Annotated in this window: 56 protein-coding genes, 3 tRNA genes and 1 pseudogene; 21 read left to right on the top strand and 39 right to left on the bottom strand. The window is 49.6% G+C overall.

The annotated features are described in order from the left end of the window. Nucleotides 1-311: 311 nt before the first annotated feature. Together ABEB26_RS22180 and ABEB26_RS22175 are read left to right on the top strand one after the other, a co-directional pair. Nucleotides 312-1,370, top strand: a complete 1,059-nt coding sequence (locus tag ABEB26_RS22180; protein WP_041303858.1) for a sigma-70 family RNA polymerase sigma factor — start codon at nt 312-314, stop codon at nt 1,368-1,370. Nucleotides 1,371-1,552: 182 nt separating this feature from the next. Then, complete coding sequence (locus ABEB26_RS22175; protein ID WP_345724271.1) at nt 1,553-2,338, top strand: hypothetical protein; 786 nt, start codon at nt 1,553-1,555, stop codon at nt 2,336-2,338. Nucleotides 2,339-2,383: 45 nt separating this feature from the next. Here ABEB26_RS22175 and ABEB26_RS22170 read toward each other — a convergent pair whose 3' ends face one another. Continuing rightward, on the bottom strand, nt 2,384-3,835 hold the full coding sequence (locus ABEB26_RS22170; RefSeq protein WP_345724270.1) for an outer membrane protein assembly factor BamB family protein: 1,452 nt from the start codon (nt 3,833-3,835) through the stop codon (nt 2,384-2,386). Between the two features lie 68 nt (nt 3,836-3,903). Next, the gene (locus ABEB26_RS22165; RefSeq protein WP_345724269.1) at nt 3,904-5,415 is read right to left on the bottom strand and encodes a helix-turn-helix domain-containing protein; all 1,512 of its coding nucleotides are present in this window, start codon (nt 5,413-5,415) and stop codon (nt 3,904-3,906) included. Nucleotides 5,416-5,729: 314 nt separating this feature from the next. Between ABEB26_RS22165 and ABEB26_RS22160 the strand changes: the two genes are divergently transcribed. From ABEB26_RS22160 to pnuC, 4 genes are all read left to right on the top strand, one after another. Next, a complete protein-coding gene (locus ABEB26_RS22160; protein ID WP_345724268.1) occupies nt 5,730-7,163 on the top strand; it encodes a DUF1986 domain-containing protein in 1,434 nt (477 codons plus the stop codon). Nucleotides 7,164-7,455: 292 nt separating this feature from the next. Continuing rightward, nucleotides 7,456-8,226: a slipin family protein gene (locus ABEB26_RS22155; protein WP_345724267.1), complete on the top strand. Its 771-nt coding sequence runs from the start codon at nt 7,456-7,458 to the stop codon at nt 8,224-8,226. An 8-nt stretch (nt 8,227-8,234) separates the two neighbouring features. Continuing rightward, the gene (locus ABEB26_RS22150) at nt 8,235-9,239 is read left to right on the top strand and encodes an AAA family ATPase (RefSeq protein WP_345724265.1); all 1,005 of its coding nucleotides are present in this window, start codon (nt 8,235-8,237) and stop codon (nt 9,237-9,239) included. 8 nt (nt 9,240-9,247) lie between these two features. After that, nucleotides 9,248-9,880, top strand: a complete 633-nt coding sequence (gene pnuC / locus ABEB26_RS22145; protein WP_345724264.1) for a nicotinamide riboside transporter PnuC — start codon at nt 9,248-9,250, stop codon at nt 9,878-9,880. 38 nt (nt 9,881-9,918) lie between these two features. On the opposite strand, the gene ABEB26_RS22140 is transcribed toward pnuC, so the two are convergent. From ABEB26_RS22140 to ABEB26_RS22125, 4 genes are all read right to left on the bottom strand, one after another. Further along, a tRNA-Arg gene (locus ABEB26_RS22140) sits at nt 9,919-9,994 on the bottom strand. Nucleotides 9,995-10,054: 60 nt separating this feature from the next. Further along, nucleotides 10,055-10,146 (bottom strand) — tRNA-Ser (locus ABEB26_RS22135). Nucleotides 10,147-10,171: 25 nt separating this feature from the next. Further along, nucleotides 10,172-10,247, bottom strand: a tRNA-Arg gene (locus ABEB26_RS22130). Between the two features lie 143 nt (nt 10,248-10,390). After that, nucleotides 10,391-12,400, bottom strand: a complete 2,010-nt coding sequence (locus ABEB26_RS22125) for a 3-keto-alpha-glucoside-1,2-lyase-like domain-containing protein (protein ID WP_345724262.1) — start codon at nt 12,398-12,400, stop codon at nt 10,391-10,393. A gap of 184 nt (nt 12,401-12,584) precedes the next feature. Between ABEB26_RS22125 and ABEB26_RS22120 the strand changes: the two genes are divergently transcribed. The 6 genes and pseudogenes from ABEB26_RS22120 to ABEB26_RS22095 all read left to right on the top strand — a co-directional run bounded on the left by ABEB26_RS22120 (nt 12,585) and on the right by ABEB26_RS22095 (nt 16,056). Beyond that, on the top strand, nt 12,585-13,058 hold the full coding sequence (locus ABEB26_RS22120) for a hypothetical protein (protein WP_345724261.1): 474 nt from the start codon (nt 12,585-12,587) through the stop codon (nt 13,056-13,058). A 155-nt stretch (nt 13,059-13,213) separates the two neighbouring features. After that, nucleotides 13,214-13,609, top strand: a complete 396-nt coding sequence (locus tag ABEB26_RS22115; RefSeq protein WP_345724260.1) for a hypothetical protein — start codon at nt 13,214-13,216, stop codon at nt 13,607-13,609. Nucleotides 13,610-13,692: 83 nt separating this feature from the next. Further along, a complete protein-coding gene (locus tag ABEB26_RS22110) occupies nt 13,693-14,187 on the top strand; it encodes a hypothetical protein (RefSeq protein ID WP_345724259.1) in 495 nt (164 codons plus the stop codon). Nucleotides 14,188-14,195: 8 nt separating this feature from the next. Next, the gene (locus tag ABEB26_RS22105) at nt 14,196-14,675 is read left to right on the top strand and encodes a hypothetical protein (protein WP_345724258.1); all 480 of its coding nucleotides are present in this window, start codon (nt 14,196-14,198) and stop codon (nt 14,673-14,675) included. Between the two features lie 110 nt (nt 14,676-14,785). Further along, a pseudogene (locus ABEB26_RS22100) lies at nt 14,786-15,691 on the top strand (IS982 family transposase). 29 nt (nt 15,692-15,720) lie between these two features. Further along, entirely contained in the window at nt 15,721-16,056 is a 336-nt protein-coding gene (locus ABEB26_RS22095) for a hypothetical protein (protein WP_345724256.1), read from the top strand. 49 nt (nt 16,057-16,105) lie between these two features. Here ABEB26_RS22095 and ABEB26_RS22090 read toward each other — a convergent pair whose 3' ends face one another. From ABEB26_RS22090 to ABEB26_RS22065, 6 genes are all read right to left on the bottom strand, one after another. Beyond that, entirely contained in the window at nt 16,106-17,986 is a 1,881-nt protein-coding gene (locus tag ABEB26_RS22090; RefSeq protein ID WP_345724255.1) for a coiled-coil domain-containing protein, read from the bottom strand. Beyond that, complete coding sequence (locus ABEB26_RS22085; protein ID WP_345724254.1) at nt 17,980-19,026, bottom strand: TPM domain-containing protein; 1,047 nt, start codon at nt 19,024-19,026, stop codon at nt 17,980-17,982. Before ABEB26_RS22085 ends, ABEB26_RS22090 begins: the two co-directional genes overlap by 7 nt. A 96-nt stretch (nt 19,027-19,122) precedes the next feature. Beyond that, nucleotides 19,123-20,256: a cystathionine gamma-synthase gene (locus tag ABEB26_RS22080; RefSeq protein ID WP_012188065.1), complete on the bottom strand. Its 1,134-nt coding sequence runs from the start codon at nt 20,254-20,256 to the stop codon at nt 19,123-19,125. 43 nt (nt 20,257-20,299) lie between these two features. Further along, entirely contained in the window at nt 20,300-21,229 is a 930-nt protein-coding gene (locus tag ABEB26_RS22075) for a DNA cytosine methyltransferase (protein ID WP_345724253.1), read from the bottom strand. Further along, the gene (locus ABEB26_RS22070; RefSeq protein ID WP_345724252.1) at nt 21,226-22,305 is read right to left on the bottom strand and encodes a HindVP family restriction endonuclease; all 1,080 of its coding nucleotides are present in this window, start codon (nt 22,303-22,305) and stop codon (nt 21,226-21,228) included. The genes ABEB26_RS22075 and ABEB26_RS22070 overlap by 4 nt, the downstream gene beginning before the upstream one ends. Nucleotides 22,306-22,495: 190 nt before the next feature. Beyond that, complete coding sequence (locus ABEB26_RS22065) at nt 22,496-23,476, bottom strand: phosphotransferase enzyme family protein (protein WP_345724251.1); 981 nt, start codon at nt 23,474-23,476, stop codon at nt 22,496-22,498. Nucleotides 23,477-23,501: 25 nt separating this feature from the next. Here ABEB26_RS22065 and ABEB26_RS22060 point away from each other — a divergent pair, with 25 nt between their 5' ends. Then, nucleotides 23,502-24,305: a YceI family protein gene (locus tag ABEB26_RS22060; RefSeq protein ID WP_345724250.1), complete on the top strand. Its 804-nt coding sequence runs from the start codon at nt 23,502-23,504 to the stop codon at nt 24,303-24,305. 63 nt (nt 24,306-24,368) lie between these two features. Here the strand turns inward: ABEB26_RS22060 and ABEB26_RS22055 are convergent, their stop codons facing one another. Both ABEB26_RS22055 and rpsA read right to left on the bottom strand, forming a co-directional pair. Then, nucleotides 24,369-26,882 (bottom strand): ATP-dependent Clp protease ATP-binding subunit, encoded by a 2,514-nt coding sequence (locus tag ABEB26_RS22055; RefSeq protein WP_345724249.1) that lies wholly within the window; start codon nt 26,880-26,882, stop codon nt 24,369-24,371. 321 nt (nt 26,883-27,203) lie between these two features. Further along, on the bottom strand, nt 27,204-28,454 hold the full coding sequence (gene rpsA / locus ABEB26_RS22050; RefSeq protein ID WP_345724248.1) for a 30S ribosomal protein S1: 1,251 nt from the start codon (nt 28,452-28,454) through the stop codon (nt 27,204-27,206). Nucleotides 28,455-28,825: 371 nt separating this feature from the next. Here rpsA and ABEB26_RS22045 point away from each other — a divergent pair, with 371 nt between their 5' ends. Then, nucleotides 28,826-29,194 carry an Imm10 family immunity protein gene (locus ABEB26_RS22045; protein WP_345724247.1) on the top strand — a complete coding sequence of 123 codons (369 nt, stop codon included), beginning with the start codon at nt 28,826-28,828 and terminating at the stop codon, nt 29,192-29,194. A gap of 243 nt (nt 29,195-29,437) precedes the next feature. After that, nucleotides 29,438-30,805, top strand: coding sequence for an adenylosuccinate lyase (gene purB, locus ABEB26_RS22040; RefSeq protein ID WP_345724296.1), 1,368 nt, complete (start codon nt 29,438-29,440; stop codon nt 30,803-30,805). Between the two features lie 24 nt (nt 30,806-30,829). Here the strand turns inward: purB and ppgK are convergent, their stop codons facing one another. Further along, on the bottom strand, nt 30,830-31,573 hold the full coding sequence (ppgK, locus tag ABEB26_RS22035; protein ID WP_345724246.1) for a polyphosphate--glucose phosphotransferase: 744 nt from the start codon (nt 31,571-31,573) through the stop codon (nt 30,830-30,832). 115 nt (nt 31,574-31,688) lie between these two features. Here ppgK and ABEB26_RS22030 point away from each other — a divergent pair, with 115 nt between their 5' ends. Continuing rightward, the gene (locus ABEB26_RS22030) at nt 31,689-32,258 is read left to right on the top strand and encodes a hypothetical protein (protein WP_345724245.1); all 570 of its coding nucleotides are present in this window, start codon (nt 31,689-31,691) and stop codon (nt 32,256-32,258) included. Between the two features lie 21 nt (nt 32,259-32,279). Here ABEB26_RS22030 and ABEB26_RS22025 read toward each other — a convergent pair whose 3' ends face one another. The 8 genes from ABEB26_RS22025 to ABEB26_RS21990 form a co-directional block, all read right to left on the bottom strand. Beyond that, nucleotides 32,280-32,672, bottom strand: a complete 393-nt coding sequence (locus ABEB26_RS22025; RefSeq protein ID WP_012190783.1) for a hypothetical protein — start codon at nt 32,670-32,672, stop codon at nt 32,280-32,282. Nucleotides 32,673-32,675: 3 nt separating this feature from the next. Then, a complete protein-coding gene (locus tag ABEB26_RS22020; RefSeq protein WP_345724244.1) occupies nt 32,676-33,488 on the bottom strand; it encodes a hypothetical protein in 813 nt (270 codons plus the stop codon). Between the two features lie 89 nt (nt 33,489-33,577). Further along, a complete protein-coding gene (locus ABEB26_RS22015) occupies nt 33,578-34,966 on the bottom strand; it encodes a WXG100 family type VII secretion target (protein ID WP_345724243.1) in 1,389 nt (462 codons plus the stop codon). Nucleotides 34,967-35,399: 433 nt separating this feature from the next. After that, nucleotides 35,400-36,500: a WD40 repeat domain-containing protein gene (locus ABEB26_RS22010; RefSeq protein ID WP_345724242.1), complete on the bottom strand. Its 1,101-nt coding sequence runs from the start codon at nt 36,498-36,500 to the stop codon at nt 35,400-35,402. A gap of 4 nt (nt 36,501-36,504) precedes the next feature. Then, complete coding sequence (locus tag ABEB26_RS22005) at nt 36,505-37,017, bottom strand: DUF4919 domain-containing protein (protein WP_345724241.1); 513 nt, start codon at nt 37,015-37,017, stop codon at nt 36,505-36,507. Between the two features lie 27 nt (nt 37,018-37,044). Next, entirely contained in the window at nt 37,045-38,061 is a 1,017-nt protein-coding gene (locus ABEB26_RS22000; protein ID WP_345724240.1) for a WXG100 family type VII secretion target, read from the bottom strand. A gap of 367 nt (nt 38,062-38,428) precedes the next feature. Next, on the bottom strand, nt 38,429-38,845 hold the full coding sequence (locus ABEB26_RS21995) for a hypothetical protein (RefSeq protein WP_345724239.1): 417 nt from the start codon (nt 38,843-38,845) through the stop codon (nt 38,429-38,431). An 89-nt stretch (nt 38,846-38,934) separates the two neighbouring features. Further along, complete coding sequence (locus ABEB26_RS21990; RefSeq protein ID WP_345724238.1) at nt 38,935-40,197, bottom strand: WXG100 family type VII secretion target; 1,263 nt, start codon at nt 40,195-40,197, stop codon at nt 38,935-38,937. Nucleotides 40,198-40,502: 305 nt separating this feature from the next. On the opposite strand from ABEB26_RS21990, the gene ABEB26_RS21985 reads away from it, so the two are divergent. Then, nucleotides 40,503-40,715 (top strand): hypothetical protein, encoded by a 213-nt coding sequence (locus tag ABEB26_RS21985; protein WP_345724237.1) that lies wholly within the window; start codon nt 40,503-40,505, stop codon nt 40,713-40,715. A 128-nt stretch (nt 40,716-40,843) separates the two neighbouring features. On the opposite strand, the gene ABEB26_RS21980 is transcribed toward ABEB26_RS21985, so the two are convergent. Then, nucleotides 40,844-41,632, bottom strand: coding sequence for an enoyl-ACP reductase FabI (locus ABEB26_RS21980; protein ID WP_345724236.1), 789 nt, complete (start codon nt 41,630-41,632; stop codon nt 40,844-40,846). 101 nt (nt 41,633-41,733) lie between these two features. Beyond that, nucleotides 41,734-42,486 (bottom strand): alpha/beta hydrolase, encoded by a 753-nt coding sequence (locus tag ABEB26_RS21975; RefSeq protein WP_345724235.1) that lies wholly within the window; start codon nt 42,484-42,486, stop codon nt 41,734-41,736. A 119-nt stretch (nt 42,487-42,605) separates the two neighbouring features. Here ABEB26_RS21975 and ABEB26_RS21970 point away from each other — a divergent pair, with 119 nt between their 5' ends. After that, entirely contained in the window at nt 42,606-43,298 is a 693-nt protein-coding gene (locus tag ABEB26_RS21970; RefSeq protein ID WP_345724234.1) for a PRC-barrel domain-containing protein, read from the top strand. Further along, nucleotides 43,294-44,340: a nicotinate-nucleotide--dimethylbenzimidazole phosphoribosyltransferase gene (cobT, locus tag ABEB26_RS21965; protein WP_486348324.1), complete on the top strand. Its 1,047-nt coding sequence runs from the start codon at nt 43,294-43,296 to the stop codon at nt 44,338-44,340. The genes ABEB26_RS21970 and cobT overlap by 5 nt, the downstream gene beginning before the upstream one ends. A 96-nt stretch (nt 44,341-44,436) precedes the next feature. Here cobT and aroB read toward each other — a convergent pair whose 3' ends face one another. Together aroB and ABEB26_RS21955 are read right to left on the bottom strand one after the other, a co-directional pair. Then, on the bottom strand, nt 44,437-46,056 hold the full coding sequence (aroB, locus tag ABEB26_RS21960; RefSeq protein ID WP_345724232.1) for a 3-dehydroquinate synthase: 1,620 nt from the start codon (nt 46,054-46,056) through the stop codon (nt 44,437-44,439). Between the two features lie 76 nt (nt 46,057-46,132). Next, nucleotides 46,133-46,270 carry a hypothetical protein gene (locus tag ABEB26_RS21955; RefSeq protein WP_345724231.1) on the bottom strand — a complete coding sequence of 46 codons (138 nt, stop codon included), beginning with the start codon at nt 46,268-46,270 and terminating at the stop codon, nt 46,133-46,135. 159 nt (nt 46,271-46,429) lie between these two features. Here ABEB26_RS21955 and prmC point away from each other — a divergent pair, with 159 nt between their 5' ends. Continuing rightward, entirely contained in the window at nt 46,430-47,281 is an 852-nt protein-coding gene (gene prmC / locus ABEB26_RS21950) for a peptide chain release factor N(5)-glutamine methyltransferase (RefSeq protein WP_345724230.1), read from the top strand. Here the strand turns inward: prmC and ABEB26_RS21945 are convergent. Continuing rightward, nucleotides 47,278-48,321: a CAP domain-containing protein gene (locus tag ABEB26_RS21945; RefSeq protein WP_345724229.1), complete on the bottom strand. Its 1,044-nt coding sequence runs from the start codon at nt 48,319-48,321 to the stop codon at nt 47,278-47,280. The genes prmC and ABEB26_RS21945 overlap by 4 nt on opposite strands. Before the next feature lie 459 nt (nt 48,322-48,780). On the opposite strand from ABEB26_RS21945, the gene ABEB26_RS21940 reads away from it, so the two are divergent. Continuing rightward, nucleotides 48,781-50,970: an ATP-binding protein gene (locus tag ABEB26_RS21940; protein ID WP_345724228.1), complete on the top strand. Its 2,190-nt coding sequence runs from the start codon at nt 48,781-48,783 to the stop codon at nt 50,968-50,970. On the opposite strand, the gene ABEB26_RS21935 is transcribed toward ABEB26_RS21940, so the two are convergent. The 11 genes from ABEB26_RS21935 to ABEB26_RS21895 form a co-directional block, all read right to left on the bottom strand. Continuing rightward, complete coding sequence (locus ABEB26_RS21935) at nt 50,961-51,458, bottom strand: MarR family winged helix-turn-helix transcriptional regulator (RefSeq protein ID WP_345724227.1); 498 nt, start codon at nt 51,456-51,458, stop codon at nt 50,961-50,963. The genes ABEB26_RS21940 and ABEB26_RS21935 overlap by 10 nt on opposite strands. 255 nt (nt 51,459-51,713) lie before the next feature. Further along, nucleotides 51,714-51,932, bottom strand: coding sequence for a hypothetical protein (locus tag ABEB26_RS21930; protein ID WP_345724226.1), 219 nt, complete (start codon nt 51,930-51,932; stop codon nt 51,714-51,716). Nucleotides 51,933-52,257: 325 nt separating this feature from the next. After that, nucleotides 52,258-52,686, bottom strand: a complete 429-nt coding sequence (locus tag ABEB26_RS21925) for a low affinity iron permease family protein (RefSeq protein ID WP_345724225.1) — start codon at nt 52,684-52,686, stop codon at nt 52,258-52,260. Between the two features lie 211 nt (nt 52,687-52,897). After that, the gene (locus ABEB26_RS21920) at nt 52,898-53,593 is read right to left on the bottom strand and encodes a VIT1/CCC1 transporter family protein (RefSeq protein ID WP_345724224.1); all 696 of its coding nucleotides are present in this window, start codon (nt 53,591-53,593) and stop codon (nt 52,898-52,900) included. A gap of 242 nt (nt 53,594-53,835) precedes the next feature. Then, nucleotides 53,836-53,970 carry a hypothetical protein gene (locus ABEB26_RS21915; protein ID WP_345724223.1) on the bottom strand — a complete coding sequence of 45 codons (135 nt, stop codon included), beginning with the start codon at nt 53,968-53,970 and terminating at the stop codon, nt 53,836-53,838. A 77-nt stretch (nt 53,971-54,047) separates the two neighbouring features. Continuing rightward, entirely contained in the window at nt 54,048-54,485 is a 438-nt protein-coding gene (locus ABEB26_RS21910) for an AraC family ligand binding domain-containing protein (protein ID WP_345724222.1), read from the bottom strand. A 508-nt stretch (nt 54,486-54,993) separates the two neighbouring features. Beyond that, nucleotides 54,994-55,347, bottom strand: a complete 354-nt coding sequence (locus tag ABEB26_RS26985; RefSeq protein ID WP_486348322.1) for an element excision factor XisI family protein — start codon at nt 55,345-55,347, stop codon at nt 54,994-54,996. Continuing rightward, nucleotides 55,302-55,736 carry an element excision factor XisH family protein gene (locus tag ABEB26_RS21905; protein WP_345724221.1) on the bottom strand — a complete coding sequence of 145 codons (435 nt, stop codon included), beginning with the start codon at nt 55,734-55,736 and terminating at the stop codon, nt 55,302-55,304. Before ABEB26_RS21905 ends, ABEB26_RS26985 begins: the two co-directional genes overlap by 46 nt. Before the next feature lie 79 nt (nt 55,737-55,815). Beyond that, complete coding sequence (locus ABEB26_RS21900; protein ID WP_345724220.1) at nt 55,816-56,229, bottom strand: response regulator; 414 nt, start codon at nt 56,227-56,229, stop codon at nt 55,816-55,818. Between the two features lie 124 nt (nt 56,230-56,353). Further along, nucleotides 56,354-56,563 carry a hypothetical protein gene (locus tag ABEB26_RS26980; protein ID WP_486348321.1) on the bottom strand — a complete coding sequence of 70 codons (210 nt, stop codon included), beginning with the start codon at nt 56,561-56,563 and terminating at the stop codon, nt 56,354-56,356. Continuing rightward, nucleotides 56,560-56,949, bottom strand: a complete 390-nt coding sequence (locus tag ABEB26_RS21895) for a lipopolysaccharide assembly protein LapA domain-containing protein (RefSeq protein ID WP_345724219.1) — start codon at nt 56,947-56,949, stop codon at nt 56,560-56,562. The genes ABEB26_RS26980 and ABEB26_RS21895 overlap by 4 nt, the downstream gene beginning before the upstream one ends. Nucleotides 56,950-57,435: the final 486 nt, after the last annotated feature.

Here is a 57,435-nt window from a genome sequence, read left to right as displayed (position 1 = left end):
CTAGCACTTTACTCCTAACCTATGAAGAAACTTTGAACATCTTTAAACTACCCCTTTTGGCTTATTGATCTTGACGAATCTCTTGCTATACTATACTTGTTATACTGTAACTGTAAGAATTACAGTTCGTGGCGTGGTTTTTGCTTAGCACAATCCAAATGGTAAGCAGCCCACCACAATCCATCTGCACATCCAAGCTTACCAGACGTAACGTAGTAGATTGCATAGAGAATCCTGCGGGTTCAATAGATAGCTTTCGTGCGCCGCCAGCAGCGAAAGCCATAGTGGGCGTAGCCCAGCGAGCGTGGACGATGACAAAGTATGAAACGATGAATGTAGCAAAAAACCAACCGGAACTCGAAGATGCCCCCGAGGGCTGGGAGCTTGAGCCGGGTTTTAATGATGAAGACGTAGAATTAGCAATTGTAAACCTACGCCGCAAGAAAACGCTCTATTCCGAGGCTGTCGAAGATTCAGTCCAGATGTATTTGCGTGAAATCGGCGAGGTTGAGTTGCTCACCGCCGAGGAAGAAATTACGCTGGCCAAGCAAATTGAAACCGGGCGCAAGGCGGAACATCAGTTGCAAACCGAGCAGTATGCAACCTGGGATGAACGTACCGCCCTCGAACGCCGCGTTGATTTTGGTAATGAAGGCCGCCGCAAGCTGACCCAAGCCAATTTGCGCTTGGTTGTAAGCGTTGCCAAAAAATATATTGGCAATCATATGTCGTTCATGGATTTGATCCAAGAAGGCAATATCGGCCTGATGCGGGCGGTCGAGAAATTCGATTATCGCAAGGGTAATCGTTTTTCAACCTATGCCACATGGTGGATTCGCCAAGCAGTTACGCGTGCGATCGCCGAGCAAAGCCGCACCATCCGCTTGCCAGTCCACTTGAGCGAATCAATTGCCCAAATGCGCCGTGTCGCTTACCAGCTTGAGCAAGCCTTGCAACGTGAAGCAACGCCTGATGAATTGGCCGATGCCCTGGGCGTAAGTTTGCGCAAGGTCAAGCGTATGTTGAATGCTTCGGTTCAGCCAGTGTCGTTGGAGCAACCAATTGGCAAAGAAGGCCAAGGCCGTGTTGGCGAATTTTTGGCCGACGATACCGATGAAGCCCCACTTGAGCAGGCCACCCGCATGATGTTGCAAGATGAATTGGCCGATGCGCTCTCGCAATTGCCCGACCGCGAACGCCAAATCTTGTTGCTGCGCTATGGCTTGGCCGATGGTAAACGCCGCACACTCGAAGAAGTTGGCGCTGAATTCGGGATTACCCGCGAACGAACCCGCCAAATCGAAGCCGAAGCGATGCGCCACCTGCGCCAACCCAATGTTGGTCAACACCTGCGAGCCTATCTTGATTAATCGCTAATTGACGTTGGTTCAATCGCCCTCGCTGCCATTTTGGTGGCGAGGGTCTTTTTTTAAGGTCAAGGGCTGGGGGTCATTAATTGACTGTCGGTGATCGGCTTGCAGGATTTGGCTGAGCAATGCTTAATCGGGCTGCTGGTATAATCGCATTCTCAAATTAATCCATGGAGTATCCAATGAGTGAATTACGCGGCTTTTCGTTAAGCCAAGAGGAATTATTTGTTTGTTTGATTGTGGCCGATTTGCCCTTGCCGCTGGGCTTTGACGATTTGGCCAATCAAGTCTTTGGCGATTTGCCTGAGCAATATCAACAATACCTGCTAGGGGCCGCCGAACGCAGTTTGATCGCCCACGGCCTGCTCGAATTAACCGATGATCAACCTGTTTTGGAGCCGATGGTGGCCGAGTGGTTGAGCATTGTTAGCCAGCCAAGCCAAACTTGGGTGATTTTGCATCAGCCTGCTGGCCAAAAACAGCAAGCAAACTATATTCATCATGCCAAACAACAATACCTTTTCCATCGCGGCCAAGGTGGCATTCACCAATTGATTGCCCTACCCCACACACGTGAGATTGTGCAGGCAGCGCTCGATATTATTGAGCCAGCCGAGGTTGAAGTAGCCGAAACGCTAACCGGAAGCTTGAGCGAAGCAGTTTTTCGGAGCATCGCCAGCATGCGCACGATCAAACGTGAACAGGTGGTTGAGCAGTTGCAGGCTGGTGGTTTAACTGCCAATGTGGCTGAAGCATTTGGCCAGAGTTTCGAGCAATTGCGCTCAATTAGCGCCTTAGCGCTCTTGCAAAATAAACCAGAAACTAGCGTGCAACAAGCCTTTACCTTGGTCTGTGGCGAGCAACAACAATGGTTGCTTGTGCCCGAAGCTGAAGGTTCGTTGTATGTACGTAATCTTGACCTCAACTCGCTGGTTCAGGTATTGCACAATTTTGCTCACCCGCAATAAGTCAAGCAAAAGCCCCTTGAACAAACTCAAGGGGCTTTTTGGTTTTTAGCGCGTTAGCGTCCACAAACTTTCGCCAGTCCGTAAATTGGTCATTGCCAAACCGTCGCTGGTCTGAATCAGCAAAGCATTGCCGGTTCGAGTTAATACAGGTACTTGACCAATAAACATCTGTTGTTGGAACGACCAGCCAACCGTGCCATCTTGGCGTTTGAGTAATTGCACCCGTACCAAATCATCAATTTCGGGGTCGAGCCAGCCAAAGATCATACCCTCACCAGGGACAACAACCCCTTGAATTTTACCGCTGCCACTCCACTCATGCGATTCACCAAGGTCGTCAAGCCGCCAAATGAGTTCAGCAGTTTGGGCATTGATCGCTAAAATGCTGACCGTATTGGTGCCGCGCTGCTTGACTGCCGAAACATATAAAACATCATTATCAAAACCCAACGGGGTCAGCGCATAATCGGTCAAACTATACATAACAACCTTGCGTTCAGCGGTAATAATCGCGATATGTTGCTCAGCCCCAATCGCCAAACTATCACTACTATTGGCAAAGCGTTGCTCACTACCGCGAAAACTATAGTAAAACGCCTCATCCAGCTCAACACTCCAGCGCTGCTGCTGATCAAGCCCAATCGCTGAGAGCGTAATTGGCTCAGGATCACTTTGTAAGCGCAAAATTCCATCGTTGTTTAGCGGATCAGCAATCCATTCCACTTGTTCGGTCCAATCGTTATTCAATTGGATGGCTTGGCGCTGTTCGCCAGTTTTCAAGGCGTAGCAAACTACAAACTCTAACGATTCAGCATCACGTTCAGTTCCACATAATTCATCACCAAGCCGCACCAAATCACTGGCATAGCTCGCTTCCAAGGTTTTTTGCCATCGTTGGCTGCCTGTTTTCAATTCATAGGCCGTCAAAATATTATCGTAAGTCTGAATTACCAAGAGGTCATCAGCAATAAATACCATTGGTGGATTACTTTGGAGCCGATCAGTTAAGCGGGTTTGCCAGCCAAATGTGCCATCTTGACTATTAAATAAGCGAAAATCGCGTTCTTTAATCACTGCTACATACTTATCAAGGGCAACCAACTCATAGGATTCGCTGCCAAGCTCAGTTTGCCAAATTGGTTTGCCATCAGCGCCATCGAGCAAGGCCATTGAATATTTGTTATTGCTGGTGATTTGAACCAAAAGTTCATTCCGCTCGTCACCATTGCGATCATAGGCTAATTGGGTTGAACTATAGAGCACCGAGCCTGCAATCGCTGGTTCATTTGCCCCACTCCCACCAACCACTGCCGTTTCCATTTGCGATGAGACTTGGGTAATGCTCGATTCAAAGGCCTCGTTCATCACATTATTGACGAAAAAATAAATCCCACCACCAATCCCGAGCGTTAGCACGAAAATAATCAGCAATACTGGAATACATGAGGAACGATCCTGCCGATAGGGCGACATATTCGGATTCCATTGATTCGCCATGGTTGGCTCCTTAGTCCAAGTAATCCTTCAACTAGCCCAAGACCGTTGTGCGCCGAAGTCAATCGCGATTACAGCTTGACAGGCTGCATCACTTGGCTCTGCAACCAATCGATCACACAATCTTTGTTGCGCTCGCGGCTACTCAAACGCTCCCAGTAGTTGAAAAAATGTTCACGGAATGATTGGGCAATTGTCCGATCATGAATAATAATATTGACGTTTTCGCGACCATCTTCAGTATCAGCTGCTTGCCACGATTCCAAAATCAAGGTTTGACGACCTTCGACCTTCCACGCTACTGGAAAGTAGGCTGGATCAATCGCATCAACGATCGCCAGTTGATAATTTGGATAGACTTGCAAGAGCCAAATCACATGACGCAACCATGCCAAAGCCTCGGCTACTGTCAACTGACTTTGCGGCTGATCACGTAGCCAATCGTCGGCAGGCAGTTCGCCATGGCTCAATAAACGCAAAATTGCGGTTTTGGTAACAACATGACGCGCCTCGTGCTGACGATCTTGCAAAAATTGCTCAAATAAATGGACACGTTGGCGATGGTGATCTAACAGTTGCTGACACCACACTTCCAAATGGGTCTGTTCTTGCAGTGAACGCACTAAGGGCGCTTGCAAAATCCGTTGAATACAAGCGTTGCGAATTGCAATTGGCATCGATTGAAAACTAAGACCTTCTTTTAACAATAATTGAGCGCCATCCTCGACCTCAAATTGCAAGGCCAAGGCTTTGAAATCTAACGAACGTTCGGGATACACTTCGAGCAGCGGTTGGGTCTGCGAACGCATGGTGGTAGCAAATTGACTAATTAATGGATAATGCGGGCTATCAGGGGGAAAGAAAAAGCCACTATCAACATGTTTGGATTGGCGACTGCCAAACAGCCATAACGCCCCTTGACCAGGCACAATAATCACATCGGCAGGCGCACCAGGCAATACATGGTTGGGAAAAAGATAGGGCTGATATTTGCCGCGATAGCCCAGCATCGAAAGCATCCGGGCAATTAATTCAAACCGATGTTGATTTTCAATCCGCAAGCGCCAGAGATGCACCACATTCCAGCCAGCGTGCAAGGCTTGGCGTAAAGCTGCTCGCCATGGCACCGCCAATTCAGGAAATACCGTCAATGGGTCATGCTCACTTTGAAAGGTCACGACAATTTCAGCCCCAGGCCATGGGCTTTGCTTGGCGGCGGCGGTCACCATGGCAATCGCCTGCAACAGGATCGATTGGACACCTTCTAAAACTGCACCTTTATTGGCAACCGGCAAGAGGGCTGGGTCAAGTTTAGGTGGCTCAGGCATCAAGCCTGCTTGGGCGGTGGTCAGCACTTGACTAATTGCTTGCTCAGCGCTTGCGGCCAAACTGCCCTCGCCCAACCCCAAGGCTCGCTCGTAGGCATGTAAAAAGGCGCTGGTTGGCTTGGAAACCCCAGTTTCGACAGCTGAAATATAACCTTTGGTATAGCCGACCAGCCTGACCATCTCGGTTAGTGAAATCCCACGTTCTTCGCGGAGTAGACGAAGGTACGACGTACCTTGCTTGGATTTGCGTCCCACAGGCAGTACCTCGGTGAACCCAGATGGCTGAGCCGGCCACAAGGGTTCAACAATTGATAGGTTGATGATTGGCAACGACGATGTTGAGGTGTGCGCCTTCGCGCTTCTCCGGCAGTGTTATTGCTTGAGCCACGTCATGAAAAGGCCGTAATCATCAAACAATCTAACAAACAATCTAGTTGATTCAAACAATTTCGTCAATTATAGTAGGTTGTGTGTTAAAAAGTTTTTACTTGTTGAGCAAGCATGCTTTGCTGGGACACGGCTTTGGCTCAATAACACAACATCGTTTGGTCTGTGCATAAGGAGCTATCATGGAACGATCTGGACGCTGGACAATTCGTCGGGTACGGTCTGCGGTCATTGCAACGGTGTTGAGCACATCAGTATTGTTGGGCGGCTACGCTGCCTCAGCCAAAGACAACAAAAAAGTCGAAGTTTATCCGCTCCCTGTTGTTGACGAAAAGCAACCTGGTTCCGAACAATTGCCCCCACCAGATAAAATTGTCGGTGGCTCGGCGGCTACTGCTGGTGAATTCCCCTGGCAAGCTCGGATAGCTCGTAACGGTAGCCTGCATTGTGGTGGCTCGCTGATTGCTCCCCAATGGGTTTTGACCGCTGCCCACTGTGTTCAAGGCTTCTCGGTATCATCACTCAGCGTGGTGATGGGCGACCACAACTGGACGAGCAACGAAGGCACTGAACAAAGCCGCACAATTGCCCAAGCAGTTGTTCACCCAAGCTATAGCTCATCAACCTACGACAACGACATTGCGTTGTTGAAACTGAGCAGCGCTGTTACCCTCAACAGCCGTGTTGCCGTGATTCCCTTCGCTACTAGCGCTGATAGCGCTTTGTATAACGCAGGGGTGATGTCAACCGTCACTGGTTGGGGTGCATTGACCGAAGGTGGCTCATCACCAAGCGTCTTGTACAAAGTGCAAGTGCCTGTAGTTTCAACCGCTACCTGTAATGCCTCAAACGCCTACAACGGCCAAATCACTGGTAACATGGTGTGTGCTGGCTATGCTGCTGGTGGCAAAGACTCCTGCCAAGGCGATAGCGGTGGTCCATTCGTCGCTCAAAGCAGCGGCTCATGGAAACTCAGTGGTGTTGTCAGCTGGGGCGACGGTTGTGCCCGCGCCAACAAATATGGCGTGTACACCAAAGTTTCCAACTACACCAGCTGGATCAACAGCTATGTCGGTACGGTAAGCCCAACCAGCACGCCAGTGCCAGGAACTCCAGTACCAACCAGCACGCCAGTGCCAGGAACTCCAGTGCCAACCAGCACCCCAGTACCAGGTGGCAGCTTGCAAAATGGTGGCTTCGAGAGCAGCGCTAACTGGGTTCAAAGCTCAACTGGTGGTTATGCAGTTATCTCAACCACCCGCCCACGCAGCGGCTCATACAGCGCCTTCTTAGGTGGCTACAACAGCGGCACCGATAACATCTATCAAAGCGTGACGGTTCCATCAAATGGTGTATTGCGCTACTACTGGTACATGAGCACCCAAGAAAGTGGCAGCACCGTCTACGACCGCTTGTATGTTCGCCTCTACAACAGCAGCGGCTCGTTGATCACCACGTTGCGCACGTGGAGCAATGCTAGCACCAAGAACACTTGGACACTGGACACGATTAGCTTGTCGGCCTACGCTGGCCAAACCGTGCGCGTCCAATTCGTTGGCACCACCGACAGCAGCTTGACCACCTCGTTCTTTGTGGACGATGTGACCCTGCAATAGGCCAACGCTTGATCAAGAATCCATCGCAAGCCCTAGTCTACCTCGGTAGATTGGGGCTTTTTTTATGGCCAACTGTTTGCTATGCTTAAGCTGATGAGCTTAGGCTTGTTGGTCGCGTAGCAGCCAAGCAATTGCCACTCAGGCTTATCACTTTGGAACATCAGGTTCGATTCCTGACCCGTTACACGCTTATCCACTATTGTACCTGCAAAAGGCTCTGCAAAGCTACGGGCTTTCCGCCAATTGCGGCATGTGGGGCGGCGTGTAACATCATTTTTGAGAGGTAGATCGTATGGGTGATGATGTTTTGGGTTTAATTGTTCTGTTGTTGATTCTTATCACGATCACTGCAATCCGTTTCTTTCCAGCTAGCACAATTTATGAGCATGAACGTGGCTTGCTCTATAAACATGGTAAGTTTCAACGGGTGCTTGAGCCTGGCAAATACCGCTTTATGCGTAATGCTTATGAGATCTCACAGCTCGATGTGCGCCCAAGTTCGCTCAGTTTGAGTGGCCAAGAAATGTTTAGCGCCGATTTGATCAGTGTTAAGCTCAATTTAGTGGCTAATCTCCAAATCGAGCAGCCTGATCGTTGGACGCATAGCCATGCCAGTGCTCAAACGGTTGTCTATAATGAGTTGCAGGTGGCCTTGCGCGGGGTGATCGCTGGCTATACTCTCGATCAACTCTTGGCTGATCGCAGCATGATCGCACCCCAAATTTTAGCACTGGTGCAACCCAAGGCCAACGCGCTTGGTGCAAGCATTCAAACGATTCAAATCAAAGATTTTAGTTTGCCAGCCGAGTTGAAACGGGCGGCATTACAACAAGCTAAAGTCCAACGTGAAACCGCCGCCGCACTTGAGCAAGCTCGTGGCGAGCAAGCTGTGCTACGTAGTTTAGCCAACGCTGCCCGCATGCTTGAGCGCAATCCAGCCTTGATGAATTTGCGGGTATTGCAAGCGCTCGATAGCAACAAGAGCAATACGATTGTGCTGCATGTGCATCAATCAAACAATGATCAAACAATTGATAGTGAATTTACCCAGCCTGAAGTTTAGGAAAATCTATGCGTGGTTTGACCCTCGGCAAATTTGCCCCCTTGCACAAAGGCCATCAACTGATGATTGAAACGGCGCTCAGCGAAGTGGCTGAGCTGCAAATTATCATTTACGATAGCCCCGAACAAACCAGCGTGCCATTGCCAGTTCGTAGCGCTTGGCTGCGTGAGCTTTACCCCCAAGCCCAAGTGATTGAGGCGTGGGATGGGCCAAGCGTGATCGGCAATACCCGCGAGATTCAGCAACTCCACGAAGATTATGTGATTCAGCAACTTGGCATTAGCAATATCAGCCATTTTTATTCGAGCGAATTTTATGGCGAACATATGAGCCAAGCCCTGGACGCAATCAATCGCCAAGTTGACCCGCCGCGCAACCAAGTGCCGATCTCAGCCACCCAAATTCGCAGCGATCCCTATCGCTATCGTGAGTTTTTGCATCCCCGTGTTTACCGCGATTTGATTATGAAAATCGTGCTGCTTGGTGCGCCCTCAACTGGCAAAACGACGCTCACCGCCGCACTGGCCGAAGCATTTAACACCCAGTGGATGCCCGAATATGGCCGCGAATATTGGGAGCAACATCAGCATAATCGGCGGCTCACACCCCCGCAATTGGTCGAAATTGCCGAGGGCCATCTTGAGCGCGAAGAACAGCGCTTGCTGGAAAGCAACCGTTATCTCTTTGTTGATACCAATGCCTTAACCACCTACCACTTTGCGCTAAGCTACCATGGCATGGCCGAGCCACGTTTGGCCCAACTGGCCGACCAAGCCCAACAGCGCTACGATTTGGTGTTGGTTTGCGATAGCGATATTCCCTATGATGATACTTGGGATCGCTCGGGCGAAGTTCAACGCATCATCTTCCAAAAACAACTATTAGCCCAATTACAGCTACGTCGCCAACCCTATTATTTAATTAGCGGCCCGCTTGAGCAGCGCATCGCCCAAGTGCAAAGGATATTACAACGCCATCAGCTTTATCACAATTTGCTTACCAACCCAGCCTGAGGTGTTTTATGGATTTATTCAGTTTCTTCGATATTAATACGATTGCCTTCACGCTCTTTGGCTACTCCATGAGCTATCTCGAATTAGTCGGCACGATCTTCAATTTATGGTCGGTTTGGTTGGTTGGGAGAGGGCGCATCAGCAACTGGCCAATTGGCTTAATTGGGGTGGTGCTCTTCTTCGTGCTGTTTTACCAAATTCAACTGTATGCCGATACTTTTGAGCAAGTTTATTACTTTTTCACTGGTATTTACGGCTGGTGGCATTGGTCGAAGCCCAAAGAGCAAGCCGCCAAACCGCGTTACAGCTCACGCAACTACAATCTACTAGCGCTCGGCATTACCGTGGTTGGCACGCTGATTTTAGCGTTGATTATTGGCAATCTTGATCAATGGCTGCCTGCCTATTTTCCTGAACCCGCGACCTATGTTTTAGTTGATTCGCTAACTACCGTGATGAGCTTTACGGCGACGATTTTGATGGCTCAACGGCGGATCGAATGTTGGTATTATTGGATTACGGTCGATGTGATTGCAATTTGGCTGTATAGCGTTAAGGGCACGTTGTTGGTTGCGCTGCTATATGCAATCTTTTTTGTGTTGGCCAGCAATGGTTGGCGTTTATGGCGCAAAGCCAGTTAAACAAAAAAACACCCGAAGGTGCTTTGATTATAAAGAAGTGGCGACTCCGGGGCGAGTCGAACGCCCGACCTTTTCCTCCGCAGGGAAACGCTCTATCCACTGAGCTACGGAGTCGCATTTTGCAATATAGCCTGCATTAAATAAAAAAAGCACGTTGGAGTGCTACCATGTTGGTGGCGGGAAGGGTGGGATTCGAACCCACGAAGGTTTTTACACCTTGCCGCATTTCGAGGGCGGTACATTCAACCGGACTCTGCCACCTTCCCTAGTGGGGTTTTGATTGTAAAGAAGTGGCGACTCCGGGGCGAGTCGAACGCCCGACCTTTTCCTCCGCAGGGAAACGCTCTATCCACTGAGCTACGGAGTCGCGTTGAGTTTGCGTTGCGTTTCAGCAACGTTTGAAAGTATAGCACAGCTCTTTTAATTTTGCAAATTTAGCGCTTGCCTGCAAGCAAACCCTAGATTGCCTAGCTTTCAGGGTTTGCTTGCAGATGCTTGATCAATCCGGTTCTAGTTTAAAGGTGTGAGCACAAACGTATTATTAAACAGGGCATTGCCTTCGCGCATAGCCAACCCAAAATAACCACCATGATACTGTTTTGCTAGCGGATGGCTTAAACAAGCTTGGCCATCCAGCGAAATCGTAATTCGATCATATTCATCATAAATGACTTTAAGCTTGTACACGACATCTTTGTGAATTGGGAGCTGACAACGCGCCAAGGGGACATCAGCATAGCGCACTAAGCCTCCCTTTGGATCAGGGTACTCAAATAAGCCTAGCTCGCCACCATTGTTGCTACTCATATAGACAATCAGCGCTTCCTTAGTCGCAGTATCAGTAGATTCGCTAGTATCACGAGATTCGCTAAACATGACCAAACCAGCTGTCGCTTGTTCCTGGGCTGGGTCGGCAACTAATAGGATCTCACTTTCAAACATAAACTGATCGGGTGTTGGAGTATTGGATAGATAAAACCCATTATCAATGGCTGAGACCAACAAACCACGCTTGATTTTCTGAGCGGCTAGGGCATTCACTGGCCACACAAGATCGCTAACCTGCCACGGTTCAGCCAAATTGGTGGCGAAGTTTTCAATCAATGGGGGCTGGGTGAGTTGGATATTTTTAAAGCTTGCCGTCGAATTATAAACACTCAATCCAACAAAACCTTCGATATAACTGCTATCCATCGTATAGTCAATCACGGTCTGCCCATTCAGCAGCACTTTGAGGTATGGGCCAATAAATTCTACCTGTAGCTTATAGGATTGATTAGGCACAATGAGGGTTTTGACGATTTGGATCGGCTGATAGGGGAATTTGAATAATTTAAGTTCGCCGCCATCAATCGTCGAAATGCCAACCCCATAACTACCATTGGTTGGTGCAAGTTTATCTTGTATGCGAAACAGCAAGGCAGCGGTTGCAGGCTGCTGCTCTGGATCAAACTGAATATCAGCACTCAATTGACCATTGGCGGTGTTGCTATCAGCAATATAAAAACTATCGCCAGCCCCAGTGCCCCGCACAGTATCAGCAATTTCAAGCCATGGGTCAGTCAAAGGCAATTTGACCCAAGGTGCTGTGAGGTTGGTTTGCACCGCGCTAGCCGCTAGCGGAGAACCTTGATTATACAAATAGATATGATCAAAGTCGGCGACTTCGTTATTGACCATGAAGCCAGCATAGCCAATGGTATTGGGATCAGGATCAGCTACGTCGATCATCAAATTACCGTCAACCCAAACCTTGATCCGTGGGTCGGGGGCTGGCGATACGGCAACTTTGAGTTGATACAGTTGGCCTGTTTGCACCTCCAATGGCACAAGCTTGATGATTGTGGCAGCCGAGTCAAATGTGAATAGCTTGACTGCTGGCTGGTCAGTTGGGCCTTTGGTAGTCAATACTACGCCATAGCCAGTTGCCTGTTCAGGATTAGCCAAAGCAGGGACGCGAAATACCAAACCAGCAGCATGTTCATTTCTATCAGGTTCAAGTGCATCGATCATAGCGAGTTCGGTTTCGAGCGTAAACAGATGCTCATGCGGGTTCTCAGCCAGAGCAAAACCAGTATATGGATGGGTAAACGCATCAGAAAAGAGCTTATAGCCCATTGCACTAAAACCATTAAACCACTGACCTTTAACCAAGTGCCATTGATCAACATTTGTATGGAGCATATTTAGCGGCTCAGCACATTCTTTTTGATAGTGATAGCCTTGATAGCTAAACCAGAGCCTGTAGACAACTGTTTCCGAGATTGGGAAGCTAATCTGATCTTTTGGTTTGGGTTCAATTTCCACATCTGGATGGATAATTCTTTGGTTGCTATAGCTAGCACCATAGAGGATATCCTCACAACGCTGTTGGCTAAAATCGAGTGGCGATCCGCTAGGAACAGCATTATTCGCTTGATCACTTGGACCTAATTGATTTCTGCGCCCAAGATATAAAAAACTAGCAATTGCCACTAAACCTAATCCAATGATGATTATCGAACGAACGTACTTAACCATAGATCTCTCCCATGCTGAAATCGGTCTCTCATTGAATATATGCTTGGATCAGTTCTACTATAACCCAATACGTTGATGGATCAGAAAAGTTTTTCATGCACCTTGGGCTTGTAACGCTGGTGTAACAGGGCTTTGCAATACTCCTTGCGAGCGAAGATTTTCAGGTTATCAAGGAGTCTGAGCTATGTATCATGTTCCTAACAACCCCAACATTCAATCATCATTCGAAAGCATTTTTGATGCATGTATTCAACGTGGGCCTGGGCTTGGTGTTTCGATTGGCGCAATCTATGGCTATTATTTCACCGCAGTCTATGGTCTGCTTGTGGCTGGTATTGTTGGTGGCATCGTTGGAGTTGTTGGGAGCGTGATCTTAGCAATCGTGATTTATTGTTGGCAGCAATTGTTTCAGCCACGTAATCTAAACTTATACCATCTGTATTGGTTTGCCCCATCGATTATTGTTTCAGGGTATAGCTTGGTTGGCTATGCTCTCCTTGCACAGCAAGCCAACTTGGGTGAATATTTCTATGAACTTTTGAGAAATATTACGGTCTCTAATCAATTGAGTAGGTTTGTGACATGGCCAAGTTTGATCATTACCGTCACGATGGTGATCGGTATCCCCATCATCCTCGATAAAAGTCAAACGTTATAAACCATGGCTTGTAACGCTGGTGTAACAAAGCTTTGCGATACTCCTTGTGAGCGAAGGTAATTTATTAGGGAGTATCGCAAATGTATCAAGTTGCTACGAATCAGATTGGGAAAGCCCATTTTAGGCTTATTTTCAATGAATGCGTTCGACGTGGTATGAAGCTTGGAGCAATGCTTGGCTCAGGTTATGGATTACTGGCAGGTTTAATTTTTGGCTTGCCAGTGGGCTTTTTGATTGGGCTAGCCGCAGGATTCATCGGCGGGTTTATTTTAGCACTGTGTATTTTTGCTTGGCGTAAATGGCTCAATCCATATACATTTGACGAACGCTATATCCGCTGGTTAGCTCCGTTGCCGCTCAGTACAACCTATATCGTCATTGCCTATCATGTAAATTCATTTGGCGATTTTGGCTGGTATCTTAAATTATTGTCCCGAAGTGTGACCGAATATAGTTTTTTGAGCATCTTTGTTAGTTGGCCATGTATTATTATGAGTATTACGCTGATCATCGTCATTCCTAGTATTCTCTTCGAAACCCAACCAACTTGATCGAACCGTGTAACAGTCCTGTAACATGGCCGCGAGATACTTCCGTTTAAGCGAAAAATCTGCTTTAATTGGGAGTATCTCAGATGAATCGTCAACAGAGTGATCTTCCGAAACCCAGCCTTGATCAATTGATCGATGATTGTTTTGGCTATGGCATCCGTTTAGGCACGATTATCGGCGGTATCTATGGTTTTGGGCTTGGTGCTGGATTTCATGTTTTTATTGGCTTGCCGGCAGCTATCATTGGCTTAGTTTATGGGTTATTCATGGGCGTGATTGGTAGCCCAATTGTGGCAATCATCATTTACAATTGGCGCAGATGGTTTGCGGCAAATTTTATCGGCAATCTCAGCTTATGGCTGGTAACGCCAATCATATTAAGCAGTTTGCACTGCCTCAGTTGGTATCCATTCTTTGCGGCTAACTACTCGTTGATCGAATATATTGGCTTGTTTTTCGGTCGCGAAACTCAGCTGTTTTACTTTTATATTTTTATTCGCTACCCCAATTGGCTGATGAGTTTCTTTTTGCTATTATTCTTACCATTATTTTTAGATAGCATCGACTCGATTGAATAGGAGAGGTTATGCTTCAACCCACACTTTCGGCCTACCCTAAGCCCAAGCTCTGGACGATCAGCAAATTTAGCCTTGGTTTTGGCATGGCAATTGGTTGCTTAGCTGGGGCAGCCTATGGTTTTTGCCTCAGTTTACTCGGAATTAGCAGCCCCCTATTTTTGCCCGCAGCAGCTTTGGCGCTGGGCTTTGGGGCGGTTTTTGGGTTAGGGCTGGGTTTAGCCGAGGGTTTAATCTTAGCGCTTGGCATTTATAGTTGGCGACGTTGGCTCGACCCACAGCAACAAGCCGAAAAATGGTTGGTTTGGTTATTACCAGCTCTGATCGTTGGCATTCTATTTGGCGTTCGCTGGCTGATGATTCAAGCTGATCCGAGTGATAGCGCTTTGTGGCCTTTGATTTTGCACCCCATTGCGATTGTGATCAGCGGCGGGTTGGTACGCTTGGTCTTGCCAAATCTGCTCAATGAAACCACCAGCGAATACCTTTAGTTCAATATAATTGACGCCTGATGTGAGTTATGACGAACGCGTCGCTTGACAAACAAAGACGGAAGTCCCACGATGGAAGTGCTTACCCACCATCAACAGGAGTTCCGTCCATGGCAAGTATAGCATTTTCTGACCTGATTACGATCGTCTATGTGCTCGTTGACGATTGGTATCAATCGTCAACCTAGCACGCTATGCCAGCCGTGCCTGGACCAGCGCCAGCATTGGCACCAAGCGAGGTGTTAACGATTCTCTTGGCCATGGATATCGTCCCTTTTCCTAGCGAAACGGGCTTCTTAGGCTTTCTGCGGGCAACCCATGGTGATTTGTTTCCAACCCTGCCCCATCAAAGCCAATTCAATCGCCATGCCCGACGGCTCCGCAGCCTGCTCGAAGCATTGCGCCAGTCGTGGCTCCATTCATGGGCGCTGATCACCCGTCCACAGGTCATTCTTGATACCAAACCCATTCCGGTTGTTGGGTATACGCGTTCGAAAGGTCGGAGTGATTTTGCAGGCAGTGCCACCTATGGATACTGTGCCAGCCGCAAATTGGCCTATTTTGGCTATAAACTGGTCATGCTGACGACCCTCGACGGCATTCCGGTCGCCTATGATCTCGTGCCAGCCCATACCGATGAACGAGCGGCTGCAGACGCAATTCTGGATCAGGTGACCAATGCCGATATCTGGGCCGATAAAGGCTTTCTGGGTGCAGCGTGGCAACAATCGGTTCGGGACACAACGGGGAATCGTATCTGGACAGCCAAACGCCAGCATCAATCACCCAATCCCGTTGTCTTTGATCGCTTGATCGGATCGATCCGGGAACGGATCGAAGGAACGTTTCATGAACTCCAAAATACGGGACGGAATGTCGAGCGCTTGTTGGCCAAAACCGTTGACGGATTGGCGACCAGAATTGCCACAAAGGTGACCCATCTCGTCTTGAAGGCCGTGTTGCGTGCGCGATTTGGCATCGATGTACTCACCTTTACGGTAATCAAGGAAGTCTAACTCACATCAGGCGTAATTGAGTAGTTGAAATGCAAGAGCCAAATTATCATGTGCCAAGCACCGTTAAGAAACCGAAACGTGGCATTATAATATTATCAATTTTAGATCTTTTAAACACAGGCATCTTTTGCATTGGCTTTTTTTCAATTATCGGTGGAGTTGCATGTAGGATAGATCGCGAAGGCATATGTCGGGTTGCGTTATCACTAGGGCTATTGATTAGTGGTATCTTCTCTCTATCATTGTTGGTGATTGGATTTATATGCCTTGATGACACATCAAAATTGATGCGTTGGATGACGCTTGGTATACCACTCATCCCAATCCTTTTTGTGGCTAGTATATATCTGCCAACCTTATTCTAATAGCCAAAAGCGCTACACTCAATTATCGAGTGCAGCGCTCTTAAAACATCTACCAGCTACCGCCGGAATCGCCGGAGCTGCTATCGCCGCCCCAATCGCCACCGGAATCGCCAGAACCGCCGCTGAACATGCCACCCCAGCCACCACCAGAATCACCGGAGTCGCTGCTAGGACTATTGGAGCTACCGCCGCCGCTCCAGCCGCCACCGCCACCACTACCCCAACCGCCACCATGGTGATGGTTACCGCCACTATTCATCATCGAGCCGATAAACATCCCGGTCAGCAAATCGCCAAAATCGTTATCGCGATCGCGACGATGGCCCGAATATTGGCCACTTGGATACTGGCCACCATACTGTTGGGGATGGCTTTGTTGGTAGGTTTGGGCAGCACTTTGGATAATTTGGGCTGCTTGGTGGGCATAGCCATTGGCTTCACGTGCACTTGCTGCAATCTTTTTAAGTTCCTCAGCATTGGCATTGGGGTTATACTGCCTCAGCGTTTGTTGAGCTTGGGTCAGCAAACTGCGCCCATTCGAGTTGGCAGGCAAGACATGGCCGTATTGGTTATACCATTGATTAGCGTTGTTGAGCGATTGTTGGGCAACTTGAAACGCCTCTGAAGCTTCGCGCCGCAAGACTTCCAATGATTGGAAGGTTTCGTACATGGCGCTATACAACGGGGCTGCTTGGCTGATAACCGTGTTATAGCCAGCAATCGCCGCATCCAAGGCTCCAGCCCGCGCATCCTCTTCGTTACGATCGGCGGAAAGCAACGAGGTATCGGCTTCACTCAGCGTGCGACCCAAACTATCGATTTTTTTACGATGCTCAGGGGTGGCCTCAACTGGGTGCAATTGAGCAAAGTTTTGCAATTTGCCAAGCTCAGCCTGGGCCGCTTTGGCCAAATCTTTGGCTTGAGCACGCTTGGCATTCATCGTTTCAACTTCAGAACGAGCGCCAGCCAAGGCTTGGTCGGCATATTGGCGAGCTTGGGTAACCTGTTGCAAGACGCTGATCCAATTGGGTTTTTCGCGGGCCAATTGGCTTTCAACGTTTTGAATCAAAGCTTCGGCTTGATTCAAAGCTTTTTCAGGTACTTTGCCAACATCGGCATCGTTGTTGCGCACATAGCCCCAACCAAGTTTAATATCGCGCTTGGCATCTTCAATTTGATGGGTTGCGCTCTTTTGGGCTTCGCGTAAATCGGCCAAGCGCTGGCTAATTGCGCTCAACAAGGTATCCGCATAGACCAAGCGACCTTCGGCAGTTTCCAAATCTTCTAAACCACCAGCCCAATCATCTTGTTCTGGGGCGATTTTGGCTTGGGCGGTTTGCCAAAGTTGGTGGGCTTGAGCCACGGCTGAGGCTGCCTCGCTGCCATTGCCGCGAATATCGCTCCACGATTCGGGAGCGTATTGATTGACTTCGCTAAACTCGTTGCGGCTTGCTTCTAGGCGATTGTTCAATTCCAAGCCACGCGCATTGACCGCTTCGAGGCGTTGGTTGAACGATTGCTGGGTGTTAGCGAAATCTGGCCCAAGCTTGTAGGCGCGTTGGGCGATTCGCTCAGCTTCATCGACCAAATCGCTAGCATCAGTTTCGTTAATTTGCACTGCGGCATTTTGTAAAACCTGCTGGCCTTCGGCGACCAACTGTTTCACACCGCTTGCCCGCTTGCCAGTTAAGCCAGCCAAACTTTCCTCGGCGGCGTTGAGTTGGGCCTCGGCACTTTTCAGCCGATCAAGTAATGGTTGAAGTTTGATCAATTGTTCCGACGCTACGCTAGCAGCTTGCCGAGCATCGTTAGCATGTTGTGATGCTAAGGCTTCGGCGGCCTGCGCTACTTGTTGTTGAATTGTGGCAACTTGGGCTTGAGCCTGTTTTCCACCAATCCGTTGCAACAAGTCGGCAGCGTCGGTTACCATTTTTTTGCGCGGTCAACCTCGCCTGGAGCTTGAGCATTAATCGTATCAAGCTCCTTACGCAAAGCATCCATTGCTTGCAATTCGCTGGTAATTTGGCGTACTTGGTTGGTAATGCCATCGTAGCCACCAGCCGCGCCCTCTAAATCGGTGACTGAGGGATTTGACAAGTTATCAATGTGTTCATTAATATCATCAAACTTAACTTTGAGCTGAGTAAAGCTACTTTCAACCGCCCGATGCCGCTGTTCTAATTCGTTGGCTTGGGTTGATGGATAGCTAATTTTATCGAAACGCTGTTTTTCAGCAGCATCGCGCATGGCCTGCCCAAGGTCGGCAATCCCGACCCCAGCATTACGTTTGGCTTGATCAAAACGAGCACGGGTACTAGCTTGTGCGCCTAAATCGGCGGCTTGGTTCGAACGGCGCTTGAGCAAGCCAGGCACCACAAAGAAACCAATCGCGACTAAGGCGATAATCACAATTATCCATACCAGGCTTGAGCCAAGCCCACTGCTGCTACTGCTGCTTTGCGAGCTGCTCGAGGCGGCTCCAGCTGGATCATTAATCACTCGCGCAGTTGCAGTCATGGCATCAACCAAACCACGAGTGGGGTCATTGACCTTTAACCCAGCATTCAGTTGATTATTGCGAATCGAATCCGATTGATTGCCAGTGGTTAAGGCTTGATTGTAGTCGATGCCTGGCAAAATCGAGCTATAGCGTGGGTCGAATGAAACATAATAGATCAAGACATTACTTGGGCGATCGCCAGCTTTTGAGCTATTGCCAATCCCAAGCGCTTTCAGGCGGCTATCCAAATAGGCAGTTTCACTTTGGCCATTGGTGCTATCAGTGAGCACCACCACCACCAACGCGCCTTTATCGGTTAATTGACGAGCCGCCGTATTGATCCGACTTTCATCAACATCAACCCCATTATTATCGATCACCACCCGTGCATCTTGGGCAAAACTAGGCGCAGCAAACAGCATTAAACTGAGCACCCAGAGCATAAGTATGCCCCAGCGACGTTGTTTCATAGCCAACCTCCAACAAGAAAGAACCGAGCTTGGATTAGGAAGCGAGACAGCCATAGCCTAATCCAAGCCATGGCTATAGCGGCTTAACCATGAGTACTACGCAAGTGCTTGCTCAAGGTCGCGCAATAAATCATTAATATCTTCGATTCCAACCGAAAGCCGCACTAAATTGGCTGGTACTTCAAGTTTCGAGCCAGCAACGCTCATATGAGTCATGCCAGCAGGCACTTCAATTAGCGATTCAATCCCGCCCAAGCTTTCGGCCAAGGTAAAGAGCTTGGTTTTGCTGACCATGGCGTTGGCAACTTCAGCCCCGCCTTTCAGCAAGATTGAGATCATCCCGCCAAAGCCACGCATTTGCTCCCGCGCCAAATTGTGCTGAGGATGCGACGGCAAGCCTGGATAAATCACTTTTTCAACTGCTGGATGCTCGGTTAGGAACTGGGCAATTGCCAAAGCATTGCGTTCATGCTCGCGCATACGAATGCTCAAGGTTTTGACTCCGCGTAAGACCAACCAGCAATCGAATGGGCCTGGCACAGCGCCAGCGGCATTTTGCAAGAACTTCAATTTTTCATAAAGTTCATCGTTCGAGGTCATAATTGCCCCGCCGACTACATCGCTATGGCCGCCGATATATTTGGTCGTGCTGTGCAGCACCATATCGGCCCCTAAAGTAATTGGGCGTTGGTTGTAAGGTGAAGCAAAGGTATTATCAACAATCGTCCAAATGCCATGTTCACGAGCAACTTTGGTAATGGCAGCAATCGGCGCGAGTTTCAACAGCGGGTTGGTTGGGGTTTCCAGCCAAATCAAGCGCGTATTAGGCTTGATTGCTGCCCGAACCGCCTCAGGATCGGCCATATCGACAAAATCAAAGCTCAAGCCATGCTCAGTCATCACCCGTTGGAACAAGCGATAGGTGCCGCCATAGACATCATCGCCACAAATCACATGATCGCCAGCCTTGAGCATGAGCATCAAGGTGGTTGAAGCACCCAAGCCCGAAGCAAATACCAACGCATGTTTGGCCTCTTCCAAAGCGGCTAAACAGGTTTGTAAAGCGGTACGAGTTGGATTATCAGTCCGTGAATATTCATAGCCAGTATGATCGCCAACACCGCGTTGGGCATAGGTCGAAGTCTGATAAATTGGCACAATCACAGCGCCAGTTACTGATTCAGGGTCTTGCCCTGCATGGATCGCGCGGGTTGCAAAGCCATAATCCACAAGTGTGCTCCTTATTCGTTAATAATCAACGTCGATCATCACGTTAAAAGAAAGATGGTAATAATGAGAGTTGTTGAATCCTCGGCTGATTCAGATAGGCTCGAAGGTTGGTTGCAAGAAAAAAAGCCAAATTTACTGGCACTGCATTCCCAATCATCTGCTCCTGCTCAGATTTTGTTCCAACAAACTTAAAATCGAAGGGAAATGTCTGGATCAGACTGCGCTCTTTGGTGGTTAGTGGCCGTGCTAAAGCCACATCGCCAGCATCGTTAGGATGCATCTGATATGTTTTCGGAATGGGCCGATTCACCCCACGGATGGTTGGGCTAGGCTCATCGACACTAAAAATAGCTCGTCGAGCATACGTTCTAGGATGGCGATAGTAATAATTAGTACCTAGACTGTCTCCGAAATAATCTCGCACCGTTAATGGCTGTTTGGCTAATTGTTGCTGAAGCACATTCACAAAATCCGCAATTGAGCCATGGCGATGACCAATGACGAAGGTTCGTTTGCGCAACTGTGGCACACCACACAAACTAGCATCTAACACAATTTGCGCCAAGGAATAACCTCCATCATGCAACATGGCACAGGCCTGTTGATGGATTTTGGAAAGCCGAGCACGCTCAACATTTTCCATGATAACCCATGCAGGTTGAATAGCCAGTATGATTTTGGCAAAATCCAAGGTCAAATCAGCCCGACCCAAGCTTTCATCGCGTTTACCAGCCGAAGAAAAATCTTGGCATGGTGGGCCACCGATGACTAATTCTGGGGCATAAGATTTAATTAATGATACGGCTGCACTAATCTGCGCTAAATCGAGATCATAAATCGGGTGAATAAAGTTTTGCTGATAGGTGTTAATCGCAGGTCGCCAATTATCAACCGCTGCGACAACATCAAACCCCGCTTGCATAAACCCCAGCGACATGCCCCCGCAACCAGCAAATAAATCGACAGTTTTCATGGCGCATCCTCGAATAAGCCAGGTGTACTCACAATCGCACTATCCAACCGCCGTTCAGGGCTAAGGTAATGCTGACCACCATTGATAATAATTTGTTTGATCCAGTCACGTCGAATGCGTGGATTATGCAGTTCTGGTGAACTCATATATTTTCGTGTGATCATTCCACTAGCAGCAAAAGCTTTATCATTTTTTAAATTAAAGGTAATTCGATCAAGCGTTCGCTTATAATCGATTTTGCCATGCTGGGCAAAATCATAGAGCATTTTGATTAACCAAACAGTTGTTCGTTCAGGTCGCGTAATTGATTTTTCGGAAGGTTTTATGGAACTATCCAAGAACACTTTCGTCAATGCAAAATTGCTCCATACAAAAAGATCAAGGCATTGTTCATGAAGAATTGATAATTTTCCTTGGGTTTTCCAAATTGGTTGGAGCAAAATCGGTATTTGAGCATGCTGGTAGCGCTCAAAAAGAATATACAACAGCTCGCAAAATAACGGAATGCTTGATTGAATAATTCGAGTATCTTCCCAATCAACAATTTTAGAACAGGTAGGTTCCAAAATATCCAATAGGACAACAGGGTTTTGTTGAAAAATTTTAGCAATACTGAGTGCCAAATAAACAATTGTATCGGGACGAATAACAATTTCACAGCCTTGAAGATGATCTGGAAGTGTTGCAGTTGTATTATCGGGAATCGCGGTTAATTTTATTTCAAAGGCAGTGATAATCTGAGAATGTTGTAGATTACTAATAACAACATCAATTGCTGGTGTTTTGCCAATAATAAGTTCAGCATATGGATGATAACTATGTTCAAAGGCAAAAAATGCCTTTTGATCTAATGGATTGATTTGAAATATTTGCTCTACATCAATATAGCTATGAGTGATAATTCGATTATCTAACCGAATATAGACAGGTTTGATCTGCTGGCTAAACATAAAACAAGCCAAAGCAATGGGAAACGCATTATTAAATTGATTTTTGCCCCAAGCTTCTTTTTTTGTGAAATCTCGATTGGAATTTGTTATCCCAAACAAGCCTGGTTGATTAAGTCGATCCAGCATGCTATTTCCCTAAATATGCAATTAATTGAGGCAAATCATAGGGTTTAATTATAGCATACCTAGAACTATAAACGCCTAAAACCACAAACGGCTCGCATAATGGAGCCGCTTGTGGGAGAGAAGAGAGAGGAGAAGGTTTGACTTTAGTATACATCAAGTACTATAAAACGCCATCCCACCTGCTGGGGTTTTAGGGGTGATTTAGGGGGGATATTGAACCAAAGTTAATTTCCTTTAACCATTGTATTGCATCCGTTGCCGTTGCTCCCTGCGAACATAACAGGTAAAGGTTTTGTAAACGACACAGCTTTGGCAAAATCGCCAGTTCAGCCTCGGTCAAAGGCCGAATTGATTGATAGCCAGCAATAATTGCTTGTTGTTGGGCTACCGTGCAAGGTTGCCAATTACGATACATCGTCAAGCCATGAACTGCCGTCCAAGCCAACTCAAGCACTAAGCAGCGCCAACCAACTTCTTCAAAATCCAGCACAGCTTGCAATTCGTCACCATTGAAAAGTAAATTTGCGGCCCGAATATCGTTATGACAAACACCACTTGGCAAATGCGCTAGCTCTTGTTTGGCAAGTTGCGCTAGCTCTTGGTGCAATGGCGCAGCATCTGGTGTGTCGCCAAGCCAAGCTGCCAAGCCCATACACACCTGTTCGAGCGGCAAAAGCACTCGTGGAAGTTGCCCAGCCTGTGGATAATCGGCTAATATTCGCTGAAGCTTGGCAGTTTCTTCACCAATTCTCCATAACTGCTGGCTAGAATCAGGGTCAGGAGGTGTTCCATCAAGCCACTGTTGGAGATATACACATCGTTCGTTAATCTTAAGCACTCGTTGCTCAGTCGTAGTTGGGACGATCAACGGGACAGACATTTGTTGTACTGAAAGCCAGTGTTGAAGCTCAACACTTTGTTCGATTTGCGCATGGCGGCCACGATCAGCACTTATTTTAAAAATCCAGCGCTCCTGATCGTGCTTGACCCAAATTATTGCATTGCCAGCACTAATACTCCAGCGCACAATTTGGATATCATCAAGGCCATAGTGCTTGTGGAGCAACGCGGACACCCACGCGCTTGCACTGGCAGCATCCCAGCCAAAGCGTTGTTGTAAGGCTTGGTTGACATCGCCAGTTTCCCACAAAAGATCGAGTTGTTGCATCATTTTAAACTCATGAAAGGATTGTTCAATGAAGAAAATTGGTTTAATTATCGGTGGCGTTATTGCCATCGCCGTGATTGGCGCAATTGCCTATACCTTATGGCTCACATCAGATGTTGAGGTAGCCACTGGCACACCAGTAGCAGCAACCTTGGTCTTGCCAACGACAGCTCCAACGACTGCGGCAGCACCAGCCACCGCCACGACCACCAGCGATAATACTGCTGCTGCTACTCCCACGACCGCAGCCGAACCAACTACAGATGCTTCACAACCAGCCGCTGCTGGGGCAAAAATCTATCGCATCGATGCCAGCCAATCAAGTGCTAGCTATCAGGTGCGTGAAACCTTCTTGCAAGATAACAAAATTGTCGATGCAGTTGGCGTAACCAAAGCGATCGCTGGCGATCTTTTGATCGATACTGCGACCCCAGCTAACTCGCAAGTTGGTGAAATTGTGGTTGATATCAGCCAATTGCAATCGGATAGCGAACGCCGCGATAATGCGATTCGCCGCGAATGGCTCGAATCGTCGAAATATCCCAACGCTGTTTTCAAGAATGCCGTCATCAGCAACTTGCCCAGCGATCTCAAAGAAGGCGTTGAATTCACCTTCCAAATCACCGGCGATATGACGATTCACGATACAACCAACCCATTGACCTTCGATGTCACTGCAACCTTGAATGGCGACACCTTGACTGGTAAGGCTACCACCAAATTCAACATGAGTAGTTTCAATGTCGATGCCCCTGACATTGGCGGCATGCTCAAAGCCGAAGATGAAGTCTTGTTGACCTTGGATTTGGTCGCTACGGCAGTCGCCCAATAACAACAATTGGCGAGGAAATGCAAAACCGCCCTGATCATTGCGATCAGGGCGGTTTTTTGAGGTTTAGACTAACTCGGCTTCAGGCTCGACACTAGGATTTTCCAACTCGGCGGCTTCACGCTCTGAACGTAACACCACTTCGTTATCCTCAAGCTCGATATGAATCTTATCGCCATCTTTGAAGCGACCTTGTAGCAATCCTTCAGCCAAGCCATCTTCGATCATATTGGTGATGACGCGGCGCAACGGACGTGCGCCATAGGTTGGGTCGTAGCCACGTTTGGCCAACAGATCCAAGGTTTCATCAGTTACCAATAAATCAATTTGATGATCGACCAATTGCTTGCGCACGCGGTTGACTTCTAAGCGGGCAATGTTGCGAATCTCGATATCAGTTAATGGATGGAAAATGATTGTGCCATCGATCCGGTTGAGGAACTCAGGCCGGAACATGCGCTTCAGTTCATCATCAACCTTCTTGCGGGTATCCTCAACATCGATCGTGTTGCGATTGCCACCAAAGCCAATCCGCGAACCACGCCGAATTTGTTCAGTCCCAACATTCGAGGTCATAATGATCACAGTATTGCGGAAATCGACTCGTCGGCCTTTGCCATCGGTCAAGTTGCCATCTTCCAACACTTGCAACAACAAGTTGAAGGTGTCGGGGTGAGCTTTTTCGATTTCGTCGAACAGCACCACGCTATACGGACGACGGCGTACAGCGTCAGTCAATTGACCGCCTTCACCATAGCCAACATAGCCTGGAGGCGAGCCAACCAAGCGTGAGGTATTGAAGCGCTCTTGAAACTCCGACATATCGATTTTGATCAAGGCATCTTCTGAGCCAAACATAAACTCAGCCAACGCCTTAGCTAGCAAAGTCTTACCAACCCCAGTTGGCCCCAAGAAAATGAACGAGCCAATTGGGCGCTTAGGATCTTTCAAGCCAGCGCGGGCACGCCGCACAGCGCGAGCAATGATCGAAATTGGTTCCTCTTGGCCAACCACCCGCTCATGCAGATAGTCTTCCATCTTCATGAGCCGTTCAGTTTCTTCGCTAGCCAAGCGCATTACCGGAATCCCCGTCCACATTGCCACAACTTCGGCAATATCTTCTTGGGTCACGTAAGGCTTACCTTTGCGTTGCTCCGAGCCACGGGTCTTTTCTTCTTCGTCTTCAAGATCGGTGATGCGCTGGAGCATACGCTCTTCGCGAACCCGCAAATCTTGCACAACTTCGAATTGACCTTCTTCTAGGGCTGCATCTTTCTCTTTGCGAATCGCATCAAGCCCACGCAAAGCATCGCGTAAGGCCGATGGTGTGGCTGAGCGATACATACGCACCCGTGATGAGGCTTCGTCGATCAAGTCGATGGCTTTATCGGGCAAGAAACGATCGGGCACATAGCGAGCACTCAGCACGGCAGCGGCAGTAATCGCTTCGTCCTCAATTTGCAATTGATGGAAATCTTCGTAGCGCGTTTTGATCCCGCGCAAGATCTCGATCGTTTCCTCGATGGTTGGTTCATCGACCATAACTGGTTGGAAACGGCGTTCGAGTGCTGCGTCTTTTTCGATATATTTGCGGAACTCATCGAGCGTCGTTGCGCCAATACATTGCAATTCGCCGCGTGAAAGCGCTGGTTTCAGAATATTGGCGGCATCAAGCGTGCCTTCGGCTCCACCAGCACCAATAATCGTGTGGAATTCATCGATAAATAAAATACAACGGCTTTCTTTAATTTCGTCAACCACCCGTTTGAGGCGTTCCTCGAATTGGCCGCGATATTTGGTTCCAGCCACCAAAGCTCCCATATCAAGCGTTACCAAACGCTTGCCTTTGAGTGAATCTGGAACATCATCAGCGACAATCCGTTGAGCTAAGCCCTCAGCGATCGCAGTTTTACCAACCCCAGGCTCGCCAATTAGGGCTGGGTTATTTTTGGTGCGGCGTGACAAGATTTGAATCACGCGCTCAATTTCATCTTTGCGCCCAACCACTGGATCAAGTCGGCCAGCCTCGGCTAACTCGGTCAAATCGGTTGAAAGCGCATCGAGATAGGGTGTTTTGCTTTGTTTGGCTTGGCGTTCGCCACCAGCACTTGGGCTAGGCGTGCTACTGCCGCCAACCCCTTGACGCATCATACGCATTACTTGAGTGCGAACCTGATCCAGCCCAACATTCATAATTTCGAGGACACCAGTTGCGACACCCTCGGCATTGCGCACCAAACCCAGCAAAATATGTTCAGTGCTGATATAGGTATGATTGAGTTTGCGAGCTTCATCGATTGCATACTCAAAAACTTTTTTGGCCCGTGCCGTTAAATCAATCTCGGCAGTCGAGCGTGGGCCATCGCCGTGGCCAACAATAAATTCAACAGCATTGCGGGCTTTTGTGATGGTCACACCAAGTTCAGCCAACACACGAGCGGCGACCCCTTCACCTTCCAAAATCAAGCCCAGCAATAAATGCTCGGTGCCGATGTAAGGATGATTAAACGCTCGCGCCTCTTCTTGGGCAAAGCTCATCACTTGCTTAGCGCGGCGGCTCATTTTGTCGTATGCACCCATATGTTTGCTCCAAAGCGAGGCAACCTTAGGATGAGTAAGATTGGGCCTCGGCGTGTTATCTATGACAAATAGTCGATGCTGCTGAGTGCCGATAGGCGAACATTGCTGGTCGGAAATGCGCTCGAAACTGGGGCAGCATCTCGGCTTCATTCTTTGGCAATGGGTGTGCCGCATCGGAAGCGTCGTGCATTAATTGTATCACTATCTTCAGATCAGTCATGCCCGTTTGAGTTAGCGTTTTGCTTGAAACGGACATGACCGTTGCAGCAGGGGAACCAGCAGGGTTTTCACAGACCCAGCACCTTCTCCGCTCCCATTCCGTTATTTGTCGTCTTCGGCAGCGTCGCTGGTGGTTGCCTCAGGTGTGGCTTCAGCCGTGGCTTCAGCACTTGACTCAGCGCTACCACTGCGGGTACTCAGGCCAATCCGCTTGCGAGTTGGGTCGATCCGAATAATCCGCGCTGAAACGCTGTCGCCTTCATTAATCACATCGCGTGGGTGTTGAATTCGTTCATCACTCATTTCTGAGATGTGGATCAGACCTTCGATGCCATCTTCGAGCCGCACAAACGCGCCAAAGGCGGTCAATTGAGTGACAACCCCAGAGACGCTTTGGCCAATTTGGTAGCGGTCGGTAACGGTTGTCCAAGGCTCAGCTTGGGTGCGCTTGATACTCAACGCGATGCGTTTTTTATCTTCATCGACGCTCAGAATATAGACGCTGACTGCATCGCCAACTTTCAACACTTCCTCGGGATGCTTGACGCGACTCCAAGAAAGCTCGGAAAGGTGAACCAAACCATCAGCTCCGCCAATATCAACAAACGCCCCGAAATCGCACAAACTGGTTACGCGGCCAGTGCGAACTGCGCCTGGTTCCAGTTTTTCAAGCAATTGGTCCTTGCGTGAATCGCGAACCTCTTGGACTGCTTGGCGCTCGGATAGAATCAGCCGGTTGCGTGAACGATTGATTTCAATAATTTTCAGTGGCAAGGTTTGACCAACCAGTTTTGCCATATCCGATTGTTTTTGGACATCGGAGCCACGGCTAACACTGCTGACCTGTGATGATGGCACAAAGCCACGCACCCCACTTAAATTAACCAATAGACCACCCTTGTTATAGTTGGTCACGGCGGCGTGGATCACATCGCCAGCCTCATGGTTGACTTGCAAGGCCCGCCAACTCTTTTCTTGGCGTGCTTTATCTATCGACAACACGATACGCCCTTCAGCGTCTTCGGTTTGAACGACTGTAACAAGCAAGACATCGCCAACCTTGAGTTCGGCGCGTTCTTCCGACGACAGACTGGTCATCTCGCGGCCTGGCACCACGCCTTCCGACTTGGAGCCAATATCGACCAACACCTCGTCGCGATCAACGCGAACAATCGTGCCATCGACCGAATCACCATACTTGAGATTGCGATAATCGTGGGCTGGATCACGGAGATACTCCTCCAGCAAGGCTCGATCATCATCGCCAGAATAATCGGCCTGTGGGGTCGTGTCCAATCCTGTGCTAGGAATCACATCAGATTGATCCATGCCCGGTTGTGTTTGCTCGTCCATAATGAGTCGTCCTTTTGCCAAAAGAGGATTCCCGAGGAAGGGCGGACAGCGTGAAACCGATATGAAAATTATACAGAAGCAGCATGCAAAAGGCAAGGTTTTTTTCAGATGTGGGGATCGGGTGTTGGGGATCGGGGATCGGCAAGCGCAGAACTCGCCTAAAACGTTGATGATTTGATCCACGAAGCCCACGCAGGGCACGAAGAACACGAAAGCTTGAAACCACGAAGGATGTTTCTTCGCCACAGATTAGCACAGATGGATTTGATTATCCTACAATGCCAATAATCCAACTCACTAAGCTCGTCTTGGTCATTGCATCTGTTATCTCTTATACTCTAGCTATCCTAACAACATAGTGGAGTTTTGGCATGCAAATATGGCATTTTACCGCAGCGGTTGTCGCAATTGAGCAACTCGCCGATGAGCATTTATTGATTTTAGGGTTGGCCGATAAGACTGATGAGCCAGATGAATATCTAACGATCCAGCGTAGTTTTGATGAAGCTAACTTCGAATACCAAGATAGTGATTTGGATGGCTATTGTGTGTGTTTGCCCAACGGTGCAACTGATTATCGCTGTATCGAACGCTGGGAACTTGAATTAGGCCGTCTGCACATTCATTTTAATCAATCAGCGCAAGCGGTTTTTCAACTCGTAGGCGTTGATGTCAAACTGGCGATTGATTCAGATCAACATCAACAACTGCACCAAGCATTGCAACAATTATTGAATTAAAGAACAGCGAACATAGAGCATAGAACATATTTTGATCCACGAAGCCCACGAAGTTACACGAAGTTGAAGCCACGAAGGCTGGTTTTTTGTCACAGCTACTGCTTGATTTAGATTCCGATCCCCGACCGTCAAGTACCGATCCCCAATCCCTATTTTTGATTTTGCCCTCTGACTTTTGACTTTTTGATCTACAATGGAGTGCATTTAATTCTACCAACCATAGTGAGGATTCTCATGAGCGAGATTAATCAACAGGCTTTACTGGCGATTGGGCCGCTTGATGGCCGCTATCGTAAAGATGTTGAGGCGCTTAGTGGCCACTTTAGCGAAGCCGCGTTATGGCGCTATCGCGTGCGGGTTGAAGTTGAATATTTATTATTTTTGGCTCGAGCACCACGCATTGGCCTGATCGAAGGCATCGATGGTCAGTTAGCTGGAGCTTTGCGCAATTTATATCGTCAATTTAGCGTCGATGATGCAGTGGCAATTGCAACTTGGGATCGCAAGGTCAACCACGATGTGAAGGCGGTGGAATATTGGCTGCGCGAAAAGCTCGATCTGCTTGGGCTTGGCCAATACAAAGAGGCAGTTCACTTTGCCCTAACCTCGGAAGATGTCAATAATCTAGCCTATGCGTTGATGGTGCAAGAATCACGTGATGTGGTGTTATTACCAGCGTTGGGCAATATTCTCGGCCAATTGCGTGATATGCAAATTGAGCATGCCGAAGCGCCATTATTGGCGAAAACCCACGGCCAACCAGCTACCCCAACCACCATGGGCAAAGAAATTGCGGTTTTCGCCGCCCGCGTCAATCGCGGCATCGAACAGCTCTTACATATCCGATTAACCGGTAAACTGAATGGGGCAACTGGCACATATGCTGCACATTATGCTGCTTTCCCCGATGTTGATTGGATCACGTTTAGCTCGGCGTTTGTGAAGTTTTTGGGTTTGGAGCCAACCCTGCTGAGCACTCAAATTGAGCCACACGATAGCATTGTTGAGGTTGGCGATGCTTTGCGCCGCGTCAACACAATTTTGGTCGATCTCTCGCAGGATATGTGGCGCTATATTTCCGATTCGGTGTTTGGCCAAGCGAGTGTGGCAGGCGAGGTTGGTTCATCGACCATGCCTCACAAAGTTAATCCGATTGACTTTGAAAATGCCGAAGGCAATTTGTTGCTAGCCAATAGCTTGCTGGAGTTTTTTGGCCGCAAGTTGCCAATTTCGCGTCTGCAACGCGATTTATCGGATAGCACGGTGCTGCGTAATCTTGGCGTAGCCTTTGGCCATAGTTTGTTTGCCTATCAACGTTTGCTCAAGGGCTTACGCAAATTGGCCTTCAACGCCGAAAAAGCCTACGCCGAATTAGCAGGGCATCCCGAAGTCTTGACCGAGGCAATTCAAACGATTTTGCGCCGCGAACGCTACCCCGAGCCATACGAAGCCATGAAAAAGCTGGCTCGCGGTCGCCAAATTACGCTTGAAGATTTGCATAGCTTTATCGATGAGCTTGAGGTGCAGCCCGAAGTGCGCGAGGAATTACGGGCTTTGCGGCCTGAAACCTATATTGGCCTCGCCGCCAAACTGGCCCGCAAGAAGATTTAACTTGATTTGGCCCCGAGTAGTTGGCTATTCGGGGCTTGTTTGAGCCGCAAACAAAGCAGCACCGATAATTCCCGCATCGTTAGTAAGCCGAGCAGGCACAAGTTTGGCGCGAATCCGAATTCGATCCAAGAATTGATCAGCATCTTTGCTGACACCACCGCCAAGAATAATCAGATCGGGCCAGAGCATCACTTCGATGGTTTGCAGAAATAGCTCTACGCCCTGCGCCCATTGCTCCCAGCTTTGGTTTTGGTCTTCGCGCACACTGGCGGCGGCCCACTCGTGGCCTGGTTTGCCACGCACGCTAATTTGGCCAAGCTCCAAATTGGGCAATAAATCATGATCATGAAACAACGCCGTGCCAATACCTGTGCCTAGGGTCAACATCAGTAACGTGCCCATCACTTCACGGCCAGCGCCAAAAGTAATTTCGGCTAAGCCAGCAGCATCAGCATCGTTGATCACCGTCACCTGACGATCGAAATGCTGGCTGAAACGGGCGGCCACATCGCAATGTAACCAGCGTTGATCAATATTCGAGGCTGTGCGGACAATTCCACGCTGAACCACCGCCGGAAAGCCACAACCAATCGGCCCTTGCCAAGCAAAATACTCAACCAATTCTTGAGCAACTTCAAGTACCGCTTCCGGCGTAGCAGGCTGCGGCGTATCACGGCGCTCCACATCGGCCAACAATTTGCCAGTTGAACAATCGACCGGAGCCGCTTTGATGCCAGTGCCACCAATATCAAGGCCTAAAATCTGCATATCGTGCTCCTGCAAGCTAGTCTGCTCAATTCAAGCACAGATTATGCCGCCAACGATAATCCAAGAATGGTGATTGTACGTAGCAATCAATAACTATTAATTCGGGAGTAGCGCAATGCAGACAGTTTCAGACTGGCTTGAACGGTGGAGCAAGGGTTGGTTGGTAGTGGTTGGGTTGGCAATATTCATCGCTTTTTTGGGGTTTATTTTGCCACAACAAGCCCAAAAGGCGCAGCAATATAGCGCAGGCATCGGCTCGCCTGATAGTAGTCTCTTGTATTCGGCTGACGATTTGTATCGCTTTGCCGAAGCCTATGGTGCTGAAGGTCGGGCGGAATATATTGCTGCGCGATTCAGCTTTGATCTGATCTGGCCCTTGGCCTATACTCTGTTTTTAGCCACAGCGATTAGTTGGCTGGGCCAACGTAGCTTTCAAGCCAAGAGCCGTTGGCGCTGGCTCAACCTTGTACCAGTTATTGGTTTAGTGCTGGATTATGCTGAAAATTGCGGGGCAGCGCTGGTTATGGGGCGATATCCTGAGCGTACACCAATTGTCGATTGGCTAACGCCGTGGCTGAGTGCTAGCAAATGGCTGTTTGTGAATGGCAGTTTTGTGGTATTAGTTGGGGTAGGTTTACTCTATAGTTGGCGGCGAGTTACGAAAAAAACACCGCAGTTGGCGTAACTACGGTGTTTTTTTGCAAATTTATTGATCTTTGGTCAAGGTCAAGACTGGCTTATCGCCAACGATTGCATATGAAAAAGTGTAGTGACCTGGGGCAAGCTCAGGTGTCCCAACATGCTTTTCGGGGTAAATCACATCGAGATACTGCTTGCCATCAACCGTGACGAAATTCATCTTGCGATAGTTGGCCAGCACTGGCTCATGAGCTTGATACTCGGTAATATGGCCGGAATCGATTGGGCCATAGGGCGTGGTGCTTTGGCCGACCCCGCCAGCCCCCAGCCAAAAATTCTCAATATCAACTTCGCTATCGTTGCGAATTCGAATATGTACTTTATTCACGTCATCCCCACCACAACCAGCAAGGCTGATTAATAACAGACTGAATAACCACCACAAACGGACGAATCGCATATGCTAGCCAGCCACCAATTCTTCAATTGGCGTGTTGAGCAATTCGGTAATCATTGAACTGGTTACGCCCATAAAATTAGCGGTGGTGGCGGTAAAATAATCGATTGTCTGATTGGGATGCGGTAAGGCTAGCCATTGTTGACCGCCTGCACCAATTAATGCCCCCACCAAACGCATGCCAATTGCCTTGCCTTCAAGCGTGCGTAGCACTGTCACCGTGCCACGGCTAGCGGTTGCTTGCAGGGTTTCAGCAAAATATTGGGCGGCCTCAGGTGCAAGACCTTGTTGAGCCAACCAGCGTGGATCGGGATATTGTTTGGCTTGCTCAACTAATTCACGTGGGAAGTTGAAGCCAAGATCTGGTTGGTCAGTATCTTTGTAGCCTAAACTATGGGCTAAACGTTCGGTCATCACTTCAGTATTAGTCAAGGCCACCAAGGTATAGTGGCTGCCAACCAAACTCATTTCGATGATGCCACTGGGTGAAAAGTAATGACTTACCCCTTGATGACCACTCTGTTGCCCATGCCACTCGCTGACCACTACAATATCAGGTTCGGCTAAGGTTGCAATCACCATCATCAATGGCTCAGTCATTGAATAATGACCAGCAGCCTCATCCCAAACAATCCACTGATCGGCTTGCAATTCAGCCAACCCCTGATCCCACTGAGCTTGGCGTTGGTCAGGATCGGCGGGAAACAACGCAGCATCATCGCCACCGATCAAATTTTGCGCATGCACCATACCCAAAAGATAGGCAAGTTGGGGCGTACTAAACTGCAATGGGTAGGTTAATTCGCGTGTCTGTGCCATAGTATGGCCTCCTGCTGAAATGGGCAGTGGATCGGCGTTGTAACAACGTCCAAGCCACTGCCCATTATACTGTTGATCTTACCGATTACCTAGAAGGTTTTGGAGAACCAATCTTTGACTCCGCTCCAGGTATTTTGGACATCTTGTTTGACATCGCCAAACCAGTTGACAGCATCTTGGGCTTTGCCAATCAAGCTACCAGCGCCGTTACTAATGGTTGCGCCAATGCCAGTGTTGCCCATTTTTTCGTTCCAGTAGCGAATACCTGATTCTTGGCCAGTCAATGGGTTAGCCGTGTCGCGGCGTTCCAAGCCAAGGTAGTTGTAGCCTGGACCCATATCGTGGTAGTTGAAGAGGTAGCCAGCAGCATCGTGGACAGCGCCGTGGTAACTGACTGGTGAATCGCCCAAGTCGATTGCCTTGTTGCCAGGGCCAACTAAGCCACCGCTTGGATTGAGCATTGAACCAAATACAGGGTCGATGCCCAAGACATCGCCGACGACTTTGCCATAGCGCAAGCTTGAGGTGCTGCCCATGAAATCGCCATGGAAGGTTTGGTTGATTGCTTCAACAGCCGATTGGCCGTTGGCTGCGCCGGTCTTGGCAGCTTGTTCGCGCAATTCAAGGAACTTGCCATAGTCGGCTTGGATTTTTTCTAATGGCACGCCACGAGCTGCGGCAATCTTCTTGAGCGCTTCTTCAATTTGCTCAGGGGTAGCATTGCCACTGGTCAGTAATTCCATGGCCGAGTTCAGCTCAGGGTTGCCAGCACCTTGGAATTGTTGGCCGACCAAATCGCCCATGTATTTATCATTGAAGACTTGCTCGGTTGACATTGGTTCTTGGCTGCTGCCACCACCGCCGCCACCGCCACCACCTGACGATGCGCTGCCGCCACCGCCGCCGCCGCCACCTGACGATGAACCGCCGCCACCGCCGCCTGACGATGAGCCGCCACCACCGCCGCCTGACGATGAACCGCCGCCACCGCCGCCTGACGATGAACCGCCGCCACCGCCGCCTGACGATGAACCTCCGCCACCAGCAGCAATACCTGCGCCACCACCAGTAGCACCAGCATTACCGCCACCACTGCCGCTGCCACCATCGGCGTTGCCGCCACCGCCACCAGCGCTAGCAGTGCCATTGCCACCACCAGATGGTGCGCCGCTGCCATCAAAGGTGATGCCTTTGGCGGCTTCTTCTTCGGCTTGACGGAAGATTTGCGAGATTTGCTTGGTAACTTCGCCGCTCACTGCTAGCACATTTTGCAATCGCTTCATAGCAGGAAAGACATTCTCGTTCATTTCGGCAAAGAATGCTTGGGCTGCATCCCCTTGCCAAGCACCACCTCGAAGTTCCTCATACATGCGGCGAATCATCGCTTCCATTTGCACTTGGTGATCATGCAATTTTTGGAACCGACTGGAAACCTGTTCCATGTCATCAGACTTATGCTGGACGATATCTGCTGTCATGCAGCCTCCCTAGCAAGCACCGTCACAAATGCGACGGTAACAAAAAAATACCACGAACCCTCCACGATTCCTGTTCTCTCACAAGACGGGCCATACCAAATGGGATTTCCAAGACTTTGGACAAGAAAAAGACGATGGGTACTAATCCCTAGGCGGGATTAACACGCCATTAGAATACTAAACGAAGCTCTTATTTGTCAACACGTTTTTAAGAATGTTTCGGGCCAATTTTTGAGTTGGGGTTGTCATTTAACTGAAGGCTTCGGGGAAGGGATAGGTATAGCTCTTTAATACAAACTAACGCCAACGCAGGCTATACCCAAGAATTATGAGGGTTTGCTTAATCATCTGCCTCGATCTGCTTGTCGAACAGCTTAAAAACCTTTATCAACGTACGTTGATAAAGGTTTTTAAGCTAGGATCAGTGAATTGGTTATTGCAACGGTGTAGCTGGTAAAACCAAACGTTGCTGCTCGGTTAAGCTTGTACTATCCCAAATCAGGACAAAAGGTTCTTTGCCGCCTGAGGCCAATTGGCTGCCATCAGCGTTCCATACCAAACTTGTAACACGCTCGGCATGACCTTTGAGGCTGTTGTTGACTTGTTTGCTGGTCAGATCGTACAACTCGATCAGGCCACTGCTACTGCCAATCGCCAAGCTTGGAGCCGTTGGATGAAAGGCCAAACCAGCAAACTGGTGCTCGGTGCTACGATGCGTAGCATAAATTGCCCATGAACTAGTATCCCAAATTGCGACCCCACCACCGTTTTTATCGCCGCTGCTGGCCGCCAGCCATTTGCCATCGTGGCTCCAAGCCAATTTGCCTGGTTGATAGTTGAGGCTGGCTTCTTTGAATGAATGTACTTGCTGACCACTGGCAACATCCCAAATCTGCACTACGCCACTAAAATCGTTGCTGGCTAGCAATTGGCCATCGGGGCTGAGCGCAATTTCGACAATTGAGCCAGTTTTGGCTGGAGCGCCAAAGGTGGTTGTCGCCTCGCCAGTCGCTACGTTCCAAGTTTGGAGCATGCTGCCTTTGTTGTAGGCGGCGATGATCTGCTGCTGATCAGGCGTGATCGCCAAGGCGCTGACTTCAAACGCAGTGGTTTGGGCGGGGAGTTGCAATGGCTTGGCATTCCAAGCCAGGATTTTTTGGCCATCGTTGCTATTCCAGGTCGTCAATGTTTTACGATCAGTGCTGGCGACCAATAGCTCTGAAGCTGAAAATGCTAGATAAATTTGTTTGGCGGCAAGGGTTTGTTCGATTGTGCTAGTGGCAAGATTCCAACGGTAAATCCCATCATACCCAACCCCAACTAAAAGCTGTTGATTGGGCAGAAACTGAAGCGCCACAATATCGCCGCGAAAGTTAACCCCTGGCCCGACATCAATGCCAATTGTTGGCAACGGATTAGAACTCGTTGTGCTACAGGCAGTTAATGTTCCAAGCATGACACCGACCAGCAGCACGATTGATAATTGATTGCAGACAACGTTTGAAATCGTTGGCGAAGGGTTAACATAACGCATAAACCTATTTTCCTTCTAAAACAATCAGCGAACTGACTTCAAACCAAACCCAGCTTTGATCTTCGCAGATGTGTAAATCGAGGTTTTGGTCTTGATCGTGGACGAGGGTTTGGCGTTGGCTTTGTTTGCCCAAAAAGCCCAAAACATCGTACTCATCTTGGATTGAGAGCACATAATATGGCTGTTCGCGGCTACCATCACCAGTCAGCAAAATTCCATCCATCACGGTTTTGGCCATGGTTGCTTCGCGTAAGGTATTTTCCTTGTCGCCAAGCTCGTTGTAGGCCGTTGCCAACAAATTATGGAGTCCAGGGCTAAGTAACGCACCAGGCAACAAACCGCGTAATTGTCGAATGACGGTTGGATAATCGCCCTTGCTAAAAGCCGCGCTGGCGACCTCGTTGGGCGAGATATTCGGCGAATAATTGGTACTCGCCATCACCGCCTCGCGCAACGCCATAAAATGCTCACGCGATGGTTGTGACCAATATTGGTAGGCTGCATCATTTAATCTCATAACCTCTGTATCCTTGTGATTAAGCTGTTATTTTGTTTTGCCGACTGGTGTTGGCGTTGGGGTGGTAGTCGGTGGCGTTGGCGTTGGGCCTGGCGTAGGCACTGGCACTGGCTCAGGCTTTGGTGTTGGAATATGACGCTCAAAATCACTCAAGGTTAAATTATCGCGATAGGTTTCGCCATAATTACGGGCATCGGTTTCCAATGGTTGGCTTTCATAGCCCGCAAAATCGCTTTCTGGGGTAATGTAGTTATTGAAGTTTTCGTGCCATTCGTTGGCCATCGCCTCAGTTACATCATTCATCGGCCATTTGGGTTCATCTTGGATGCCGATCGAACGTAAGAATTTATCGAAGTTGCTGGGGTTGGCTAAATTGGCCATTTGGCGTTGAACCTCATGGCGAACTTCATGGGCCACGGTATTCAAAACTCGATCAGGATCGCCCATGTTATCAAGGTCGATAAACACCCCTTGATCGTTGCGATAGCCGAACAAATCTAGGCCTGGTGGATCGGCTAAATCGGAAACCGTAACTGGCACATGTTCAATCCCATATTTATCGCAGATCTCGTTGGAGATGCTTTGGAGCACCGCCGCTTGTTCTGCGGGGGTAAGGGTTGCCCAACGCGCACTAATCGCTGGATCAAGCCCACCGCCACTACCGCCGCCAGCATCAAATGCCCCACCTTCAGCCGAAAAACTAGCGCCAGCGCCAGCCCCGCCACCAGCTGCCACTCCACCATCATCAAATTTAATCCCCTTGGCGGCTTCTTCCTCGGCTTGGCGAAAGGTTTGGGAAATTTGGCTGGTCAGGGCGCTGGCAGTGGTCAACGTGGTTTGTAAACGCTTGAGGGCGGGGAAAATGTTGTCATCCATTTCGTTAAAAAATGCCACGGCGGCATCGCCCTTCCAATCGGTACGCAATTGCTGGTAAGTTTGGCGCAACATGGCTTCCATCTGGGTTTGTTGATCGTATAGCTTTTGAAATCGCGTCGCCACCTGTTCGAGCTGTTCGTAATCGCTTTGTACTACGTCTGCTGCCATCTTGGCTCCTTATGATCGTCATGGAAAACCCATGACGCTAAAATAGCGGGTTTGCTGTGCAAACCAAAAAAAGGGGAATGTGCCATCCTCCTAAACAGCTAGTAGTCCTAGAATCAATAAAACGGATAATGTAGCAGCAGCCTGGGGTGAGAGAGTGCTTGCTGCTCAATAATAGAGGTACTAACAGAGTGTTTAGGCGCGATGTTGCATTCAGCATAGCCAACTGTTCGCTGGTTTGTCAAGAGGGTTTAGCCCAGAATTTTGAGGGATTTTTAATTTCTAAGCTTGGATATTCTGCCCTCTTCCCTTACATGTTGAAGGAAAGAGGGCATTGATCGTGAATCAGGGCAAATGATCTTTTAATTGACTAGTTGGTCGCAATTGATAAAAACACATCACCAGCCGGAGTAATAAAAAAGCTGCCTGAATGGCTCGCACTAAATACCGGAATGGCATCATAGACGGGTACTGTCAGCTTAAACACATCGCCATCGGCCTCAAATGCATCACGAACTGATTGGGGATGCCATGGTTTAAACGTCGATTCTTTCCATTGGACAGTCCAACCCAAGGGCTGGGCTTGGGCTTTCAGCTGTTCAAGGTCAGCCGCAGCAAAGCTCATCACGGCCTCAACTTGCATATCGGTAGGGCCGGGCACTGAACGATCAGTGTTGGGATTAAGAATCGTGGTTGTCCACTGAACGCTGGTTGGTTGGGCTGGTAAGCTAACAAATGCTGCCAAACCATCAAGATCAGTTCGAACTTGGGCCACTTCCACTGGCATTGATGACTCCTTGGTTACCGTTGGGCTAGCTGATTGCGCGGCACACCCAATTAAAAAACAACTCACAATTAATAATCGAACCAAACGCATTACCGTCCTACTTTCTCACGAACCATATCATTGAGTGGGCGTTGGCTATCGCCTTCAGTCCGAATCCCACGTGGGGCAGGCCGTGGACTATCGATGCCACGGCGATCACCACGATCACGGCTATCAGGATCAGTGGTGCTTATTCCAGGCAGCGGATCACCTTCGTTCCACTCAACCACGCGCGTTGTATCGCTATAGTTCATATATTGATGCGCCAACCCGGTAATCTCAAAACGACCATTGGCCGAGTCGGGAATGCCGGTGGTAATATCGTTGGCTCCTGGGTTGAAATTGTAGCGATCCTCGGCATGCACGGTCATTTCCATACGATAGTGGCGGGTACCATCGGGATTGATGGTCACCTGCACATTGGAACTTGTCCAAGCGCTATGAGCACCAATGGCTTTTTGCCAATTTTCAGTTTCAGGGTACGGAAAGCGCCCATAATCAGGGTGGTTAGGGTCGCCAACCCCAACCGCATAGGCTCGATTCGAGGTCATCTGGAATGAATCGCGTCCGGGGCCAATATTCTCGGCTGCAAGCATTGCATCACGGGTCATATTATCGAGCGCCATCTTGCCACTAGGATCTTCAGCAATATATTCATCAAGATTAAAGCGTCGATCGGCTCCATTGCCATCTAAAAAATGTTCATAGGCATCATTCGCATCATCAAGATCTTTAATCCCAAGCCGAGTAGCGGCCTTAGAACCATGCAATAAGGCTCGCCATTCGGTCAAAGTGAGATAATCTTCGACCGTCGGCGAGGTTGGCTTAAATTTATCCAAAAATCCATTATCATGATGAATATTTGGCCGTTGCGGTGGGCCAACCTTAAAATCACCATAACTATCAGGCCCAACTGGTGTTGTTGGCCCGGCTGCAGCACTGGCAGTTGCAGTTTCCGCTCCCGCTCCAGTTGCTCCAGCGGCGCTAGCAGCAGCTCCAGCGCTTCCCCCACCATCAAAGGTGATACCTTTGGCGGCTTCTTCCTCGGCTTGGCGGAAGATTTGCGAGATCTGGGTAGTCACGCTGCTTGCAGTGCTTAAGGCTGTTTGTAAGCGCTTGAGGGTTGGGAAAATGCTATCGTCCATTTCACCAAAAAAGGCCACGGCGGCATCACCTGCCCAATCGGTGCGCAATTGCTGATAGGTCTGGCGGACCATGGCTTCCATCTGGGTTTGTTGATCGTGCAGCTTTTGGAACTGCGTCGCCACTTGAGCTAAGCGTTCGTAATCGCTTTGTACAACATCTGCTGCCATTTCGGCTCCTTGTCAGCGTTATGGGGTTGCCATAACATTAAAATAGCGGGTTTGCATTGCAAACCAAAAATATACCTTACTCTTAGCAAACATCACATTGGTACGTTAGCCGAGTAGGCCACTAAATGAAGCAACGATGGTGGGTAGCGATGGATTTAGGGTTCTCTCAGATCTAAGTACTAATCAGCCACTAGGAGTAATGGCGCATGCAGCATAGCCAATGATCTTATGTTTTGTCAAGAGTGATCTTGATCAAGACACATGTGCTAAAATAGGGATACTACATTGGCTACAAGGAGTTAAGTATGAGCGATACCGATCAAGAATGGGTTGAACGTTTAGAGGCAATCCAAGCCCAATTGGGTGATTTATATACTAATATCGAGGAATTACGTGGGATTGTGCGCGAGGCTGGGCGCAAAACCGATGCCCAAGCTTTCAACGAGCCACTTGAGCGTTTAGCCCGTTATGGTCGCTTATTTAGTGATATTCACACTAGTTGGACAGCCGTCGAGTGAGCTAAAATGCCCCGCCGTTGGAATTACCAGCAGCGGGGCAATACTTAAGCTTTAGGGTTGAATTTCAATTCGATCATTGACGGTACTATCACCTAGCCCACCAGTTTGGGGAACAAAATTCAGTGCTGCTAGCTTGATTGTTCTTCTTCGCTCATTCCGAGCACATTATAGCCACCATCGACATACACGACTTCGCCGGTTACGCCGCTGGCTAGCTCCGAGCATAACCACAGAGCGGTATTGCCAACATCTTCAATCGTGATCGCACGGCGCATGGGGTTGGCGCTAGTAAAGGCGCGATGCAACCGTCGAAAATTGCCAATGCCCGAGGCCGAAAGTGTGCGGATTGGGCCAGCACTAATCGCATTTACTCGCAACCCATCGGGACCAAGATCGGCGGCCAAATAGCGAACGCTGGCTTCAAGCGCGGCTTTGGCAACACCCATCACGTTGTAGTTGGGAATAACCTTCTCTGCACCGTAGTAACTCAAAGTCAAAATACTGGCGTTGGGATTAAGCAATGGCAAGGCAGCTTTGGTGAGCGCTACCAACGAAAACGCACTAACATCCATCGCAACTCGCCAGCCATCACGGCTACTATCGATAAAACGGCCCGAAAGATCTTCGCGTTTGGCGTAGGCCACGCTGTGCACCAAAATATCGAACGAGCCAAATTCTGCCCCCAGCCGCTCGAACAGTGTGGCAATTTGGGCATCGTCGCTCACATCGCATTGCTGCACAAAACTCACGCCAAGCTGCTCGGCCAATGGGCGCACGCGGCGTTCTAAGCTCTCGCCAGCATACGAAAAGGCCAATTCGGCTCCAGCCTGTTTCAAGGCTTGGGCAATGCCCCAAGCAATTGAATGATCATTGGCAATTCCAACGATTAAGGCTTTTTTCCCTTTGAGCAAATCCATTGTGTCTCCTGAACTAGCATGTTGTTCAGTGGCACGCCACCACTGTAACCAACCTCTGTATGACAAAACTTGTCACTCTCCCCTGAATGACATAAGTAGATTTAAGATCGATTTGGCAGCTCGAGTTGTTGGCAAACCCAACTCAGACTAGCCGCTAAATTTTCATCACAATAACGCCAAGTATGGCCGCCTGGTCGTTCGCGGTAGATGTGCGGAATATGCTGTTGGCGTAGCGCATGATGAAATAAACGATTCTCCTCAACTAAAAAATCATCAATTCCGCAATCAAAATGCATTGCCGGAATTGGCACAACTAATTGTTCAAGCATGCGAAAAAGGCTGTATTCTTGGCGAATGGGGCTATCGACTGGCCCGAAAATCACCATATTCGAGGGATCGTCGATCCAGCGCGGGGCATCAACTGCCCCACTATGGCTAAAAACGGCGCTCCAATGCTGCGGATAGCGCAAGCCCAAGCGTAGCGCTCCATAGCCACCCATCGAAACACCGCCAATTGCGCGGCCCTCACGTTGCCTGATTGTCGTATACTGAGCATCAATCAATTGAGGCAACTCAGCGGCGAGAAATTCCTCAATCTGCTGGCCACCAAGGCCGTTGGCATAAAATGAGCGCCCACAATGCGGCATTACCACAATTAAGCGCGTCGCAGCAATATATTGCCGAATATTTGTATAATCCAACCAGCACATATAACTATCTGACAACCCGTGAAGCAAAGTTACAACCGGGCAGGCAGGCCCGTCGGCTGAATGGTCGGGCGGTACAAGCACTGCGATCGGAACAACCATATCGAGCATCGTACTGGTGCAAGAAACGACCTCTAACTGATGCATGGTGGCTGCTCGCCTCCATTCGAGATGCTGGAACTAGGCCCAAGCATACCGCAGGCTTTAGCGGCTCGTCAACTGCGCGGCGCGTCATTCCAATCAAATTTAGTTATGGAGTTATGGCAATGTATAAGGCAGGAGAGTTGGTCAAAAAATCGATCATTCGAGTCGATACTGGTAATATTATCGGCTCAGTCGCCGATCTTTTGGTTGATCACGATGCAGGGCGAATTGTCGGGTTATTGACCAGCACGGGTGGTCTGTTTCGCGAAGCCACAATCGTTGAATGGTCGCAGGTGTTGGTGTGGGTTGGCGATGTGATTTTGGTCAAAGCTGGCTGCGAAGTGCTGCGTGCCAACGCTATCCCGCATGTTCATGCCCTGCTCGAAAAGAAAATTCACCTGACTGGCACGCCGGCGATCGGTCGCTCTGGCAACAAACTGGGAACGATAGGCGAATTATTGCTTGATGAAACTGGCCTGATCGTTGGCTATGTGATCACCCGTGGCGTGCTGAAGGGCGAACGTCAATATGTGCTCAGCAGCGGGATTGCGGGCATTGGTAGTGATGCAGTCGTAGTGTATGATGAAGCCTTGCGCGATACGCTCGAAGGGCTTGAGCAGACAATTCCCGACCCCAAATTGACCATGGTTATGCCATTAACTGGTACGCGTTTGAGCGTTGAAGCCCCACCAACTACCTCCAATCCAGCCGAATCTAAGTCTAGTCCAACTGATGTCCAACGTTTGTCCTCGAATGAAATTGATGCTATTCTGCGCGGCGATCAACCTATACCTGGAGCAACGAGTGAACATTGACGATCTATCAGCCACGATTGCTGAGCTTGATTCCGCTGCAATGCAGCAAGCGCAGCAACGCCAAGAGCAACTGACTAAGCCGCAGGGTGCATTGGGTCTGCTCGAAACGCTGTCGATTCAATTAGCAGGCATCACCCAGCAATGCCCGCCAAGCGTGCAAAAACCGATTATCGTGGTTGCGGCAGCCGATCATGGCGTTGCTGAATATGGTGTGAGTGCTTATCCATCGAGCGTCACAGCTCAAATGGTGGCGAATTTTTTGGCGGGCGGCGCGGCGGTGAGCGTTTTGGCTCGCCATGTTGGGGCTGAGCTACTAATTATTGATGCAGGTGTTCAAACCGCGATCACCAGCGAAGCCGCTAATTTTCGTAGCGAATGGCTCGGGGCTGGCACGCATAACTTGGCAATTGAACCAGCCATGAGCCTAGCCCAAGCCCAATCTGCCCTTGAACGCGGCATGAACATCGCCCATGAGTTGGCTGATGCCGGCCACGATTTGATTGCCCTCGGCGAGATGGGGATTGGCAATACAACCGCAGCCGCCTGTTTAACCGCAATCTATTGCCAGCAACCTGCGGCTGTGGTGACTGGCCATGGCACGGGAGTCCAAGCCGAGCACTACCAACGCAAAATCGAGGTTGTGGCCCAAGCCGTTGCCCGGGTTGGTAGTAATGTGAATGGAATTAAGCCCTTGAGCGAGGTTGGTGGCTTTGAAATTGGCATCTTGGCAGGGGTTATTATGGGTGCTGCTCAGCGGCGCGTGCCAATTTTAGTTGATGGGTTTATCACCACAGCAGCGGCTTTGGTAGCTCAATCACTTGCTCCAACGGCGCTTGATTATTGTATTGCGGCGCATTCTGGAGCTGAGCCAGGCCATCGAATTGCTTTGCAACAACTGGGTTTGCGCCCATTGCTTCAGCTTGATTTACGGCTCGGCGAGGGTAGCGGCGCAGCTTTGGCAATACCATTGGTGCAAGCAGCTTGTCATATTTTGCGCGAAATGGCCACCTTTGCTAGCGCCCAAGTTGATACTGCACTCTAAGCATTAGATTTCTGAGATCACGACCTCGATTTGGGGCTTGGCGCAAGCCAGCAGCTCAAATCGAGGTCGGGCGGTTAAACAGTAGAATGAGAAATTCTAGGCTTGTTCGACCAATTCATGAACCAATTTGCGCACCAATTCGGGGTCAACGTGTGATTCAACTTGCGCATGGCCGATGCGGGTTGGCAGTACCCAGCGCACGCTGCCTTTGGCGCGTTTTTTATCCAAATTGAGCGCCGCAAGCGTGGCCTCGATATCCAAATCGCGGGGCAGGGCGGTTGGCAATTCAAGTGCTTGCAACAAGGCTCGTTGGCGTTCGGCCTCAGCGCTTGTCCACATGCCAAGTTGTACCGCCAGATTGGCGGCAAAGGTCATGCCAATCGCCACCGCTTCGCCATGGACATAGCGTTTGTACTGGGTCGCAGCCTCAACCGCTTGTCCCAAGGTATGGCCATAATTCAACAGCATGCGTTCGCCAGTTTCGCGTTCGTCGCGATTGACCACGCCAATTTTGACCGCTGCTGAGCGCACCAACAGATCGCTGGTGATCTTGGCGGGCACATCATTGAGGCTTGCCCCTGCTCGTTCTAAATCAGCGAACAATTGGGCATCAGCAATCACTCCATGTTTGACGGCTTCGGCCCAGCCTGCTGCCCGCTCGCGGCGCGGCAAACTGCTTAGCACTGCATCATCAATTAACACCAAACGCGGCGGATGAAACGCCCCGATCAAATTTTTGCCCCGCGGGTGATTAATGCCGGTTTTGCCGCCAATGCTGCTATCGATCATTGCCAAAATTGTGGTTGGCAATTGCACCACGGCGATGCCACGTAGAATTGAGGCCGCAATAAAGCCCGCTAAATCACCAACCACGCCGCCGCCCAGCGCCAACACCGTATCGCCACGCTGCACCCCATTTTCGAGCAGCCACGTATACAATTCGCCTGCTTGCTGCCATGATTTGCTGGCCTCTTGCGCCGGAATATCGTAGCGTTGACATGGGAAACCGGAGTTTTCTAAGGCTTGAATCAAGCTTGGTGCATACATCGGTCCAACATGGCTATCGCTGATCAACCAGCATGTGCCAGTTAGCCCAAGATTGGCTAATTCATTGGGGAGTGCCGCCAGTGCCCCGCTTTTAACATAATAACGACTGTTGAAAGAGCTAAACACTTCGCTTACTTGCGGCTTGCCCACTAAACCCCAAGCCCTTATCAGTTGTTCGACCACAATTTGTGGAGCCAAGCCATCGGTTTGGATCGTCCAGTTGGCGAGGGTGCTGTAGAGTGGCAAACGCTCAGCGAGTTGGATGACAAGTTGTTCATTAATATCGCTCGCCAGTAATGGCCGAGGATTAGCTTGATCAGCAGTTAGGCGTTTAACCAAGGTGCTGATGGCGCTGGTGAGATAGACACACCAAGCCTGCTCGCGCAGCAATTGCCGATTAACTTCGCGCAAAACGATGCCGCCACCACAGGCGATGACGGCTTGATCAGTTTGTAATGCTTGGACTAAAGCGGCGGTTTCGCGCTCGCGAAAGCCCGCTTCGCCCTCTTGGCTAAAAATATCGCTAATACTTTTTTCGGCGCGTTCGATAATTAGTTGATCTAAATCGATAAAACGCCAGCCGAGCGCTTGGGCTAAACCTACGCCAACCGTACTTTTGCCTGCGCCGCTTGGGCCAATTAATGCAATCGATTGCCCAGATGGTTGCATGTTTGTGTCCTTCCATTACCAATAATGCCAAACTTGGCATCCCATCTGTGGCGAATGGTAGCACCTTTGGCGATGCTCAGGCAAATTGTTGCATCAAGAGTTGGGCAGTGGTCATGGCATTAGCTTGATCATCACCACCAGTTGCCACAATGAGCAAAAGAATCAAGAGTATAATAACCACCAACAAAATAAAAAAAATCACACCACGATCCATAATGCAACCTCCTTGGGAGTGTGAAACAGCCGCGCCTGCGGTTGCTATGCGGGTTTGTTTGCTGCTAGCACAATGATGCCTGATTCGCCTAGGAGTCTCTAGATGTGCAGATTACGAGTGCATTACGTAGGTATCGCAATATGCTGAGGAATTCCTGAGATGGCTATAACGACTGTGCGCGAGGCATTAATTGAGGCATCCAACTCTTTGATCAGCGCTTCGCTGACCCCGCAACTCGATGCTCGCGTGTTGTTGGCTCATGTGCTTGGCCTCACGCCGACCCAGATTTTGGCGAGCTTCAACGATCAACTCTCGACTGAGCAGGTTGATCAATTTCAAGGCTTAATTAAACGGCGCAGCACCTTAGAACCAATCGCCTACCTGATTGGCTCGCGTGAGTTTTATGGCTTAATGTTTAATGTAGATCGGCGGGTTTTGGTGCCACGGCCTGATACTGAGATTCTGGTGGAGCAGGCATTAACCTGGATCAAACAGCAGCAACGTCCGTTGGTAGTGGCCGATATTGGCACGGGCAGCGGTTGTATTGCGGTGGCGGTGGCCAAACATTCGCCCATTATTAAAATGTATGCGGTTGATCTTTCGCCCGATGCCTTGGCCGTAGCTCAAAGTAATGTGGAGCGCCATGGCTTGCAGCAACAGATTGAGCTGATTCATGGCGATGGTGTTAGTCAATTGCCAGAGCCAATTGATTTGCTCTTGAGCAACCCACCCTACACCTTGCTTGAGGAAATTGAGCCTGGAGTACGTTTGCATGAGCCAACCCTTGCACTTGATGGCGGCCCCGATGGCCTTGATTGCTATCGCCAATTATTGCCAGCAACGGCAGCAATTCTGCGCCAAGGCCAGCCTAGCGCTGCATTATTTGAGCTTGGGGCTTGGCAAGGGCCAGACGTTGTTGCCCTTGCCCAAGCTAGTTTTCCGCAGGCCAAGATTCAGCTTGTGCGCGATTTAGCAGCCCGTGATCGGGTGGTGCAGATTGAGCAGGCTTAGCGTGCACCGAAGTTGACTGTCCAATAAATTTGGTATTCTGAATTGGGATTACGGGCAATGCCAACTCCAATTTCGCTAACATCGGCATACAGAATGTTGGCGCGATGACCTGGACTTTGCATCCAAGCATCGATAATTGCTTGAGCATCGGTATAGCCAGCCGCTAAATTTTCGGCCCAAGCTCGCCATGTGTAACCTACGCGTTGCATGCGTTGGCCGGCGTTCGAGCCATCGCTGCCAGTGTGCTCGAAAAAGTTATTACGAGCCATATCGTCGCTATGAATTTGGGCGGCTTGGTTGAGGGTTGGGTTGATTGTCAAGCTGCTTAATCCAGCTTGGCTGCGTTGACGATTGATTGCATCGACTAAGGCCGTGATTTCGCTCGGATAACTTGGGGCTGGCTGGGCTTTAAGTTCGGCTCCCAAACGGCCAAGTAACACGCCTTTTGGGCCATGATCTTCGAGCCGAGCGCGTTCAAACCACTGCGTTATCACCCAATCGCCGTCGGGGTTTTGCTCGAGGCGTGGTTCGGTCAGCGGCAAGCCTAGCAAACTCAACGACTGTTCGTAGGCATTCAAAGAGCCATCAAGCAAGCCATGATTCAACCAATAGCTCAAAAATGGTTCGCAAACTGAGCGCCCAGTTTCGTTAAATACTAAACAGCCTTGGGTACTTGGGTTGGTTTTGGGAGCATTGCGCCAGTTGCCGTGGTTGCGTTCGTAGATTTCGGCTCCCAAACGGCCAAGCAAGACATCATAGGGCGCGGCCAATTCGGGGTGTAGCTCAAAGCGTTGGCGTTCAAAATATTGAGTCGTAAATGTGCCGTTAGCGGTTGTTTCGTTTTGAGCAGGCGAGAGTGGGTAGCCAAATACTGCCAAACCACCATTTTGTTGCCAATAGCTCAAAAAACGCCCACTAATACAATTGCTAATGCCTGGCACATCGGCAAAACATAGGCTGGCTTGGGCAGCGGCAGGTTTGAGGCTAAAACTCAAACTGCCGCTCATTAGCATCAAAATCAACATAAAACGCAGGCGCATAGGTGCTCCTTGGTGCGAAGGTCGCCGTCAGTAACTTTATTGTACCGAGGCATGGCCTGAATCAACGCGGTACTTTCTGGCTAAAAGGCGGTAGCACACACTGCTACCGCTAGTCCTAGTACGATTGGCAGATTTCTTTGCTGGTTCAGAGCATTACAAACGCTGCTATGCTCTCACCCCCGAACCTTACAAGGGTAGGTTTTCAACAATGGTTGGGTAGGTGCGCCGTCGATTGGCATTCCCTCACCCCTTACCCCATCGCCCGCCGAGCGAGGCGAGGGGGAAACATCCGCCATGATAGTTGGAACTCCCCTCGCCCGCCACAGTGGGCGAGGGGTCGGGGGTGAGGGGAATTCGCTAGTCCTAGTACGATTGGCAGATTTAGCCTAGACTAGACCTTTGTTTTTACAGCGGTTTTGCGGCATACTCGACAAACAACCAACTACGGGAGATCAGGTTATGCAACGCATTGGCTTTCCAACTTTCACGACCCCATTGATTGGCCGCGATGCCGATGTTGCAGCGCTGGTAACACGTTTGCGCCAATCGCCAACCCGTTTTACGACCTTGCTCGGCCCAAGTGGTACTGGCAAAACCCGCCTGAGCATTCAAATTGCTGATCGCTTGCACGCTGAGTTTCGTGATGGCGTGGCCTTTATTTCGTTAGCAACCCTCGACGACCCCGATTTGGTGATTCCGACGATTGCTCGCACCTTTGGCTTGGCTGAACGTGGCAGTTTGGTGTATGAAGAAGCTTTAGTGCAATTTTTACGCGAACGTCAATACTTAATCGTACTCGATAATATGGAACAAGTGATCGAGGCTGCGCCGCATGTGATTGGCTTGTTGAGCCAAACCGAGCAGGTGCGGGTGTTGGTAACCAGCCAACAAGCCGCCAATGATCCCCAAGAAGAAGTAATTCCGATTCCGCCATTGGCGATTCCGCTGGGTGGTGGCTCCGTCCAAATCGAAACCATCAGCATGAGTCCAGCGGTGGCGCTATTTTTGGATCGGATTCGGCGGGTGCGACCTGAATTTATGCTTGATCACAATAATGCGTTGCATATTGTCGAGATTTGTCGGCGTTTGCGCGGCTTGCCCTTGGCGATTGAGTTGGTAGCGGCCCATAGCGATAAATTACGCCCCGCCGATTTGCTGCTGTTATTGCGCAATTATCTACCTGCTGAGCAAAATGTAGGAGCCGCACCAGCCCCCGAACAAGTGCTGCACCCGGTTTTGGATTGGTGTATTTCTTATAGTATTCCGGCGATTCGCTGGTTGTTGCCACGCTTGGGGGTCTTTCAAGGCGAGTGGACGCTCAATCAGGTGCAATTATTGGCCAACGAAGCACCTAACACGATTGATATTGCCAAAACGCTCCAAGCCATGGTTGCCAAAGGCCTGCTGTTGAGCAACGCCGCCTCGGAAGAACCAACCTATAGCATGCTCGATACGATTCGCCAATATGCGGCCCGCCAACTCAAGCGCAATGCCCAACTTGACCATGCTTGTCACGAGTTGCATGCCAAGGCTTTTCAACAATTGGCAATCGATATTGATACTGGTATTCGCCAAGGCCAAGGCATGGTGTGGAGCAAACGCCTGAATCAAGCGATGCCCAATATTCGCAGCGCTTTGCAATGGCTGTATCAACAACAGCGCTACAGCGAGATTGCCCGCTTAATTTCGAGTATGGTGCTGCCCTTGTTTCAACAAGGCTATATTCGCGAAGGATTAAGCTGGATTGCGCGAATTGGGGCGCAGGCTGCCAGCTTTGAGCCAGAAATTCAACTGCATTTTGGCTATGCCAATGGCCTCCTTTCCTATGCAATTAGCGATTATCCTTCGGCCTTGCAGGCTTATGATGCGGCGCTGACCCATGCCAAAACCCTTGGTGATTTGGATTATCAGGCGCGTTTGTTGAACAACCAAGGCATGATTTACGCCGAGCAAACTAATTATGCAGCGGCACGCCAAGCCTATGAAGCAGCCTTAACGATTCGTCAGCAACAATCTAATGTTTGGGGCGAGGCGATTATTTTGAATAATCTTGGCTCGGTCACCCAATTTCAAGCTGAACACCAAGCCGCCCGTGAGTATTTCCAAGCGAGTTTGGCAATTTACCAACAAATGGGCGATCAAATGAGCCAAGCGGTCTCGTTTCAAAATATTGCTAGTACCCATTTGAATATGCACGAATACGCCGAGGCTGAGCACTTATATCGTGAAAGCATCGCGATTCATCGCCAAAACGAAGAATCACCACCATTAATTATGGCCTTGTATGGGTTGGGCTTGGCTTTGCTGCGCCAGAATGCTGACGAACGGCGTGAATCTGGCGAAGTGCTGCATCAAGCAGTCACAATGGCGGCACGGCTGAATGTCCAACGTTCATTGGCGATTGCCTTCGAAGGCTTTGCTGAATGGCTGGCAACGCCGAATCCTGAGCATGCCGCCTATTTGGTTGGCGGTGCGGCCAGTTTGCGCAATGCCTGCGATGTTGGCTACTCGGCAGTAAGCTGGCGCGACATAACCAGCTTGCGCGAACAGCTTGATCACAGTTTGGGACAAGCTGAACGTCAAGCCGCTGAAGCCACAGGCGAAGCCTTGAGTCAAGCCGAATTGCTGCTGTTAGTTTCTCAAGCTTGATTTGGCTCTAAATCGAGCAGCCAACAGCGTAACAGCGTGGCTAATTGCTCGCGCTGCTCGTTGCTCAAACTGGCAATCAAGCGTTGTTCGTTGTCCAGATGCGCTTCGACGGCTCGATTAATGACATCTAAACCCTCGGCTGTGAGCTGCACCAACAGGCTGCGCCGATCGTGTGGGTCGGGAATGCGCTTGATTAAGCCACGAGCGGCCAAGCGATCAAGTCGGTTGGTCATGGCTCCTGATGAGAGCATCAAGGTATTGAATAGGGCGGTTGGGCTGCGCTGATAGGGTGCTCCCGACCGCCGCAAACTTGCTAGCACATCAAATTCCCCGCGTTGTAAGCCAAATTGGCCGAATATCCGCGCTAATTCACGACTCAAATGTTGTTCCAACCGGGCAATTCGCCCAATCAAGCCCATCGGCGTAGCATCAAGCTCCGGTCGTTCGCGCTGCCACTCAGCAATAAAACTGTCAACTTGGTCATGCATAGATTATCCCGATATAAAGATACTTGATATGAAGATAAATTATATCTTGATGTCAAGATAAATTGTCAATACCATCAGCATAGCATATTGCATGACACTGATCGAATTAAGCGAAATTTGGGTTGATTGGCTGGTGATGGAACAGGCGTTGAATCAGCGACTAGAGGATTGGATAAATTGAATACTAGTAGATAATCGTTCGTAAGATTAACTATGACGTTCAGGCTGAGTGTCTATCTCAAATGCTACATGCGATCACAGCGTTTCATGTTCCTGTTTCTGGCGAGCAAGTGACGCACCAATTAATGTTTCAACTTTGGCAACGAGGTCGGTAAAACTGGCCGGAAGTTCGAGCACATCGCAGCCAGCTGCTTGTAAAAAGGCTTGCTTACCTTGAATAAAAGCATGATCAACCGTCGTAACCAGAACGGGGATCTGCACCGTATTCGGATCAAAATGGAGTAATTTAAGCAATGGTCAGCCTGGTGCGGATGCTTGAAGACCCACATCGAGATTAAGCTTGGTTGACTATCCCGTAACTGTTAATAGGTCAGGTAGGTTGTGGTGGCATAGCCTGCTTCGAGCAAGAGATCATGCAATAAATCCAACAAGGCCCAATCATTATTGACAACCGCAATTGTTTGGGGCATCATCAGATGCTTCTTTCTTACGGCCCAGTGCTTATGGGCATTAACGACATGATAGATCTAAGCTTGGTGGGCATGAGGAATTTACTTTTAGTTCCTGATGTGGTAACTCCACGGATAGTCCACATTGCTCTCATTGTGTACCATGTTCGTTATGCCATCTCGGGTTCGGGGTTATCCGTATCGACCAATCCATGACGGATGGCCTCGCGAGCTCGTTCCGACAATCGTTGATATGTCGCCCGAATCTGGTCTAACTCGTCCTCTTCCAACTCCTCCAGATCAAGAAGCGCATTATGAGCACCCTGCGTTGCACGGATCAATTCATCAAGCTTAATTTGAATGGCTTCTGAATCGCGCGTCTGTGTATTTTGAATCAGAAAGACCATAAGAAAGGTAATAATCGTTGTGCTCGTATTAATCACCAACTGCCATGTATCGCTCCAGCTAAACAGTGGTCCACTGATCATCCATAGGAAGATCACCCCGACCGCAAGACCAAATGTCCGTGGTCGTCCCGTGATATGGGCAGTCCACTTGGAGACTTGGGTAAACCGCGACTTCGTTTTGACGCTGTACATACCATATCCTTTCTATGGTACCGATGGCAGGAATGGGATAAAGACGGGCATCTCACACCAGCCATCCTCAATAAATCATAGGCATGTTATGTGATCTTCGGCACCGAGACATCAACTCCCAGAACCACGATTGCTGTCCCCCTTCCCTGTGCTTCACCTGCAGCGCCTCAAAAATGCGGCGAACGCATAGCTTCGGATTCCCAAGCACGATCTAGACAGCTGTCCCAAAGATCGCTCCAACGACAGCCGTTAATACCATCGCAAGCGCCCCCCAAAAAACTACCCGCATGGCACCGACGATGATGGACGAACCACCGGTATAGGCAGCTAAGATCCCCAGCAGCACGAGGAATACGAGTGAGGTTCCCGTCACCAAAACAACGAGATAGGGTTCAGCCGCAAGCACGGCGGTCATCAGCGGGAGTATTGCGCCAACGGCAAAGGCAGCCGCCGACGCAAACGCTGCTTGGATGGGACGGGCACGCATGGTCTCAGAGATCCCAAGTTCATCGCGGGCGTGGGCCGCGAGCGCATCCTTCATCATCAATTGCTCGGCAACTTGCTCAGCGAGGGATGCGTCAAGTCCACGGCGAACATAGATGGCTGCCAGTTCCGCACGTTCGGCATGGGCATCCACGGCGAGTTCCATGCGCTCACGGTCAATGTCCGCCCGTTCCGTATCTGCCTGGGAACTGACCGATACATATTCGCCTGCGGCCATGGACATTGCCCCTGCAACCAAGCCAGCAATGCCGGCTACGACCACCGACTGATGGGATGCATTTGATGCGGCCATCCCAACCACCAGACTGGCAGTTGAGACAATCCCATCATTTGCGCCTAAGACTGATGCACGTAGCCAGCCGATATGTTGGGTTCGATGCTGTTCTCGATGTGACGTGACCATGGTGACTCCTTTGGAATCAGGGGAGCAGGTGAACCTTGTGTACCTGATTCCCAGCGCAATACGCTCAGTGTGCCTTCCACTTCACCAGGCCAGGAGCAGGTTGCACCAAGCAGTGGATCAGTATGTTGATCGATCATGGTGTATGACCATTCCCGATAGATCAGCGATGAGCAGCGCCTTGCACGGCACACATCGATCCGATTACATGCAGACGCGATGAACTACTGTCAGCCTTTGTACGGTTATACACTGACAGGCTGGATGCCAAAGCTTGCGGCGACCTCGGGGGTAATCAATCCTCGGAGCGTATAGCCAAGTCCGGTGATGATGAGGCCGATCACCATGACGAGCGGTGGAAAGAGTCGTATCGTTTTCATACCGACCTCCTCGCTGCAATGCAGCGGTCATCGTGGTCTGATTGCTGTGGTAAGTGTAGGCTCCCCCGCAGGCCGGATTATGGCTCCGCAGTCGTTTGTGCCACGGTAATTGACTCGATGTGATGGACGGTCAAGAGCATCGTGCTCGCGATCTCGGCCCGCACGCTATGCGCAACGGCGGGATTGAGGAAAAGGATCTGTCCCGCATCCAAGGGATGATCATTCCCTGCGATGTGGATGGTCAACCTGCCGTTAAGTACCTGAATACTGACGATGCCTTGGGCAACATGATCGGGAAGCTCACCTCCCACATCAAAGACAAATAAGACGAGCGTGACTGGTGCTTGACGGAACAGGGTTATCTGACGATGACCGTGGATCGCGGGATGAACCTCATTCACGAGGTGATCGACAGCATCGGCAAGATGCAGAATCTGATTGTTGCCGATACCGCGTGCGACGGGATGGTCGCGGAGCCGAGGCGCTCCGTTGGGGACGGGAATAGGGTCGATCATAGAAACTCCTTGGATGGGCATACGTGCCAATATGTAGAGAATCGGACAGACCTCCGTATCGATTGCGATAGTCCACGCGCGACGGTAGTCTCCGTGGTTTCGGACACAGATAAGCAGATCGGCGAGCGTTGGATCAAGCAGGGTATAACGACGGAGGCGGGTGGGTGACTCCCCTGAAGCACGGAGGGAAGTGTGGGAGCCATGTGTTGTCGGATAACAGCCGATCGATTGTCTATTCAATCGTGCCACATCATGGCACTGTATCGTTGTCTTCCTGTAATGGCGACGGCACGAGGAGGCAGAATCCACCTTCGGTATTCCAGACATCTCGATCACCACGATCGTTTCCTGACAACCCATCTTGGGTGGATGATACTACCGCTTCATCGTGACAAACCGCATCATGTGAAGTATGAGTAGCAGGACTACTGATATTATTTTGGTTATAGGGTAGGATATACCATGGTGATTGATTCATTGAGGATTCCTTTCTGAGAGGCATTGGTGATTAACATCTGCCATCCTTATGCATATAGTCTTGTTCTAGGGGGACGGCCATGCTTTGAGGGGGACTTGTTCTGATAATCATAGCAGCGTTAATCCCCGCAGCAATCAGTGGCTCAGTAATTCCCGCCGCCGTCGTATCATGATGAATCCAAATGATTCCGTCCCGATATTCTAGGTGCAGTAAACAATGATGGATACGATGGTGACCGTTCCATCCAATAACAATGACGAGATAGCGATGCTGATAAGGGTCAAAAATGGTTTGGAAACTATAGTTTCCATAGGCATACGGAACGCAGGTTTGTTCCGTTAAGACCAGTTCAAGGATTGTGCAGGGGCTTGTGCAGGTATCCATTGAATTGACTCCCCTTGGGTTGCATCAACCACGATAAATCGCATCTGATAGGCCGAACGTAAGAGATCACTCAGCGGTGCGGCTAATAAGGCCGTAAATATAGCTCGATCAAGCGCACAGTAGAGCATACACATCGGGTCAAGTCGTCCAAGAATTGCTTGTGTCACTAAGGCTTGCCCCAAGAAGCATGTTAATGGTGGTACGCCACTGTCATCGTGCGGAGGGTAGATCGCAATCGCGATAGAACTATGGCTGTTGCTATTCGCCGCAAGATCGAGTTGGCTTTCGATCCCATACCATAGCATGCGTAATGGTTGATGGGTGATTAACCATCCCTGCCGTTCTAAGGCTGGAATCAAGATGGAAGACATGGTTGTATGAGACAGCATCTTTCTCATCTCCTGCAGGAATGGGGCATACTTCGCCTTTCGGTAGGTAACCTATACTGAATATTGATTACCCTTGGATTTATGGTGGATCGCTTGTCGGTATGCTTCGAGCAAGCGGCGCACCAATTAATGTTTCAACTTTGGCAACGAGGTCGGTAAAACTGGCTGGAAGTTCGAGCACATCGCAGCCAGCTGCTTGCAAAAAGGCTTGCTTGCCTTGAATAAAAGCATGATCAACCGTCGTAACCAGAACGGGGATCTGCACCGTATTCGGATCAAAATGGAGTAATTTAAGCAATGGCCAGCCTGGTGCGGATGCTTGAAGACCCACATCGAGAATAATTAAGCTTGGTTGACTATCCCGTAACTGTTGATAGGTCTGGTCGGTGGTCAGGTAGGTTGTGGTGGCATAGCCAGCTTCGAGCAAGAGTTCCTGTAATAAATCCAATAACGCCAAATCATTATTAACAACAGCAATCGTTTGGGGCACCATAGGATGCTCCTTTATGATGGACTAGCGCAGGCAGCAATTGTCTGCGATTGTGATCGATGCGGAAATCCCGCAGCCGATCATGGTTTCCGCTTGCATTGGGCCAGCCCAACACAAGCGGGATGGATTAGGCATACGACTCCGGTTGACTCTCGGCGGTGCGCGTAGAGGATGGGTCAACCAGCCTCAGTCGCATTGGTCGGAGGGTAGTAACCCGCAGCGACGAATGACACGTCGCACAGATCACGATACTGCCGCAATGTAAGACCCCCGAGAGTCCTTGTTTAGCACGACAGACGGGACATGCAACCACGGTTATTCGAGCATAGGTGCTCATACCGTGCGTTTTGGCACATCATCGATCCATGGATCAAGGCGCTCACCGGTTTGTGGATTATAGTGTTGTGGCCCAGCCTCGACGGCGAGTGGCATGGTCGTTGGTGGTGGCATCGCAGCATCAATTGGAATCAATGGTCGTTGAACCGGAGCGGCCTGCCCACGTTGGCGGAGGTTCGTATAGTAGGTCTCGATCTGGCGTGGAAAGGCAAACAAGCCGACCACCAGCATCCCACTGGCCAAGGCAGTCAATAGGAGCATCCATAAAGGCAGGGCTGGTGTTTGCCAATCGAAGAGGTGAATCGAAATCGCCGTTGTGTTTTGGAAGCCAATTGCTGCAAAGAGCAACATTAAGATTCCAGTAACGATGCCAAGAATGGCTTTCATGAGGAGGACTCCTTTGCCAATGGTCGCACAGTGCTGCCTGCTGGGTAGCTGGATAGCGATCCAACCATTCCAACAACGCAGGAACAGAAATTCCACGGCAATAGTAGATCCATTCAGGAGCAGTTCCTGAATAGGTGGTAGGTGGTGCCATGCATCGATGACGATGGAGACACGCAACCCATAGATGTGGGTTATCACCATATAAGAGAAGGGGAACTCGGTGTGATAGGATAACCAACGGTTATCGATGGAGGAGTGGCCGAGTTGAGGAGCACGATGCTCTTGAAGTGATACACAGGAGCATCTACGTATCACTATAGCACGCTTTCCATAATATACAAGCCGCTTGTTATCGTTTCGCGGGACTGTCAAGTAGATTGTGTATTTCGCCCCATTACCCCGGAAAGCGTCCGTCAAAGCGAATGGCCAATTGGTTGCGAATCCGTGCCCAGTTTGGCAGCGTGACCCATTTTGCAGTGATATCGC

Origin of the sequence: Herpetosiphon gulosus, from assembly GCF_039545135.1 — a bacterium.
Lineage (GTDB): Bacteria > Chloroflexota > Chloroflexia > Chloroflexales > Herpetosiphonaceae > Herpetosiphon > Herpetosiphon gulosus.
The sequence above is the reverse complement of the archived record's forward strand: the minus strand, read 5'-3'. Positions and strand labels throughout refer to the sequence as shown.

Bases quoted from the DNA above. Each gene is read 5' to 3' on its own strand.
- ABEB26_RS22180 (WP_041303858.1), top strand. From the start codon at position 312: ATGACAAAGTATGAAACGATGAATGTAGCAAAAAACCAACCGGAACTC.
- ABEB26_RS22175 (WP_345724271.1), top strand. From the start codon at position 1,553: ATGAGTGAATTACGCGGCTTTTCGTTAAGCCAAGAGGAATTATTTGTT.
- ABEB26_RS22170 (WP_345724270.1), bottom strand. From the start codon at position 3,835: ATGGCGAATCAATGGAATCCGAATATGTCGCCCTATCGGCAGGATCGT.
- ABEB26_RS22160 (WP_345724268.1), top strand. From the start codon at position 5,730: ATGGAACGATCTGGACGCTGGACAATTCGTCGGGTACGGTCTGCGGTC.
- ABEB26_RS22155 (WP_345724267.1), top strand. From the start codon at position 7,456: ATGGGTGATGATGTTTTGGGTTTAATTGTTCTGTTGTTGATTCTTATC.
- ABEB26_RS22150 (WP_345724265.1), top strand. From the start codon at position 8,235: ATGCGTGGTTTGACCCTCGGCAAATTTGCCCCCTTGCACAAAGGCCAT.
- pnuC (WP_345724264.1), top strand. From the start codon at position 9,248: ATGGATTTATTCAGTTTCTTCGATATTAATACGATTGCCTTCACGCTC.
- ABEB26_RS22125 (WP_345724262.1), bottom strand. From the start codon at position 12,400: ATGGTTAAGTACGTTCGTTCGATAATCATCATTGGATTAGGTTTAGTG.
- ABEB26_RS22120 (WP_345724261.1), top strand. From the start codon at position 12,585: ATGTATCATGTTCCTAACAACCCCAACATTCAATCATCATTCGAAAGC.
- ABEB26_RS22115 (WP_345724260.1), top strand. From the start codon at position 13,214: ATGAAGCTTGGAGCAATGCTTGGCTCAGGTTATGGATTACTGGCAGGT.
- ABEB26_RS22110 (WP_345724259.1), top strand. From the start codon at position 13,693: ATGAATCGTCAACAGAGTGATCTTCCGAAACCCAGCCTTGATCAATTG.
- ABEB26_RS22105 (WP_345724258.1), top strand. From the start codon at position 14,196: ATGCTTCAACCCACACTTTCGGCCTACCCTAAGCCCAAGCTCTGGACG.
- ABEB26_RS22095 (WP_345724256.1), top strand. From the start codon at position 15,721: ATGCAAGAGCCAAATTATCATGTGCCAAGCACCGTTAAGAAACCGAAA.
- ABEB26_RS22090 (WP_345724255.1), bottom strand. From the start codon at position 17,986: ATGGTAACCGACGCTGCCGACTTGTTGCAACGGATTGGTGGAAAACAG.
- ABEB26_RS22085 (WP_345724254.1), bottom strand. From the start codon at position 19,026: ATGAAACAACGTCGCTGGGGCATACTTATGCTCTGGGTGCTCAGTTTA.
- ABEB26_RS22075 (WP_345724253.1), bottom strand. From the start codon at position 21,229: ATGAAAACTGTCGATTTATTTGCTGGTTGCGGGGGCATGTCGCTGGGG.
- ABEB26_RS22070 (WP_345724252.1), bottom strand. From the start codon at position 22,305: ATGCTGGATCGACTTAATCAACCAGGCTTGTTTGGGATAACAAATTCC.
- ABEB26_RS22065 (WP_345724251.1), bottom strand. From the start codon at position 23,476: ATGATGCAACAACTCGATCTTTTGTGGGAAACTGGCGATGTCAACCAA.
- ABEB26_RS22060 (WP_345724250.1), top strand. From the start codon at position 23,502: ATGAAGAAAATTGGTTTAATTATCGGTGGCGTTATTGCCATCGCCGTG.
- ABEB26_RS22055 (WP_345724249.1), bottom strand. From the start codon at position 26,882: ATGGGTGCATACGACAAAATGAGCCGCCGCGCTAAGCAAGTGATGAGC.
- rpsA (WP_345724248.1), bottom strand. From the start codon at position 28,454: ATGGACGAGCAAACACAACCGGGCATGGATCAATCTGATGTGATTCCT.
- ABEB26_RS22045 (WP_345724247.1), top strand. From the start codon at position 28,826: ATGCAAATATGGCATTTTACCGCAGCGGTTGTCGCAATTGAGCAACTC.
- ppgK (WP_345724246.1), bottom strand. From the start codon at position 31,573: ATGCAGATTTTAGGCCTTGATATTGGTGGCACTGGCATCAAAGCGGCT.
- ABEB26_RS22030 (WP_345724245.1), top strand. From the start codon at position 31,689: ATGCAGACAGTTTCAGACTGGCTTGAACGGTGGAGCAAGGGTTGGTTG.
- ABEB26_RS22025 (WP_012190783.1), bottom strand. From the start codon at position 32,672: ATGCGATTCGTCCGTTTGTGGTGGTTATTCAGTCTGTTATTAATCAGC.
- ABEB26_RS22020 (WP_345724244.1), bottom strand. From the start codon at position 33,488: ATGGCACAGACACGCGAATTAACCTACCCATTGCAGTTTAGTACGCCC.
- ABEB26_RS22015 (WP_345724243.1), bottom strand. From the start codon at position 34,966: ATGACAGCAGATATCGTCCAGCATAAGTCTGATGACATGGAACAGGTT.
- ABEB26_RS22010 (WP_345724242.1), bottom strand. From the start codon at position 36,500: ATGCGTTATGTTAACCCTTCGCCAACGATTTCAAACGTTGTCTGCAAT.
- ABEB26_RS22005 (WP_345724241.1), bottom strand. From the start codon at position 37,017: ATGAGATTAAATGATGCAGCCTACCAATATTGGTCACAACCATCGCGT.
- ABEB26_RS22000 (WP_345724240.1), bottom strand. From the start codon at position 38,061: ATGGCAGCAGACGTAGTACAAAGCGATTACGAACAGCTCGAACAGGTG.
- ABEB26_RS21995 (WP_345724239.1), bottom strand. From the start codon at position 38,845: ATGCCAGTGGAAGTGGCCCAAGTTCGAACTGATCTTGATGGTTTGGCA.
- ABEB26_RS21990 (WP_345724238.1), bottom strand. From the start codon at position 40,197: ATGGCAGCAGATGTTGTACAAAGCGATTACGAACGCTTAGCTCAAGTG.
- ABEB26_RS21985 (WP_345724237.1), top strand. From the start codon at position 40,503: ATGAGCGATACCGATCAAGAATGGGTTGAACGTTTAGAGGCAATCCAA.
- ABEB26_RS21980 (WP_345724236.1), bottom strand. From the start codon at position 41,632: ATGGATTTGCTCAAAGGGAAAAAAGCCTTAATCGTTGGAATTGCCAAT.
- ABEB26_RS21975 (WP_345724235.1), bottom strand. From the start codon at position 42,486: ATGCATCAGTTAGAGGTCGTTTCTTGCACCAGTACGATGCTCGATATG.
- ABEB26_RS21970 (WP_345724234.1), top strand. From the start codon at position 42,606: ATGTATAAGGCAGGAGAGTTGGTCAAAAAATCGATCATTCGAGTCGAT.
- aroB (WP_345724232.1), bottom strand. From the start codon at position 46,056: ATGCAACCATCTGGGCAATCGATTGCATTAATTGGCCCAAGCGGCGCA.
- ABEB26_RS21955 (WP_345724231.1), bottom strand. From the start codon at position 46,270: ATGGATCGTGGTGTGATTTTTTTTATTTTGTTGGTGGTTATTATACTC.
- prmC (WP_345724230.1), top strand. From the start codon at position 46,430: ATGGCTATAACGACTGTGCGCGAGGCATTAATTGAGGCATCCAACTCT.
- ABEB26_RS21945 (WP_345724229.1), bottom strand. From the start codon at position 48,321: ATGCGCCTGCGTTTTATGTTGATTTTGATGCTAATGAGCGGCAGTTTG.
- ABEB26_RS21940 (WP_345724228.1), top strand. From the start codon at position 48,781: ATGCAACGCATTGGCTTTCCAACTTTCACGACCCCATTGATTGGCCGC.
- ABEB26_RS21935 (WP_345724227.1), bottom strand. From the start codon at position 51,458: ATGCATGACCAAGTTGACAGTTTTATTGCTGAGTGGCAGCGCGAACGA.
- ABEB26_RS21925 (WP_345724225.1), bottom strand. From the start codon at position 52,686: ATGTACAGCGTCAAAACGAAGTCGCGGTTTACCCAAGTCTCCAAGTGG.
- ABEB26_RS21920 (WP_345724224.1), bottom strand. From the start codon at position 53,593: ATGGTCACGTCACATCGAGAACAGCATCGAACCCAACATATCGGCTGG.
- ABEB26_RS21915 (WP_345724223.1), bottom strand. From the start codon at position 53,970: ATGAAAACGATACGACTCTTTCCACCGCTCGTCATGGTGATCGGCCTC.
- ABEB26_RS21910 (WP_345724222.1), bottom strand. From the start codon at position 54,485: ATGATCGACCCTATTCCCGTCCCCAACGGAGCGCCTCGGCTCCGCGAC.
- ABEB26_RS26985 (WP_486348322.1), bottom strand. From the start codon at position 55,347: ATGGATACCTGCACAAGCCCCTGCACAATCCTTGAACTGGTCTTAACG.
- ABEB26_RS21905 (WP_345724221.1), bottom strand. From the start codon at position 55,736: ATGCTGTCTCATACAACCATGTCTTCCATCTTGATTCCAGCCTTAGAA.
- ABEB26_RS21900 (WP_345724220.1), bottom strand. From the start codon at position 56,229: ATGGTGCCCCAAACGATTGCTGTTGTTAATAATGATTTGGCGTTATTG.
- ABEB26_RS26980 (WP_486348321.1), bottom strand. From the start codon at position 56,563: ATGAGCACCTATGCTCGAATAACCGTGGTTGCATGTCCCGTCTGTCGT.
- ABEB26_RS21895 (WP_345724219.1), bottom strand. From the start codon at position 56,949: ATGAAAGCCATTCTTGGCATCGTTACTGGAATCTTAATGTTGCTCTTT.